Annotated in this window: 53 protein-coding genes (2 of these 53 cut by a window edge); 18 read left to right on the forward strand and 35 right to left on the reverse strand. The window is 71.7% G+C overall.

Features of this window, described 5'->3' with window-relative positions; translation table 11 throughout:
- The 4 genes from ACZ5Y0_RS14655 to ACZ5Y0_RS14670 all read left to right on the forward strand — a co-directional run.
- Positions 1–118, forward strand: partial view of a KTSC domain-containing protein gene (locus ACZ5Y0_RS14655; RefSeq protein WP_469129021.1) — the 3' portion only. Its footprint begins 92 nt before the window's first position; the window shows 118 of its 210 coding nt (coding positions 93–210); the start codon falls outside the window, past its left edge; it ends in the stop codon at positions 116–118.
- Positions 119–503: 385 nt separating this feature from the next.
- Positions 504–1,190 carry an HNH endonuclease gene (locus ACZ5Y0_RS14660; protein ID WP_469129022.1) on the forward strand — a complete coding sequence of 229 codons (687 nt, stop codon included), beginning with the start codon at positions 504–506 and terminating at the stop codon, positions 1,188–1,190.
- On the forward strand, positions 1,187–1,843 hold the full coding sequence (locus tag ACZ5Y0_RS14665) for a hypothetical protein (RefSeq protein WP_469129023.1): 657 nt from the start codon (positions 1,187–1,189) through the stop codon (positions 1,841–1,843). The genes ACZ5Y0_RS14660 and ACZ5Y0_RS14665 overlap by 4 nt, the downstream gene beginning before the upstream one ends.
- Positions 1,834–2,112, forward strand: coding sequence for a hypothetical protein (locus tag ACZ5Y0_RS14670; protein ID WP_469129024.1), 279 nt, complete (start codon positions 1,834–1,836; stop codon positions 2,110–2,112). The genes ACZ5Y0_RS14665 and ACZ5Y0_RS14670 overlap by 10 nt, the downstream gene beginning before the upstream one ends.
- A gap of 409 nt (positions 2,113–2,521) precedes the next feature.
- On the opposite strand, the gene ACZ5Y0_RS14675 is transcribed toward ACZ5Y0_RS14670, so the two are convergent.
- Positions 2,522–3,133, reverse strand: coding sequence for a hypothetical protein (locus tag ACZ5Y0_RS14675; RefSeq protein ID WP_469129025.1), 612 nt, complete (start codon positions 3,131–3,133; stop codon positions 2,522–2,524).
- Between the two features lie 253 nt (positions 3,134–3,386).
- On the opposite strand from ACZ5Y0_RS14675, the gene ACZ5Y0_RS14680 reads away from it, so the two are divergent.
- Together ACZ5Y0_RS14680 and ACZ5Y0_RS14685 are read left to right on the forward strand one after the other, a co-directional pair.
- On the forward strand, positions 3,387–3,806 hold the full coding sequence (locus tag ACZ5Y0_RS14680) for a DUF6578 domain-containing protein (protein WP_469129026.1): 420 nt from the start codon (positions 3,387–3,389) through the stop codon (positions 3,804–3,806).
- Between the two features lie 741 nt (positions 3,807–4,547).
- Positions 4,548–4,838 carry a zinc-ribbon domain-containing protein gene (locus tag ACZ5Y0_RS14685; RefSeq protein ID WP_469129027.1) on the forward strand — a complete coding sequence of 97 codons (291 nt, stop codon included), beginning with the start codon at positions 4,548–4,550 and terminating at the stop codon, positions 4,836–4,838.
- A gap of 13 nt (positions 4,839–4,851) precedes the next feature.
- Here the strand turns inward: ACZ5Y0_RS14685 and ACZ5Y0_RS14690 are convergent, their stop codons facing one another.
- Positions 4,852–5,571 (reverse strand): TIGR03943 family putative permease subunit, encoded by a 720-nt coding sequence (locus tag ACZ5Y0_RS14690; RefSeq protein WP_469129028.1) that lies wholly within the window; start codon positions 5,569–5,571, stop codon positions 4,852–4,854.
- Positions 5,568–6,590 carry a permease gene (locus ACZ5Y0_RS14695; protein WP_469129029.1) on the reverse strand — a complete coding sequence of 341 codons (1,023 nt, stop codon included), beginning with the start codon at positions 6,588–6,590 and terminating at the stop codon, positions 5,568–5,570. The genes ACZ5Y0_RS14690 and ACZ5Y0_RS14695 overlap by 4 nt, the downstream gene beginning before the upstream one ends.
- Before the next feature lie 166 nt (positions 6,591–6,756).
- Between ACZ5Y0_RS14695 and ACZ5Y0_RS14700 the strand changes: the two genes are divergently transcribed.
- Positions 6,757–8,709 (forward strand): NAD-binding protein, encoded by a 1,953-nt coding sequence (locus ACZ5Y0_RS14700; protein ID WP_469129185.1) that lies wholly within the window; start codon positions 6,757–6,759, stop codon positions 8,707–8,709.
- Positions 8,710–9,469: 760 nt separating this feature from the next.
- On the opposite strand, the gene ACZ5Y0_RS14705 is transcribed toward ACZ5Y0_RS14700, so the two are convergent.
- Positions 9,470–11,287, reverse strand: a complete 1,818-nt coding sequence (locus ACZ5Y0_RS14705; RefSeq protein WP_469129030.1) for a S9 family peptidase — start codon at positions 11,285–11,287, stop codon at positions 9,470–9,472.
- 131 nt (positions 11,288–11,418) lie between these two features.
- Between ACZ5Y0_RS14705 and ACZ5Y0_RS14710 the strand changes: the two genes are divergently transcribed.
- Positions 11,419–12,258, forward strand: a complete 840-nt coding sequence (locus ACZ5Y0_RS14710; RefSeq protein WP_469129031.1) for an SURF1 family protein — start codon at positions 11,419–11,421, stop codon at positions 12,256–12,258.
- Here ACZ5Y0_RS14710 and ACZ5Y0_RS14715 read toward each other — a convergent pair.
- The 7 genes from ACZ5Y0_RS14715 to ACZ5Y0_RS14745 form a co-directional block, all read right to left on the reverse strand.
- Entirely contained in the window at positions 12,219–13,274 is a 1,056-nt protein-coding gene (locus ACZ5Y0_RS14715) for a hypothetical protein (protein ID WP_469129032.1), read from the reverse strand. The two genes, ACZ5Y0_RS14710 and ACZ5Y0_RS14715, sit on opposite strands and share 40 nt — an antisense overlap.
- Before the next feature lie 125 nt (positions 13,275–13,399).
- Positions 13,400–14,068 carry a SigE family RNA polymerase sigma factor gene (locus ACZ5Y0_RS14720; RefSeq protein WP_469129033.1) on the reverse strand — a complete coding sequence of 223 codons (669 nt, stop codon included), beginning with the start codon at positions 14,066–14,068 and terminating at the stop codon, positions 13,400–13,402.
- A 459-nt stretch (positions 14,069–14,527) separates the two neighbouring features.
- Positions 14,528–15,580, reverse strand: coding sequence for an aspartate-semialdehyde dehydrogenase (locus ACZ5Y0_RS14725; RefSeq protein ID WP_469129034.1), 1,053 nt, complete (start codon positions 15,578–15,580; stop codon positions 14,528–14,530).
- On the reverse strand, positions 15,577–16,854 hold the full coding sequence (locus ACZ5Y0_RS14730; RefSeq protein WP_467509954.1) for an aspartate kinase: 1,278 nt from the start codon (positions 16,852–16,854) through the stop codon (positions 15,577–15,579). The genes ACZ5Y0_RS14725 and ACZ5Y0_RS14730 overlap by 4 nt, the downstream gene beginning before the upstream one ends.
- A 235-nt stretch (positions 16,855–17,089) precedes the next feature.
- Positions 17,090–17,749, reverse strand: a complete 660-nt coding sequence (locus ACZ5Y0_RS14735; protein ID WP_469129035.1) for a DUF5063 domain-containing protein — start codon at positions 17,747–17,749, stop codon at positions 17,090–17,092.
- Positions 17,742–18,341, reverse strand: a complete 600-nt coding sequence (gene recR / locus ACZ5Y0_RS14740; protein ID WP_007383602.1) for a recombination mediator RecR — start codon at positions 18,339–18,341, stop codon at positions 17,742–17,744. Before recR ends, ACZ5Y0_RS14735 begins: the two co-directional genes overlap by 8 nt.
- 121 nt (positions 18,342–18,462) lie before the next feature.
- Positions 18,463–18,804: a YbaB/EbfC family nucleoid-associated protein gene (locus tag ACZ5Y0_RS14745; RefSeq protein WP_392241818.1), complete on the reverse strand. Its 342-nt coding sequence runs from the start codon at positions 18,802–18,804 to the stop codon at positions 18,463–18,465.
- A gap of 304 nt (positions 18,805–19,108) precedes the next feature.
- Between ACZ5Y0_RS14745 and ACZ5Y0_RS14750 the strand changes: the two genes are divergently transcribed.
- Positions 19,109–19,858: an SLATT domain-containing protein gene (locus ACZ5Y0_RS14750; RefSeq protein ID WP_469129186.1), complete on the forward strand. Its 750-nt coding sequence runs from the start codon at positions 19,109–19,111 to the stop codon at positions 19,856–19,858.
- 266 nt (positions 19,859–20,124) lie between these two features.
- On the opposite strand, the gene ACZ5Y0_RS14755 is transcribed toward ACZ5Y0_RS14750, so the two are convergent.
- The 3 genes from ACZ5Y0_RS14755 to ACZ5Y0_RS14765 all read right to left on the reverse strand — a co-directional run bounded on the left by ACZ5Y0_RS14755 (position 20,125) and on the right by ACZ5Y0_RS14765 (position 23,010).
- Complete coding sequence (locus ACZ5Y0_RS14755; protein WP_469129036.1) at positions 20,125–21,843, reverse strand: serine/threonine-protein kinase; 1,719 nt, start codon at positions 21,841–21,843, stop codon at positions 20,125–20,127.
- Between the two features lie 76 nt (positions 21,844–21,919).
- Positions 21,920–22,393, reverse strand: a complete 474-nt coding sequence (locus tag ACZ5Y0_RS14760; RefSeq protein WP_469129037.1) for a MarR family winged helix-turn-helix transcriptional regulator — start codon at positions 22,391–22,393, stop codon at positions 21,920–21,922.
- Entirely contained in the window at positions 22,390–23,010 is a 621-nt protein-coding gene (locus ACZ5Y0_RS14765) for a DJ-1/PfpI family protein (RefSeq protein ID WP_469129038.1), read from the reverse strand. The genes ACZ5Y0_RS14760 and ACZ5Y0_RS14765 overlap by 4 nt, the downstream gene beginning before the upstream one ends.
- Before the next feature lie 185 nt (positions 23,011–23,195).
- Between ACZ5Y0_RS14765 and ACZ5Y0_RS14770 the strand changes: the two genes are divergently transcribed.
- The 4 genes from ACZ5Y0_RS14770 to ACZ5Y0_RS14785 all read left to right on the forward strand — a co-directional run bounded on the left by ACZ5Y0_RS14770 (position 23,196) and on the right by ACZ5Y0_RS14785 (position 28,727).
- Entirely contained in the window at positions 23,196–24,551 is a 1,356-nt protein-coding gene (locus ACZ5Y0_RS14770) for an aminotransferase class III-fold pyridoxal phosphate-dependent enzyme (protein ID WP_469129039.1), read from the forward strand.
- Between the two features lie 197 nt (positions 24,552–24,748).
- On the forward strand, positions 24,749–25,450 hold the full coding sequence (locus ACZ5Y0_RS14775) for a GntR family transcriptional regulator (RefSeq protein WP_469129040.1): 702 nt from the start codon (positions 24,749–24,751) through the stop codon (positions 25,448–25,450).
- A 122-nt stretch (positions 25,451–25,572) separates the two neighbouring features.
- Complete coding sequence (locus ACZ5Y0_RS14780; protein WP_469129041.1) at positions 25,573–28,002, forward strand: glycosyltransferase; 2,430 nt, start codon at positions 25,573–25,575, stop codon at positions 28,000–28,002.
- A gap of 74 nt (positions 28,003–28,076) precedes the next feature.
- Entirely contained in the window at positions 28,077–28,727 is a 651-nt protein-coding gene (locus ACZ5Y0_RS14785) for a hypothetical protein (protein WP_469129042.1), read from the forward strand.
- Between the two features lie 4 nt (positions 28,728–28,731).
- Here the strand turns inward: ACZ5Y0_RS14785 and ACZ5Y0_RS14790 are convergent, their stop codons facing one another.
- Together ACZ5Y0_RS14790 and ACZ5Y0_RS14795 are read right to left on the reverse strand one after the other, a co-directional pair.
- Complete coding sequence (locus ACZ5Y0_RS14790) at positions 28,732–29,025, reverse strand: hypothetical protein (RefSeq protein WP_469129043.1); 294 nt, start codon at positions 29,023–29,025, stop codon at positions 28,732–28,734.
- Between the two features lie 142 nt (positions 29,026–29,167).
- The gene (locus ACZ5Y0_RS14795; RefSeq protein WP_467509935.1) at positions 29,168–30,451 is read right to left on the reverse strand and encodes an adenylosuccinate synthase; all 1,284 of its coding nucleotides are present in this window, start codon (positions 30,449–30,451) and stop codon (positions 29,168–29,170) included.
- A gap of 242 nt (positions 30,452–30,693) precedes the next feature.
- On the opposite strand from ACZ5Y0_RS14795, the gene ACZ5Y0_RS14800 reads away from it, so the two are divergent.
- A complete protein-coding gene (locus tag ACZ5Y0_RS14800; RefSeq protein WP_469129044.1) occupies positions 30,694–31,530 on the forward strand; it encodes a diacylglycerol kinase family protein in 837 nt (278 codons plus the stop codon).
- 153 nt (positions 31,531–31,683) lie between these two features.
- Here the strand turns inward: ACZ5Y0_RS14800 and ACZ5Y0_RS14805 are convergent, their stop codons facing one another.
- The 4 genes from ACZ5Y0_RS14805 to ACZ5Y0_RS14820 form a co-directional block, all read right to left on the reverse strand.
- The gene (locus ACZ5Y0_RS14805) at positions 31,684–32,904 is read right to left on the reverse strand and encodes a cytochrome P450 (protein WP_469129045.1); all 1,221 of its coding nucleotides are present in this window, start codon (positions 32,902–32,904) and stop codon (positions 31,684–31,686) included.
- A gap of 44 nt (positions 32,905–32,948) precedes the next feature.
- Entirely contained in the window at positions 32,949–33,614 is a 666-nt protein-coding gene (locus tag ACZ5Y0_RS14810) for a response regulator (RefSeq protein WP_469129046.1), read from the reverse strand.
- Positions 33,611–34,969, reverse strand: a complete 1,359-nt coding sequence (locus ACZ5Y0_RS14815) for a sensor histidine kinase (protein WP_469129047.1) — start codon at positions 34,967–34,969, stop codon at positions 33,611–33,613. The genes ACZ5Y0_RS14810 and ACZ5Y0_RS14815 overlap by 4 nt, the downstream gene beginning before the upstream one ends.
- A gap of 489 nt (positions 34,970–35,458) precedes the next feature.
- Positions 35,459–36,349, reverse strand: coding sequence for an alpha/beta hydrolase (locus tag ACZ5Y0_RS14820; protein ID WP_469129048.1), 891 nt, complete (start codon positions 36,347–36,349; stop codon positions 35,459–35,461).
- Between the two features lie 208 nt (positions 36,350–36,557).
- On the opposite strand from ACZ5Y0_RS14820, the gene ACZ5Y0_RS14825 reads away from it, so the two are divergent.
- A complete protein-coding gene (locus tag ACZ5Y0_RS14825) occupies positions 36,558–37,166 on the forward strand; it encodes a TetR/AcrR family transcriptional regulator (RefSeq protein ID WP_469129049.1) in 609 nt (202 codons plus the stop codon).
- Positions 37,167–37,500: 334 nt separating this feature from the next.
- Here the strand turns inward: ACZ5Y0_RS14825 and kynU are convergent, their stop codons facing one another.
- From kynU to ACZ5Y0_RS14880, 11 genes are all read right to left on the reverse strand, one after another.
- On the reverse strand, positions 37,501–38,688 hold the full coding sequence (gene kynU / locus ACZ5Y0_RS14830; RefSeq protein WP_469129050.1) for a kynureninase: 1,188 nt from the start codon (positions 38,686–38,688) through the stop codon (positions 37,501–37,503).
- On the reverse strand, positions 38,681–39,511 hold the full coding sequence (locus tag ACZ5Y0_RS14835) for a tryptophan 2,3-dioxygenase family protein (protein WP_469129051.1): 831 nt from the start codon (positions 39,509–39,511) through the stop codon (positions 38,681–38,683). The genes kynU and ACZ5Y0_RS14835 overlap by 8 nt, the downstream gene beginning before the upstream one ends.
- Before the next feature lie 229 nt (positions 39,512–39,740).
- Positions 39,741–40,154, reverse strand: coding sequence for a DUF3151 domain-containing protein (locus ACZ5Y0_RS14840; RefSeq protein WP_469129052.1), 414 nt, complete (start codon positions 40,152–40,154; stop codon positions 39,741–39,743).
- A 365-nt stretch (positions 40,155–40,519) separates the two neighbouring features.
- Complete coding sequence (locus tag ACZ5Y0_RS14845; protein WP_469129053.1) at positions 40,520–42,040, reverse strand: MFS transporter; 1,521 nt, start codon at positions 42,038–42,040, stop codon at positions 40,520–40,522.
- Between the two features lie 90 nt (positions 42,041–42,130).
- Positions 42,131–43,162: a class II fructose-bisphosphate aldolase gene (gene fbaA, locus ACZ5Y0_RS14850; RefSeq protein WP_469129054.1), complete on the reverse strand. Its 1,032-nt coding sequence runs from the start codon at positions 43,160–43,162 to the stop codon at positions 42,131–42,133.
- Between the two features lie 145 nt (positions 43,163–43,307).
- Positions 43,308–43,859, reverse strand: coding sequence for an orotate phosphoribosyltransferase (gene pyrE, locus ACZ5Y0_RS14855; RefSeq protein ID WP_469129055.1), 552 nt, complete (start codon positions 43,857–43,859; stop codon positions 43,308–43,310).
- A gap of 10 nt (positions 43,860–43,869) precedes the next feature.
- Positions 43,870–44,658 (reverse strand): aldose epimerase family protein, encoded by a 789-nt coding sequence (locus ACZ5Y0_RS14860; protein WP_469129056.1) that lies wholly within the window; start codon positions 44,656–44,658, stop codon positions 43,870–43,872.
- Positions 44,659–44,715: 57 nt separating this feature from the next.
- Entirely contained in the window at positions 44,716–45,558 is an 843-nt protein-coding gene (locus tag ACZ5Y0_RS14865) for an SRPBCC domain-containing protein (protein WP_469129057.1), read from the reverse strand.
- Between the two features lie 91 nt (positions 45,559–45,649).
- Positions 45,650–47,212, reverse strand: coding sequence for a polyamine aminopropyltransferase (locus tag ACZ5Y0_RS14870; protein WP_469129058.1), 1,563 nt, complete (start codon positions 47,210–47,212; stop codon positions 45,650–45,652).
- 205 nt (positions 47,213–47,417) lie between these two features.
- On the reverse strand, positions 47,418–47,960 hold the full coding sequence (locus ACZ5Y0_RS14875) for a DUF2617 family protein (RefSeq protein WP_469129059.1): 543 nt from the start codon (positions 47,958–47,960) through the stop codon (positions 47,418–47,420).
- A 379-nt stretch (positions 47,961–48,339) separates the two neighbouring features.
- On the reverse strand, positions 48,340–48,687 hold the full coding sequence (locus ACZ5Y0_RS14880; RefSeq protein WP_469129060.1) for a hypothetical protein: 348 nt from the start codon (positions 48,685–48,687) through the stop codon (positions 48,340–48,342).
- A gap of 142 nt (positions 48,688–48,829) precedes the next feature.
- Between ACZ5Y0_RS14880 and ACZ5Y0_RS14885 the strand changes: the two genes are divergently transcribed.
- Positions 48,830–50,026 (forward strand): pyridoxal phosphate-dependent aminotransferase, encoded by a 1,197-nt coding sequence (locus ACZ5Y0_RS14885; protein WP_469129061.1) that lies wholly within the window; start codon positions 48,830–48,832, stop codon positions 50,024–50,026.
- Positions 50,027–50,212: 186 nt separating this feature from the next.
- On the opposite strand, the gene ACZ5Y0_RS14890 is transcribed toward ACZ5Y0_RS14885, so the two are convergent.
- Complete coding sequence (locus tag ACZ5Y0_RS14890) at positions 50,213–50,743, reverse strand: YbjN domain-containing protein (RefSeq protein ID WP_469129062.1); 531 nt, start codon at positions 50,741–50,743, stop codon at positions 50,213–50,215.
- Positions 50,744–50,879: 136 nt separating this feature from the next.
- On the reverse strand, positions 50,880–53,480 hold the full coding sequence (clpB, locus tag ACZ5Y0_RS14895) for an ATP-dependent chaperone ClpB (protein ID WP_469129063.1): 2,601 nt from the start codon (positions 53,478–53,480) through the stop codon (positions 50,880–50,882).
- A gap of 117 nt (positions 53,481–53,597) precedes the next feature.
- Here clpB and ACZ5Y0_RS14900 point away from each other — a divergent pair, with 117 nt between their 5' ends.
- Positions 53,598–54,011: a pyridoxamine 5'-phosphate oxidase family protein gene (locus ACZ5Y0_RS14900; protein WP_469129064.1), complete on the forward strand. Its 414-nt coding sequence runs from the start codon at positions 53,598–53,600 to the stop codon at positions 54,009–54,011.
- 243 nt (positions 54,012–54,254) lie between these two features.
- Here ACZ5Y0_RS14900 and ACZ5Y0_RS14905 read toward each other — a convergent pair whose 3' ends face one another.
- Both ACZ5Y0_RS14905 and ACZ5Y0_RS14910 read right to left on the reverse strand, forming a co-directional pair.
- Positions 54,255–54,593 carry a hypothetical protein gene (locus ACZ5Y0_RS14905; RefSeq protein WP_469129065.1) on the reverse strand — a complete coding sequence of 113 codons (339 nt, stop codon included), beginning with the start codon at positions 54,591–54,593 and terminating at the stop codon, positions 54,255–54,257.
- Between the two features lies 1 nt (position 54,594).
- Positions 54,595–54,789 (reverse strand): hypothetical protein, encoded by a 195-nt coding sequence (locus ACZ5Y0_RS14910; protein ID WP_469129066.1) that lies wholly within the window; start codon positions 54,787–54,789, stop codon positions 54,595–54,597.
- 102 nt (positions 54,790–54,891) lie between these two features.
- On the opposite strand from ACZ5Y0_RS14910, the gene ACZ5Y0_RS14915 reads away from it, so the two are divergent.
- Positions 54,892–55,518: the 5' portion of a helix-turn-helix transcriptional regulator gene (locus tag ACZ5Y0_RS14915; RefSeq protein ID WP_469129067.1), read on the forward strand. The gene runs 390 nt beyond the window's last position; 627 of the gene's 1,017 nt are visible here — the first part of the coding sequence; it begins with the start codon at positions 54,892–54,894; its stop codon lies off the right edge, out of view.

The raw sequence follows: 55,518 nt of genomic DNA on the forward strand, positions 1-55,518 counted from the left end.
TTATCAGTATCATGCCGTCCCGGAGCACATTTACATTGAGCTAATGGCGGCTCCGAGTCACGGACGATACTTCGCGCGAGCCATCAGAGATCGCTATGCATACCGAAAGGTTGCCTGATGCGTTGTGTCAGCCCTTAACGAGCGCTGTCAGGCTCCCCGCAGGATCCGTTAGCCTCGGATAGGTAGCTGCGGAAGTACTGCCCTCGATGTTTAGGGTGGCCTGAAGCACGCCTATGGACCAGCCGATGACATCCCCGAAATGCTGACCAGGCCGGCCACCATTGGGAGCGTAGCTGCCCTGCCGCTGGGCGAGTGACTACACGCTTGCTGTTGGACCGATCCCGGCTCGGAAACGCGGACCACACCACGCGATGGGCCTCAGCATGGTCAGGATCTGCGAAGCGGGCAACAGCACGCGGCCAGGCAGGTTGCCTACGTAGGCTGTCATCTGCTCAGATGATCTGATCGACTTGGGCGGAGCAATGGCGGATACATCATGCAGAGTGAACCCAGATACGAACAGCCGACGTCGCCTGTGGGGCGACTCCGGTGGATACTGCGGAAATCCCATATGCCGCAAGTACCTGTTCCCCGATGACCTCGACGTGGATTTTGCCGAACTAGCCCACATCATCCCGGCTTCTCCCAGCGGGCCGCGCGGCATGCCGCTGTCGGAGGTTTCCGCCGTAGCCAGGGCGCACCACAGCAACTTGGTCCTGCTGTGCGCCAACTGTCACACGACGATCGACAAGGCTCCGGCGTCCTACCCCGCCGACATGCTGTACGGCTGGAAGCAGGAGAGAGTCGATGAAATCCATGTCGCAGTTGCTTCACCGGTCTTTCAGACCCGCGCCGAAGCCAGAGCTTATATCCAAGGCTCGCTGGACGAAAATGCCTTGATCCACGCCAGGTACGGTCCGGTAGGTGATCCGTATCTTCAAGGCAACCCAATCCTCTGGCTACGTCATGCACGGTCCACGATCATTCCTAACAACCGCAAGGTCCTTCGCGTGCTGGATGCCAACCGACATCTATTGACGCCAGAAGAACAGCAAACGGTGGCAGCGTACCGTCTCCATATGGAGCAGTTTGAGAACCGGCACGTCCTCGATGACTTCACAACCGGCACGGAACGCTTCCCCGAAGCCATTCAACGAGTCTTTCTGGATGGGAGAACAAACCAGACGTGAATGATGTAAGGGGCTGGATCGAGAAAAAACTAGCGGAGAACGGCTTCTCCGCAACGAGACTGCCAAAACACCAGTTGCTGATTGCCCGTAACCTCTTGCCGGACGCCCGTGTCCTGTGCGTCGGTCTTGATCGAGGCGAGGTGTTTGGCATTGAAAAACTTAATAGCGCCCTCGCGGATGTGCCTGACACCAGCTTTGTCGTTGTTGTACCGGGGACCATCTCCCACGGCGTCTATGAGCGAGCTGAGGAACTCGGCGTCTGCGTGACTGGCTTCGGCGATCTCATCAATGCCCTGCACGACGACGAGGATGTTGCCCGACACGTTGACAGACAGGGACAATACGAACGGCGTCGCCTGACTCGCAACCGGGCCGTTGCATCCGTTAAACGCAAAGGGTATCGCGCCTACGAAATCCAGAGGAAGAAGCTCCGGTCGCTGACCATCGTCACGACGGATGTCTACGAGATCACGGCGGACCAGGTATACACCCTTCTTGAAAGCTACGAGGAAATAAACCCTGACCTGATCATCATAACCAATCCGAATTGTCGGGGGTTTTCTACCGACTCGCTACAGACCGCCACTCGGTCAGGTATCCCCCTCGTTCTGTTCAATGAATTTCTTGATGACCTTGGCTCCAAGTGGACCTGAACCGCTGGCCTAATCTGAGGCTCCTGATCAAGGGGGCGCAAGGGCTGCCGTCCCTTCAGGTGTGGATGTTCGGTTCAGCTCTTCGATGCGAACGCCCCGCAGATCTGGACATCCTGCTCGTTTACGAAGATCGTTCCGCGGTCATTGCCTTGCGCGCGATGAACCGCTGGGAAGAGATGTGCCCGCCAATCCACCTGATCGCCATGACATCGCGGGAAGTTGACGAGTACGACTTCATCAGGCAGACGGGAGCGGTGCAGTTGATGTGACCTGACTGGTCCCTTAAGAGCTGGGACTCCCGGAAGCCGACCGCACGCTTCACACCATAGGCGCAAGCACTGACAACGACTCGCCGGCGATCGATTGTCGAGCGGTGAGTGTATAACTGCGTGACAACGCCGGCGAACATTGGCGGACGAGCGTGAACGTCTGTGGACCACAAGTTGCCCCGCCAGTAGCCAACACTCAGGCAGCCTCATCTCACAGTGCAAAACGGCACCCCGTGCCCCCGACGTGCCCGATCAGGCGGCATCCCAAAGGGAGCCACGGGGAGTGCCAGCCACTCGCCGCCAAAGCCACATGTCAGAGTCCTGCCAGCTCAGCCGTCAACCGCGTACGCGATCTCCACACTGGTGACCACAGCCCAGGCAGCACGTCGGGACTCCGCTAAGCGCTCGTTCAACTGACGGCGTCCCTGTCCAGCGCCGTACTCGCATGTTGCAGAAACTCTCGAATACTTAGCTCCAGCTGCTTGTGCTTCTCGGGAAACGTCGAGGTGTCATAGGCCACGGTGGAGACACTTGCCTCGTCAGAGATACGAGCGAAGCTCTGCAGGATACGGAACGGGGCAACCAAGCCACTCGACAGCTCCGTCACCTTGGTTACGTAGGGTTCGAGTTCAGCCGGCCCATCCAGGACGACATGCCGGCCGAAGCGGCTAACTTCATCAGCGAGTGCAATGGCCTGGTCCACGTAGCCATCCTTGAACTCACTGTGCTTCAGGTAGGAGGCGGAGCGTGCGCCTTCATCTTCAAAGCGGGCACCTTCGCCCTCAGAAGATCTCGACCGATTGAGGAGCCGCCCGAAGCTCACCCAAGGCTCTAGATGATCGTGCAGTGTCGCAACAGCGGATGAGAACGCTTCGTAGGAGGCTCTTCGTGGTTCCCTGCGCTCACGTATCGACTCATTGCGCATCTGCATCTTGGTTGCTGACCTTGCGGTCCAGCCAGTCACGATCATGCCGATCGTTCCCACCCCGGCCCCTAACACGGCGGCTATCCCAGCATCCATGCACACCATGATGACGCCGACGTGTCACCGCCATATGACTGTCGTCGGCTGAAGTTAGTGCTACAACCGTGCCAGACGCAGGGGTCAGTCACGGGTTAGCACCCGCGCCTCGCGGTCGAGTAGCCGCCCGCTTCCTCGGCCAACGAAGCCGCAGCTCAGGCCGCAGATAGCCCAGCCTCCCTTCTGAAGCGGGTGCCGTAGGTCATGCGCAAGGCCCCTGATGAGCCGCGGTCGCTCGGCGGACAATGGCGGCATGACGTTGACGATTTGGGTTGATGACTGGCAGATCCAGTGCTGCGGACAGAGCTTCGCGCCAGGGGATGTTGTCTCCTGGACGCTGCTGGAAGTCGATCCGGAGGATTACGCAGACGTCGTTGGCAGCGAACGTGCGGATGAGATCGATTTCCGCGAGGAGCATCACGGCCAGGAGGACGGGCACGCGCCCACCTCGGTAGAGGTGGTGTCAATCGCCGAGGTTCACTGTCGTTACGAGGCACCTACGGGCTCTACGGACAATGTGAACCACCCCGTTTCAGGCACGACCGTGCTGGTTCCGGCCAAGGAGGCGGACGGATGGGCGAAGGCCAGGCCGGACGTTAGCTTTGCGGGCTATCTGGTGACGGCCCGGCGTGCCACAGACGGACCGGAAGGTGCTGCTGCTTCCGAGCGATGAAGGAGCCGGCGGCACAGGCGTCCTGCCCGGTCGGTGTACCGCGACTCCGTACCGCACCACCAACGACCGACCCCATCCGGTAGCGTCCCTCTGGCGTGTGGGGCGGGCGGTATGACCGTCGCTGACCGATCGGGCTGGAGCTACGGACTAGGTGGTCTTCTGCCACAGGCACCAGGAGGACGCAGCACCAGTGAGTGTCTAACTGCGTGACAACGGCGACGAACAACGGCGGACGAGCGCGAACGCCAGCGGACCATCAGCGCAGGCGAGAACCACGCCAGCCCAAGGCAGCACCCCCACCCAAGTTGCTTCGGGACGAAGAGGTCGTGGGTTCAAATCCCGCCACCCCGACGCTGGTCAGAGGGCCTGGTGTGCAAGTTGCACCAGGTCCTCTGTCGTGCTTGCGGGCCAAGCAGGGCGCAGCCCAGGGGCAGGTAGCGGACAGGCGATGCGGTAGCGGAGTGCTGCGGTGTGTCCGTTACCGGGTTGGGGCCGCACCTGCCCTGGTAGCGGAAGGAGCGGACTTTCCCTGGACGCCCGGCGTCCCGGCTCGCCGACGACGCCCGGCGACCCGGCCGTCCGACACCGGCGTCCCGCCCACCGAGATCCGCGCCGGAGTCGCCCGCGAGGACCACTGACCGGTGGATCATGTGTGGTGTGCGGATGGCATGGTGAGTGGTGTCAGACGCTGCTTCCTCGCACTGTGGGAGGGAGGCACCGACCCGGGAAAGGACCGGCGAGATGATCATCTTTGGTACCAAGGGATATCTGTACCAGCTCGCGATACTGACGCTGGTGTGCGGGCGCTGCGGTAATCCGTCCGCGCACACGCTGAGGAAGCGCGTCACGAAGTTCACGTTGTTCTTCGTGCCGCTGTTCCCGATCTCGACGAAGTACGCCACGCAGTGCACGTTCTGCGGGGCGGAGCAGAAGCTGGTGAAGGAGCAGGCCGACCACTTGGTGGCGCAGGCCTCCGGCGCTCAGTCCGGGCAGGCGTACGGGCAGCCGCAGCAGCAGCCGTACCAGTCCTGAGAATCCGCCCGTCTCAGGTGTTCCACGTCTCGTCGTACGGATCCTTCGGGGTCGGCACCGGCCTCGCGCCGGTGACCTCCACGAAGGGGATCGGGCCGTCGTTGACGGGGTCCTTGACCCGGTGCGGGGTGTAGGTGCCGGTGATCTCCAGCCAGGTGTCCGGCTGGAGTACCGGGGGGATCCGGCCGGTCAGGCCCACTTTGACCGGCTGGGCGTCCGCCGCGCAGCAGTTGAGGGCCATGCGGACCAGGTACGGGGTGCCGTCGTGGTCCAGCGCCAGGAAGCCGGTGAGCTGGATGCGGCGGCCGGTGAGCGTACGGCCGTCGTCGTAGACCGCGCGGCCCGCGTAGTCGACCACGCTGAGGCGGAGGGGGTCGGCGGCCGGGAGCGCTGGGTACGCCAACGGCTCCTGGAGGGCCGTACCGGTGCGGGTGGCGCTGTACGAGCCGAGGGCCGGCGGGGCCACGAGGATCAGGGCGAGGAGGGGAAGGACGAGGAGCCACGAGATGCGGGGCTCGGGGTGAGCGGTGGCGGCGGTGATCTTTGCGCTGCGCGTCGCCCGCCACTCGTACCAGGCCGTCGCCAGTGCCGTCGCGATCAGGACCGCGCCCGCCGCCAGGAGCAGGGGGCGCAGGCCCGCCTTCACGTAACGCAGGTAGAGGTCGGTGGTGCCGGCGTGCAGCAGGCTCGCGCCGAGGAGGAACAGCACCGCTGACTGGGCCTGACGGTTCACAGGAGCACCGCCCCGGTCAGAACCGCTCCGGTGATCGCCAGCACGAAGGTGGCGGGCGCGAAACGGAGGGCGAAACCGCGGCCGAACGTACCGGCCTGCATCGCGAACAGCTTCAGGTCGATCATCGGGCCGACGACCAGGAAGGCCAGCCGCGCCGTCAGCGAGAACTGGGTGAGTGACGCCGCCACGAACGCGTCCGCCTCCGAACAGATCGACAGGATGACCGCCAGCACCGCCAGCGACAGGACCGCCACCGCCGGGTTGTCGGCCGCCGTGCGCAGCCAGTGATCCGGGGTCACCGCCTTCAGCGTCGCCGCGGCCATCGCGCCCACCACCAGGAAGCCGCCCGCGTGCGTCACGTCGTGGCGCGTCGACTCCCAGAACGCCTCGCCCTTGCTCTGGCCCTCGTGCCGTGCGTGCGTCGGCGGGCGCATCCAGTCCGTGCGGCCCAGACGGTGCCACAGCCAGCCCATCACGCAGGCGACCAGCAGGCTCGCCACGAAGCGGGCCAGGACCATCTGCGGGTCGCGGGGGAACGCCACCGCCGTCGCCGTCAGGACGATCGGGTTGATCGCCGGGGCGGAGAGCAGGAACGCGAGTGCCGCGGCGGGCGTCACACCGCGGCGCACCAGCGCACCCGCGACCGGTACGGAGGCGCACTCGCAGCCGGGCAGGACCGCGCCCGCCAGCCCGGCCACCGGGACCGCCAGCGCCGGACGGCGGGGCAGCGCACGGGCGAAGAAGGACGGGGGGACGTAGACCGCGATCGCCGCCGACAGCAGCACGCCCAGGACGAGGAACGGCAACGCCTGGATCATCACCGCCACGAACACCGTGGTCCAGGTCTGCATCACCGGAGCGGAGAGGGCCCGGCGCAGGGGCGCCTGCAGCAGCACCATGAGGAGCAGGAGGAGGGTGAGGGCCAGGGGGGAGGTCAGGCGGCGCGGGGCCTCGGGAGGCCGGCCGCCGTCCCCGTTCGGGGTGCCCGGCTTCTTCGGGGCCTGTTCGGTTACGGCCACGGGTGGGGCACCTCCGGGTTCCATGGTTCTCCCTCCCCCCTCATACGGGTTCACGGCCCCCCTTGTTCAGGGCGGATCGGGAACCGCTCGTCCCGGTGAGGCAGTCTTTCCCCTCGTGGCTGGTCTACCGAATCAGGGTCCGGCGCCGGGAGAGTCCGGCGCGCACATGGTGGTGTGCGGCGACGACGGGCTCGCGCACCGGCTGGCCGCGGAGCTGCGCGGCGTGTACGAGGAACAGGTCACGCTCGTCGTACCGCCCGACGAACGGACGGTGCGGCCGCCCGTCGTCGGGCGGGCCCGTGCGGTGTCCGCCGCGCTGCTCGACCGGGTGGTGAGCGCTGCCGTCAGTCGCGCCGCTGCCGGGAACGGTGGCGGGGCGGGGACCGGATCGGGACCCGGAACGGGGTCGGTCTCCGGTGCGGGGAGTGGCCACTCCGCCGTCGGAGCAAGGGTGTTGGAGGCCCTCGAGCCGACCGAGGCCGTGCTTGCCGAGGCCGGGGTGGAGCGGGCGGCCGCGCTCGCGCTCGTCTACGACGACGACCAGACGAACATCCGCGCCGCCCTCACCGCCCGTCGGCTCAACCCCCGGCTGCGGCTCGTCCTGCGCTTGTACAACCGGCGGTTGGGGCAGCACGTCGAGGAACTTCTCGACCAGGCCGCCACGTTGGCGACCGTCGGCGGTGGTGGCGGTGGGCTGGGAGCGGGCGACGCCTCCACCACCGTACTGTCCGACGCCGACACCGCCGCACCCGCGCTGGCCGCGACCGCCGTCGCCGGCACCACCAAGGTCGTCCAGACGGACGGGCTGTTGCTGCGGGCCGTCGAACGGCCCGCCCCCGGACCCGGGCGGGTCGCCGAGCCCGGTCTGGCCACGCTCGCGTTGCTGTCCGCGACGAGCAACGACCCCGCCTTCGCCGACGGTTCCGAGGCCAGCGGGGAGCAGGGGCCGCTGCTGTTGCCGGACGCGGCGACCGTCGCCGCCGCGAGCGGGCGGGGCAGTGTCGTGCTGGAGCAGGTGTCGTACTCGGCCGGGCCCGCGTTGCCCGCCGGGCGGGGGGTGGGGGTCGTGGCGCCGTTCGCCTCCCTGTTCTCGCGGCGGCTGCGGTGGTCGCTGGCGGGGCTCGTGGGGTGTGTCGTCGCGCTCGCGGTGACGTTGTGGCTGGTCACCGGGGTTCATCCGCTGGGAGCGGTGTATCTGACGCTGCTGGACCTGTTCGCGATCAACGATCCGGCACTGGGCGCGTCGACCGAGCGGCAGGTGCTTCAACTGGCTTCCGGCCTCGTGGGGTTGCTGTTGCTGCCGGTGTTGCTGGCGGCTGTGCTGGAGGCGTTGGGGACGTTTCGCGGGGCCGGGGCCTTGCGGCGGCCGCCGCGAGGGCTGGGCGGGCACGTGGTGCTGCTCGGGCTGGGGAAGATCGGGACGCGGGTGCTGACGCGGCTGCGTGAGCTGGACATTCCCGTGGTGTGCGTCGAGGCCGCCCCCGAGGCGCGGGGGGTCGCGGTCGCGCGGCGGTTGCGGGTGCCGGTGGTACTGGGGGACGTCACCGAGGAGGGGGTGCTGGAGGCGGCGAAGATTCACCGGGCGCACGCCCTGCTGGCGGTGACCAGCTCCGACACGACGAATCTCGAGGCCGCTCTGTACGCGCGGTCGTTGCGGCACGATCTGCGGGTGGTGCTGCGGCTGTACGACGACGATTTCGCGACGGCGGTCTACCGCACGTTGCGGGCCGCGCATCCGCGGGCGTTGACGCGGAGTCGGAGTGTGACGCACCTGGCCGCGCCGTCCTTCGCGGGGGCGATGATGGGGCGGCAGATCCTGGGGGCGATTCCGGTGGAGCGGCGGGTGCTGATGTTCGCCGCGCTGGAGGTCGGGGGGTACGGGCAGCTCGTCGGGAAGACGGTGGGGGAGGCGTTCCGGGCCGGGTACTGGCGGGTGCTGGCGTTGGACACGGCGGGGCGGGAAGCGGCTGCCGGGGACGAGGGGCGGGGGGCGGGGCTGGTGTGGGACCTGCCCGACAGCTATGTGCTGCGGGGGGAGGACCGGGTGGTGCTGGCGGCCACCCGGAGGGGACTGGCGGAGTTGTTGGGGCGGCGGCGGAGGGGGGTCGCGGGGGTGTAGTCGCCTTCTTCCCGACCCCGCCGCCCCTATCCGTCCCGTCCCGTCCCCAGGGGCTTCGCCCCTTCGTCCTCACCGGGGCTCCGCTCCCGGGCCCCGGCGGGGGCTTCGTCCCCGGCGCCCTTGGCCGCGGTCCGGCACCGGACAGCAGGTGCTCTCCGCGTCACCGTCCCCTCAGTCGGCCCCGAACGGGCCTCGTCCTCAGACGCCGGACGGGGCTGGTGGGCGAGGCGCCACCTGGGTGAGGGGCCCCCTGGGTGAGGGGCACGCCGCAGGAGCGCGCGGGACGCACGGGGCCGGGGGGTAAAGCGTCCGGCCAGTGGTGGAGCACAGGGCGGTCGCCGCAACGCCCCAACCGGTGGGGCGCCCCCCACCGGCGGACGCGCTCCCGACCGGGGGCGGACAAAGTCCGACCGGTGAACGCGCGCTCGACCGGTGGCGGACACACCCCCACCGGTGAACGCGCGGCCAGCCGGTGGCGGACACGCCCCAAGCGGCACACGCGCCCGACCGATGGCGAGCACCCCCCAGCGTGGAACGCGCTCCCGACCGGTGGCGGGCACACCCCCACCGGTGAACGCGCGGCCAGCCGGTGGCGGACACGCCCCAAGCGGCACACGCGCCCGACCGATGGGAAGCAAGCTCCTCCGGTGGCAGGTGGCAGGTGGCAGGTGGCAGGTGGCCGGTGAGCGGGCGCCGCCCCGGGGAGGGGCGCCGCGGGCACGGTCGGGGGGCCGGAGGGCCGGGCCAGTGTCGGTGTCCTCTAGCGGTCGAGGTGATTCTCCGCGAACTGGAGTTCCAGGCGGACCTGCTTGATGCGTTCGTCCACCACCAGGGAGCCGTGGCCCGCGTCGTAGCGGTAGACCTCGTGGGGGGCTCCCCTTGTCTCCAGGCGGGTCACGTAGTTGTCGATCTGGCGGATGGGGCAGCGGGGGTCGTTGACGCCGGCCGAGATGTAGACGGGGGCCTTGACCTGGTCCACGTAGGTCAGGGGGGAGGAGGCCTCGAAGCGGTCGGGGACCTCCTCGGGGGTGCCGCCGAGCAGCGTGCGGTCCATGGCCTTCAGCGCTTCCATCTCGTCGTGGTACGCCGTGACGTAGTCGGCCACCGGGACCGCCGCGATGCCCAGTGCCCAGGCCTCGGGCATGGTGCCCAGGCCGAGGAGCGTCAGGTAGCCGCCCCAGGAGCCCCCGGTGAGGATCAGGCGGTCCGGGTCGGCCAGACCCGAGGCCACCGCCCAGTCGCGGACCGCGGCGATGTCCTCCAGCTCGATCAGTCCCACCCGGTGCTTGAGGGCGTCCGTCCAGGCGCGGCCGTAGCCGGTGGAGCCGCGGTAGTTCACGCGGACGACCGCGTAGCCGTGGTCGACCCAGGCCGCGGGGCCGGCCGCGAAGGAGTCGCTGTCGTGCCAGGTGGGGCCGCCGTGGATGTCGAACACGGCGGGCAGGGGGCCGGTCGTGCCCGCCGGCTTCTGGACCAGGGCGTGGATGCGGCCGCCGGGGCCGTCCACCCACACGTCCTCCACCGGCACCGAGCCGGGGGACTTCATGCCGGGCGGGTCCAGGACCGGCTCGCCGGTCGTCGAGCGGACCGTGGGCGGCTCGGCGGCCGACGACCACAGGTACTCCACGCTGCCGTCGGGGCGGGCCGTCGCGCTCGAGACCGTGCCCGGCGGGGTCGGCACCCGCACGAGTTCCCGGCTCGTCAGGTCGTAGCGGAACAGCTCGCTGCGGGCCTCGAACCCGTGCGAGACCAGGAGACCGGAACCGTCCGGATACCACTCCGCGCCCACGTCGCCCGGCAGATCCAGGGCCAGGTCGGTCTGCTCGCCGGTCGCCACGTCCCAGACCAGGGGCTCCCAGCGGCCGCGGCGCTGGTGGCCGATCAGCAGGCGGGTGTCGCCGTCGACGGGGGCGAAGCCCAGCACCTCCAGGCCCAGCTCCCGCGTGCCGCCCTCGGTGTCGTCCAGTTCGGCGACCGCGGAGCCGTCGGGCCGCAGGACGCGCAGCGCGGAGTGCATCGCGTCGCCGTGCTCAGTGTGCTCGATCGCGATCAACGTGCCGTCGTGGGACAGGTCTCCGACGCCCGCCGACTCGCGGTGGCGGTACAGCTCCACCGGAGCCTCGCCGAACCGCGCCACGTGGATGGTCGTACCGTCCTCGTCCGTGGAGCGGCCCACCACCGCCGTACGGCCGTCTCTGCCCAGAGCCAGGCCCGCCGGGTACGACGGGTCGAGGCCCGGTGTCGCCAGTTCGTCCTCGCCGCCCGCGAAGGGCTGGCGGCGCCAGACCCCGAACTCGTCGCCGTCCTTGTCGTCGAACCACCAGATCCAGGCGCCGTCCGGGGAGAGCACGCCGTCCGTCGTGCCATTGGCCCGGTTCGTCACCTGGCGCTGTTCGCCGGTGGCCCGGTCCCAGGCATACAGCTCGTACGTCCCTGTCGCGTTCGAGACGAACAGGGAGCGGTCCGGCGCGTCCTCGGCCCAGTCGGGCAGCGACACCCGGGGCGCCCGGAAGCGCTTCTCCCAGTCCGGCATCTCCTCGTGCCGCTGCGGCGCGGCGGACCCGTTGCTCTCACTCATGGCCCCATAGTGCCCGTCTCCGCCGACGGCGGAGCACCACGGCCCCCGGCCTGTGGACAACCCGGACCGTCACAGCCGGTGCGGCCACCCCGCAGACCGCTCCCCCGCTCCCGCCCCGTACCGTTGTCGGCGTGTACCGGTTTCTGCTGACGCCCCGCTGGTGGGGGATCAACGTCTTCGTGCTGCTGGCCATCCCCTTCTGCGTGTTCATGGGGTCCTGGCAGCTGGGCCGGTTCGAGGCGCGCGTGGACGACCAGCGCACCGCCGAGGCGCGGGCCGACTCGGCCCGCACGCAGGCGCCGCGCCCGCTGGCCGAGATGCTGCCCGTGGACAAGGCCACGTCCGGCAAGCGGGTCACCGCCGGCGGGCGGTACGGCGAGCAGCTGCTGGTCCCGGACCGCGAGCTGGACGGCCGACAGGGCTTCTACGTGCTGACGCTGCTGCGCACCGACGGCGGCAAGACCCTGCCCGTGGTGCGGGGCTGGCTGCCCGGCACGGCCGACGCCGCCGAGGCCCCGGCGCCGCCGGCCGGCGAGGTCAGCGTCACCGGCGCGCTCCAGGCGTCCGAGACGCCCGGCGACAACGGCGTGAGCGCGCGGGGCGGCCTGCCGACCGGCCAGACCGGCGCGATCAGCACGGCCTCGCTGGTCAACCTCGTCGACGACGACCTCTACGACGCCTGGGTCACCCTCGACACCGCCGACCCGGGGATGACGGCTGTGCCCGCGAGCGCGCCGAGCGGTACGGGTCTCGACCTGAAGGCGTTCCAGAACCTCGGTTACACCGGTGAGTGGTTCGTCTTCGCCGGGTTCGTGGTGTTCATGTGGTTCCGGCTGCTGCGCCGCGAGATCGAGTTCGCGCGGGACGCCGAGCTGGGGATCACCGGGCCCGACTCCCCCGCGTCACCCCCGTCGGCCCCGTCCCCCTCGGCTCAGGACGCCGACGTGGACGCCAGTACGCCCGTCCGGTAGACCGTTCCCGCGCACGCGTTCGGCACCGTCGCGCTCAGTGTCGGCGAGCCGCCCTCCGCGGTGTACGTCACCAGGACGCTGCCGTCCGCCGTGCCGTCCTCGGTGAACGTCTGCGGAGACGTGCCGGAGGCGCCGGTGGTCGTGCCGCCCGTGGTGCTGCTCTGCTCGCTCGGGGAGGGGTCCGGGGAGGACGAGGGGCCGCCGGTGGTGCTGCCGCTGGTGTCGCCCGTGGTGGGGCAGGTCTCGGAGGGGACCCAGGCGAACTTCACGTCGTAGGCCGATCCCGGGGCGAGGGCCAGCCGGGAGACGTAGAGGGAGGGGTCGGGCAGGTTCGCCGCGGCGTCGCCGGAGGTGTGCTCGACGAGGTTGATCTTCGCGGGGTCGGCGGCACCCTGGGGAGTGGGCGTCACGGAGACGCCGCCGCCGACGGTGCAGCCGCGGTCGGAGACGTTGACGACACGGAAGGTGCCGTAGACGACGCCGGCCGAGTCGGGGACCTCGACGGCTGCGCTGGAGTCGCCCAGCTGGGACGTGGTGCAGGCGGGGGCGTCGGCCCGGGAGGTGGCGGCGGGGCCGGTGCCGTCGGGCGAGCCGGTCGCGCTGCCGGAGGCCTTGTCGCCGTCGGGGTGGTCGGTGCTGTCCTGGCCCGGCCGGCCGGTGGTGCCCGTGGGGGTGCCGGCCTTGCCGGAGGAGCCGACGTCGGGGCCCTTGCCCTCACCGGCGCCGCCCTGGGCCTGGGAGGCCTGGCCGGCGATGGAGGGGTTGGCGTCGGATCCGCCGACGTCGGAGACGTGCAGCAGGGCGGGGACGGCGGTGCCGACGAAGAGGGCCGCGGCGGCCATCCCGACGGCGGCCTGGCGCTTGCGGGCCCGGCGGGCGGGGACGGCCCGCCGGAGGTGGTCCAGCGTCCCGTCGCTCGGCTCCATCTCCTGGACCGCCTGGTGCAGCATGCGGCGCAGTGCCAGCTCGTCCGAGTCGAGCCCGTCGGGGCTCGGGTCGTCGAGGTGGTGGTTCACGGTTCCGTTCCCAGCGTGCGATTGCTTCGGCTCTTGCTTGTCCGGCGGCGTCGTCGGCTCATGCCGCGCGTACGGCTCGCGCCGCTCGCGTGGGTCCCCGCCGTCGGGTCCCTCACCCCGCGCGCTCACGCCGCCGCCCCCATGGCGACGCGCAGCGCGGCGATGCCGCGCGAGCCGTAGGCCTTGACCGAGCCGAGCGAGATGCCGAGGGTCTCGGCGACCTGGGCCTCGGTCATGTCGGCGAAGTAGCGCAGGACGAGGACCTCGCGCTGGCGGCGCTGGAGGCCCTTCATCGCCTTGATGAGGGAGTCGCGCTCCAGTTGGTCGTAGGCGCCCTCCTCCGCGCTGGCCATGTCCGGCATCGGCTTGGAGAGCAGCTTCAGGCCGAGGATGCGGCGGCGCAGGGCGGAGCGGGAGAGGTTGACGACGGTCTGGCGCAGGTAGGCGAGGGTCTTCTCGGGGTCGCGGACGCGCTTGCGCGCGGAGTGGACGCGGATGAATGCCTCCTGCACGACGTCCTCGCAGGAGGCGGTGTCGTCGAGGAGGAGGGCGGCCAGACCGAGGAGCGAGCGGTAGTGGGCCCGGTAGGTCTCGGTCAGGTGGTCCACGGTGGTGCCGGCGGCGACCACCTCGTCGGTGTCGCGCTGACTGGGTACGCGGGCGGGCCGCGCTGCGGGCATGGGCGCGATCACCGGCATGCCGCCGGGCGCGCCGGGCATGCGGGGTCGGAGGGCGCCGCGGGGCGGCCGTAGGGCCGTGCCGCGGGTCGCCGGGAAGTCGAGTACCTCTGCCACGCCTGTTGGACACGCCTGACCCCGCCGGGGTTGTACGCGTCGGCCGCGAGTTTTGCGCCGGGCGCCGGAACACCCGCTGGTGCCTCTCTCCCGGACGCCTGTCCCGCCCCCGCCGGCAGCCGCGCGGACGGCGTCTCCCATGCCCTCATGTGTCCCGCTCTTCCCCTGTATGCCATATGAACGGGCGTCCCCACGCCCCGACCACGGCGTCCCCGTAGGCCGTGATCACCCGCCCGCGCACCCGCGAAGGGTGACCGCAAAGACGCTCCCCGCGCTCCGCGTGGTTGCGGAGGGCGGGGAGGAAATCTTCGAATGCCAAAGGTGTCCGATACAAGTGGTTCTGGCCGTCGACCGGCTCACAATCCACCTGCGGGAGATCTTACAAAGGCCCAAGCCCCTGGCCGGGGAATTTCCGGTGGCCGGCCGCCGTCCCGCCGAGCGTCGCCCGCGCCGCGAACGTCACCGGTACTCCGCCGCAAGCAGTTCCGCGATCTGCGCGGTGTTCAGCGCGGCCCCCTTGCGCAGATTGTCCCCGCACACGAAGAGTTCCAGCGCCGTGGGGTCGTCGAGCGCCCTGCGCACCCGGCCGACCCAGGTGGGGTCGGTGCCCACCACGTCGGCGGGCGTGGGGAACTCCCCGGCGGCCGGGTTGTCGAAGAGGACGACGCCGGGGGCGGTGGCGAGGATCTCGCGGGCGCCGCCGACCGTGACCTCGTCCTGGAAGCGGGCGTGGACGGTCAGGGAGTGCACGGTGATCACCGGCACGCGGACGCAGGTCACGGCGACGGGCAGCTTGGGCAGTCCGAGGATCTTGCGGGACTCGTCCCGTACCTTCATCTCCTCCGACGACCAGCCGTCCTCGCGCAGCGACCCGGCCCACGGCACGACGTTCAGCGCGACCGGCTCCGGGAAGGGCCCCGTCAGGTCGCCGACAGCCCGCCGTACGTCACCGGGGCTGGTCCCCAGTTCCGTACCGGCGACCATCGACAGTTGGCGGCGCAGTGTCTCCACCCCGGCCCGGCCCGCCCCGCTGACCGCCTGGTACGACGACACCACCAGCTCGCGCAGGCCGTACTCGGCGTGCAGCGCGCCGAGCGCGACGATCATCGACAGGGTGGTGCAGTTCGGGTTGGAGACGATGCCGCGCGGCCTGTTGCGCACCGCGTGCGCGTTGACCTCGGGCACGACCAGGGGCACCTCCGGGTCCATCCGGAAGGCGCCCGAGTTGTCCACGACCACCACGCCCTTGGCGGCGGCCAGCGGCGCCCACCGCTCGGCGACCTCGTCCGGGACGTCGAACATCGCGACGTCGACGCCGTCGAAGGCCTCCTCCGTGAGCGCCACCACCTCGACCTGTTCGCCGCGCACGGTCAGCTTGCGGCCGGCCGAGCGCGGCGAGGCGATCAGTCGGATCTCGCCCCAGACGTCGGCGCGCTGGGACAGGATCCTCAGCATGACGGTGCCGACCGCTCCGGTCGCTCCCACGACCGCGAGCGTCGGTCGTCGGGTCATCGCCCGGTGCCCCCGTAGACGACCGCCTCGTCGCTGTCGGAGTCGAGTCCGAAGGCGGTGTGCACGGCGCGCACGGCCTCCGGGACGTCGTCGGCGCGGGTGACCACCGAGATGCGGATCTCGGAGGTCGAGATCAGCTCGATGTTGACGCCCGCGTCGGACAGCGCCTTGAAGAAGTCGGCGGTGACCCCCGGATTGGTCTTCATGCCGGCGCCGACGAGGGAGATCTTGCCGATCTGGTCGTCGTAGCGCAGCGAGTCGAAGCCGATGCCGCCCTTGTTCTTCTCCAGGGCGTCGATCGCCTTGCGGCCCTCGGACTTCGGCAGCGTGAAGGAGATGTCCGTGAGGCCGGTGGAGGCCGCGGACACGTTCTGCACGATCATGTCGAGGTTGATCTGGGCGTCGGCGACCGTGCGGAAGATCGTGGCCGCCTCGCCCGGCTTGTCCGGCACGCCGACGACCGTGATCTTGGCCTCGGAGGTGTCGTGCGCGACACCGGAGATGATGGCCTGCTCCACCTGCTTGTCCCCTTGCTCGATCGGCTCGCTGCTGACCCACGTGCCCGGAAGTCCGCTGAAGGACGAACGGACGTGGATCGGGATGTTGTACCGGCGGGCGTACTCCACGCAGCGGTGGAGCAGCACCTTCGACCCGGACGAGGCCAGTTCGAGCATGTCCTCGAAGGAGATCCAGTCGATCTTCCGGGCCTTCTTCACCACGCGCGGGTCGGCGGTGAACACGCCGTCGACGTCGGTGTAGATCTCGCACACCTCGGCGTCGAGGGCTGCCGCGAGAGCCACGGCGGTGGTGTCGGACCCGCCGCGCCCGAGGGTGGTGATGTCCTTGGTGTCCTGGCTGACGCCCTGGAACCCGGCGACGATGGCGATGTTGCCCTCGTCGAGCGAGTCGCGGATCCGGCCCGGCGTGACATCGATGATCCGGGCCTTGTTGTGGACCGAGTCGGTGATGACACCTGCCTGGCTGCCGGTGAAACTCTGGGCGGAGTGGCCCAGGTTCTTGATCGCCATCGCCAGCAGGGCCATGGAGATCCGCTCTCCGGCGGTCAGCAGCATGTCGAGTTCGCGCCCGGCAGGGATCGGGGAAACCTGCTCGGCGAGATCGATCAGCTCGTCCGTCGTGTCGCCCATCGCGGAAACCACTGCCACCACCTGGTGGCCGTCCTTCTTGGCTTCCACGATCCGCTTGGCGACGCGCTTGATGCCCTCGGCATCGGCTACGGAGGAGCCTCCGTACTTCTGCACGACAAGGCCCACGTGCGCTCCTCGCTCAGTTCGTCTGCTTCCGCACATACGCCCTTGTACTGCGGGTCGGCTCAGTCTAACGAGCGCCCGGGAACCGCCCCCGAGGAGCCGCATGGTGAGACTCTCGGGGACCGTCCGGGCAGGTCGTCCAGGACACTCCCTGCCCACTGTCGCCGAAGTGAAAGCTGTGGATGGAGTCTCAAGCACTCCCGTGGGCCCGGGCGGGCACTCCCCGGTGGAAGACGGTCTACCTGAGCTGGCCCGGTCCCAGCCGGCCGCCGATCTCCTCGGCCATCACGCGGCCCGCCTCGAACTCCAGGGTGTCGTCGCCGTCGCCCTGGTCGGTGTCCAGGCCGTCCAGTTCCTGAAGAGGCTGGTTCAGGCGGACGTGGGCCAGGACCGAGTGGAGGGCGCGCAGGGTCGCCGAGGCCGTGGCACCCCAGTTGGAGAAGTACGAGAACTGCCACCACCACAGGGCCTCCGAGGTGCGGCCGGCCCGGTAGTGGACCATGCCGTGGCGGAGGTCGGCGATGACGTCGGCGAGGTCGTCGGAGATACGGGCGGGGACGGGCGCCTTGCGGGGCTCGTAGGGGTCGAAGACCTCGGAGTAGACGTCGATCGGCTCCAGGAGGCGGGCGAGGTTCTCGCGCAGTTCGTCCGCGTCCGGCTCGAATCCGGGGTCGGGCTCGTAGCGCTCGTCGGGGACGATGTCCTCGTGGGCGCCGAGGCGGCCGCCCGCCAGCAGGAGCTGGGAGACCTCCAGCAGGAGGAAGGGGACGGCCGAGTCGGGCTCGTCGCCCTTGGCGACCTCGGAGACGGCGACCAGGAAACTCTCGATCTGATCGGCGATCTGTACGACGAAGTCGTCCGGGTTCTGCTCGGTCGCGTGCAGCGTGGCGTCAGACATCTAGGAGTCGTCTCCCCTCGAAGGCGCGGCCGAGTGTGACCTCGTCCGCGTATTCCAGGTCGCCACCCACCGGGAGGCCGCTGGCCAGGCGGGTGACCTTCAGGCCCATGGGCTTGATCATGCGGGCGAGGTACGTGGCCGTCGCCTCGCCTTCGAGATTCGGGTCCGTGGCGAGGATCAGCTCGGTGACCGTGCCGTCGGCGAGGCGCGCCAGGAGTTCCCTTATCCGCAGGTCGTCGGGGCCGACCCCCTCGATCGGGCTGATCGCCCCGCCCAGGACGTGGTACTTGCCCCGGAACTCACGCGTGCGCTCGATCGCCACCACGTCCTTCGGCTCCTCGACCACGCAGATGACGGAGAGGTCGCGGCGCGGGTCGCGGCAGATGTTGCACAGCTCCTCCTGCGCCACATTGCCGCAGGTGGCGCAGAAGCGGACCTTCGCCTTGACCTCCATCAGGCACTGCGCGAGACGCCGTACGTCCGTCGGTTCCGCCTGGAGGATGTGGAAGGCGATCCGCTGCGCGCTCTTGGGACCGACGCCGGGGAGCCGCCCCAGTTCGTCGATGAGGTCCTGGACCACGCCTTCGTACAACGGACTGCCGTCCTTCCTGGGGTTCCTTGCGGTACGTACGGTAGTTGGCCGCCACCCGTCCTAGGAAGGCGGTCGGGGCGACGCGTGGGCGACGGACATCGCGACGGCCGGGCCCGCGAGGTCAGAACGGCAGACCGGGGATGCCGCCGCCGCCGAGGCCCTGGGCGAGCGGGCCGAGCTTCTGCTGCTGGAGGTTCTGCGCGTTCTCGTTCGCCGCCTGTACGGCCGCCACGACGAGGTCGGCAAGGGTCTCGGTGTCCTCGGGGTCCACCGCCTTCGGGTCGATCTTGAGGGCACGCAGTTCGCCGGCGCCCGTCACGGTGGCCCGCACCAGGCCGCCGCCGGCCTGGCCGTCGACCTCCGTGTTCGCCAGCTCCTCCTGGGCGCGGGCCAGATCCTGCTGCATCTTCTGGGCCTGCTGGAGCAGCTGCTGCATGTTGGGCTGGCCACCACCGGGAATCACGATCAGCTCCTCTTCCGGACCTTGGTCGGTGCGGGTGTTTTCCCGCTCGCCACGAGCCTACGTGGTCTGTGCGGGTGTCGCCCCAGCACTCTTTCGAGTGACTCTCGGGTGTGGCCTATACCTGATCAAGGCCCACTTCCGGGCGGAAAAGAGGGGAAACCTTCCTCTTCGCCACCCATTGGGAGGTAGGAAAGGGTCCGGCGTGTCAGCGTCGGGAGCCACGGCGGCCTCGGGTGGCATCAGGCGTTACGCAATGTGATCGGTCGGGATCAGTAGGGAGTGCCGGGTGGGTCAGCAGCCGGAGATGCAGCCCGAGCGTCCGCCCCAGGACGGGCGGGGTGAGGGCGCGGCCGGGCTGCGGCCGGGCGATCTGACCGGGCGGGCCTTCCCGCTCGGGGACTGGGGCGAGCCGGCCGAACGGCTCGACGAGCTGTACCGGTGGGTCGAGCGGGGGGCGCTGGACACGGCCGCCTGGTACCTCGCCGACCGGGTGTGGAAGCGGCGGGGGGCGCGGGTGCTGCGGGGCGGGGCCGCGGCGGGCGCCGTGGCGGGGGCGGCACTGCCGCTGCTGGATCTCACCGGGGCGACGGCCGGGCTGGCGCCCTGGGGGTATCCGGCGCTGCTGGCGGCGGTGGCGTGCCTGGCCGTCGACCGGTTCTTCGGGGTGACGGCCGGGTGGATGAGGGACGTGGCCACGGCGCAGGCGGTACAGCGGCGGTTGCAGGTGCTGCAGTTCGACTGGGCGTCGGAGAGTGTGCGGGAGGTGCTGGGGCCGGCGGAGGGCACCGCCAGTGAGGCCGCGGAGCGGTGTCTGGGGGTGTTGCGGCGCTTCTCGGAGGACGTGACGGAGTTGGTGCGGGTGGAGACGGTGGACTGGATGGTGTCGTTTCGGACCGGGGCGGCGCCCCTGGGGTTGCAGGGGGTCATGTCCTCCGGAGGTGGCGGGCGGGGGGACGGGGGCGCGGGATCGGGGCGGTTCGTGCTGCCGCCCGGGGCGCCGGGGGCAGCGGGGCGGCCGAACATGCCCCGGCAGCGGCCGCCCGAGCCCCGGTGAGGTCTCCCCTGGGGTGGCCGGGCCCGCGGTTCTCCCGCCCCCGTCGCCCCTTCCCGGGCCCGGCCCCGGGGGCCGCGCGCCCGGACTCCAGCTTCCGGCCTGACGGCTCGTCCCCGTCCTCGTCCTCGTCCTCGTCCTCGAGGCCGCACGGACGGGCTTCCGCCAGGCGGCGTGGGAATGCCGGGCGTGGGGGGGCGGGCGCGGGCCGGACCCCCGACGGGGGCGGGCAGGGGCCGGACCCCGAGGGGGGCGGAGCCCCCTGGACGTCAGCCTCGGGTGTACGTCAGCTTTTCGCCGGTCGTCGGGTTGAGGCGCTCCAGTCGGCCGTCCGGGAGGAGGGTCACCTCCGTTGCCGCTCCGGGGGAGCAGGAGGACAGGGGATCGCCCGTGGTGACCTTGGAGGGGCCCAGGGCCAAGGGGGCCTCGGGGGCCGGGGACTGGGCCAGCGTGGCTGTGAACTCGCAGTGGTAGGCGTCGCCGTCGGCCACCAGCCGCAGGACCGTGTCGCCGACCTCCCCCTGGGTGAGGGTCAGGCGGCGGGTGTCGGTGTCGTTGATCGTGGTGGTCCAGGTGCCCAGGTAGTCCTCGGGTATCCCGTCCTCCTCCGGTGACGAGGAGGGGGACGGGGAGGTGGAGGGGGAATCGTCACCGGTGGGCGTCGGGGTCGCGGGTGCCGACGTCGTCGGGGCCGGGTTCGCCCCGGAGGTGCCGTCGTCGCCGTTCATGACCGCGTACACCGTGCCGCCGGCGGCCAGCGCGACCACCACGGCCACCGCCACGAGCAGCACCGTGGAGCGCCCGCCTCGGCGGGGCGGGTCCTGGGGCTCGTCCCCGTAGGGGGCACCGTACGTCCCCGGATCGGCCGCGTACGGGTTGTGCGGGACGGGGACCGGCATCGGTGCCCGCACCGGCACCGGCCGCTGGGGCGGGGCCTGGTACTGCTGCGGGTGGCCGTACGCCGGGTGGGCCGCGGCCAGGGTGGGGGCGTGGTCCGGTGGGGCGGAGTGCTGCGGAGCGGCCTCCGTGGAGGTGCCTTCGGGGTTCTCCGTCTCCAGGAGCCGTACCGCGTGCCGGCCGAGCTGGGCGACCAGGGCGCCGGGCAGCCACGGGTCGCGCGAGCGGCCGTCGGCGACGGTGTCCCCGGCGCCGGTGTGCTCCAGGATCCACTCCAGCGTCGGCCGGGTCTGCGGGTCCTTGCGCAGGCAGGCGCGCACCAGGTCGGCGATGCCTTCGGGCACCCGCGTGAGGTCGGGTTCCTCCTCGGCTATGCGGAACAGCAGCGCGTGCACGCCCCGTTGGTCGGCGGAGCCGAAGGGGAGGACGCCGGTGGCGGCGTAGGCGAGGACGGACCCCAGGCAGAAGACGTCGCACGCGGGCGTGATCCGGTCGCCCCGCACCTGCTCGGGGGCCATGAAGCCGGGCGAGCCGATCACCGCGCCGGTCTGCGTGAGGCCGCCGTCGCCGAGGTACGTCATGGCGCCGTCGCCGGTCACGGTCTCCAGCGCCCGCGCGACGCCGAAGTCGATGACGCGGGGGCCCTCGATGGTGACCATCACGTTGGAGGGCTTGAGGTCGCGGTGCACGATCCCGGCCGCGTGGATGTTGGTGAGGGCGTGCGCGAGACCGGCGGCGAGGATGCGCACGGAGCGTTCCGGCAGCGGGCCGTGGTCGTGGCCCACCACCTGCTGGAGGCTGGGCCCGGCGACATAACCGGTGGCGACCCAGGGCACGGCGGCCTCGGTGTCGGCGTCGAGGACGGGCGCGGTCCAGAACCCGCCGACCCGCTGGGCGTTGCGCACCTCCTGGCGGAACCGCGCCCGGAACTCCTCCCGCTCGGCCAGGTCGGGGCGGACCAGCTTCACGGCGACGGTCCGTCCGCGGTCCGAGCGGGCGAGGAAGACCTGCCCCATTCCGCCTGCCCCCAGCCGCCCGAGCAGCCGGTAGCCGCCGATCCGCTGCGGATCCCCCGGTCCCAGCTTCTCCATGGCAGCTCCGCCTTTCCCCCACAGGTGATCGAGCCGAGAATAAACCGGCCATTCAGGGAGTCGAGCGGTGTGCTGTCTACGGTTCCATAACGGGGGGCTCGGCATCGAACGGTTCCAGCTTCTCCAGGACCTGGGACAGCCGTTCCAGCGCGCGGACGGCCTCGGCCAGCTCCGCCTCCCCGTACGCCTCGGCCAGCCGGTCGGCGAAGGCCGCGTGGCCGGGGTCGACACGGGCGATCGCGGCGCGCCCCTGCGCGGTGGGCGCCAGCAGTTTCGCGCGCCGGTGCGCCGGGTTGGGCCGGTACTCCGCGAGCCCCTTGCCGACCAGCAGGTCGGCCACGCGCTGCACGCTCTGCCGGGTGATGCCCATGGCGCGGGCGATGCCGGACACCGGGAGGGGTTCGGTGAGGACCGCGCCCAGCACCTGCCACCAGGCGGCCGTGAGTCCGCAGGGGCGGGCCAGTGCCTCCGCGACGCCGAGGAACTGGCCGTTGAGCTTGAAGACGCCGAGCGCTCCCCGGCTGAGCAGGTCCTGCCGCTCCCGGCTCACTGCGCGCCGGCCTTCTGGAGGACGGCGTAGGCCTCCGGGTCGGAGTCGTGGAACAGCCGGTACCAGGCGTCGAGCACCTCGCCGTCGTACACGCCGAGCAGACGGAGGATCTCGCGGGCGAAGGCGACGGGCTCGGTGGGTCCGGCGGTGACGAGGTGTGCGTCGGTGACGGCGTCGGCGTCGACGTAGTGGCCGCCGCCCGCGTATCCGGTGGCGGCGAGGTAGGAGGAGACGGCGCTGGTGTGGGCGCGGTCGTCGAGCAGCCCGGCGCGGGCGAGTCCGGCGGTGGCGCCGCAGATCGCGGCGACGGGGGTGCCCGCGGCCAGGAACTCGCCCGCCGTGCGGGCGAAGGGCGCGAGGTCGTCGGAGGTGTCCCACAGGTCGGCGCCCGGCAGGATCAGCAGCGCGCCCTCCCCGGGGCGTACGTCCGCCAGCGCGAGGTCGGGCTGGACGCGGAGTCCGCCGAGGCTGGTCACCGGGCGGGTGGAGGCGCCCACCGTGCGGATCTCGTACCCGGCGCGGGCGAGGTGGGCGGTCGTGTGGCCGGTCTCCCAGTCGGCCAGGGTGTCGTAGACGGCGAGGTACACGGGCCTGCGGGGGGTCTCGCTGGTGCTCATGGCTTCTCCTCGGCCGACGGAACCTTATGACAGCATCCTGGCAAATTGCCAGCATGCTGTCAATGGCGGCCGTCATCCTGCCCGGGTCCGCCCCCTCCACGCCCGACAACCTGTCGCGTAATCCGCCCACGCAGGGAACAGGACGCCGATACCCTTCCGCATCGCGGACATTTACGCTCACCCGCATGACCCCTCAGACCGACCCCCGGACCGGCGCCGCCGTGAAGGCCACGGACCGCGCCCACGTCTTCCACTCCTGGTCCGCGCAGGAACTCATCGACCCGCTCGCCGTGGCCGGCGCCGAGGGGTCGTACTTCTGGGACTACGACGGCAAGCGCTACCTCGACCTCACCAGCGGGCTCGTCTACACCAACATCGGCTACCAGCACCCCAAGGTCGTCGCCGCGATCCAGGAGCAGGCCGCACACCTGACCACCTTCGCGCCCGCCTTCGCCGTCGAGGCCCGCTCCGAGGCGGCCCGGCTGATCGCCGAGCGCACCCCCGGCGACCTCGACAAGATCTTCTTCACCAACGGCGGCGCCGACGCCGTGGAGCACGCGGTGCGCATGGCACGGCTGCACACCGGGCGCGCCAAGGTGCTGTCGGCGTACCGCTCGTACCACGGCGGCACGCAGCAGGCCGTGAACATCACCGGCGACCCGCGCCGCTGGGCCTCCGACTCGGCCACCGCCGGGGTGGTGCACTTCTGGGCGCCGTATCTGTACCGTTCCCGCTTCTACGCGGAGACGGAGGAGCAGGAGTGCGCGCGGGCGCTGGAGCACCTGGAGACGACGATCCTCTTCGAGGGGCCCGCGACGATCGCCGCGATCGTCCTGGAGACCATCCCCGGCACGGCCGGGATCATGGTGCCGCCGCCCGGCTATCTGGCCGGCGTCCGCGAACTGTGCGACCGGTACGCGATCGTCTTCGTCCTGGACGAGGTGATGGCCGGGTTCGGCCGCACCGGTGAGTGGTTCGCGGCCGACCTGTCCGGCGTCGTGCCCGACCTGATGACCTTCGCCAAGGGCGTGAACAGCGGATACGTGCCGCTGGGCGGGGTCGCGATCTCCGGGGCGATCGCCGAGACCTTCGGCAAGCGGCCGTACCCCGGCGGTCTCACCTACTCCGGGCACCCGCTCGCCTGCGCCGCCGCCGTCGCCACGATCAACGTGATGGCGGAGGAAGGCATCGTCGACAACGCGAAGAACCTCGGCGCCTCCGTCGTCGGGCCGGGGCTGCGGGAGCTGGCCGGGCGGCACCCGAGCGTCGGCGAGGTGCGCGGTGTCGGCATGTTCTGGGCGCTGGAGCTGGTGAAGGACCGCGAGACGCGCGAGCCGCTGGTGCCGTACAACGCCAGTGGTGAGGCGAACGCGCCGATGGCAGCGTTCGGCGCCGCCGCCAAGAAGGCCGGGGTGTGGCCCTTCATCAACATGAACCGCACCCACTTCGTGCCGCCGTGCAACGCCGGCGAGGCGGAGCTGAAGGAGGGCCTCGCGGCGCTGGACACGGCGCTCTCGGTGGCCGACGAGTACACCGGATGACCGGCGCGCACCGGACGGCCGGGCGGTACCGGAAGGCGGACGAGCCCGCCGGATGACCGCGGTTGTGCGGACAAGCCCTTGAATTCGTCGAACGCGTAAGGTGACGTGCTCGTACCTACCGACGAGCACGCCATCGGCCGATGGCGCCCACGCCGTCGACCGGCGTATGCGACGAGGACGAGGGAGACGCCCCGACCATGCCCGCCAGCAGCGGCAACGGCGCCGTGACCCGCAGCACTCTGCGGCGGCAGATCGCCGACGCGCTTCGCGACGAGGTGCTGGCCGGACGGCTCCAGCCGGGCCAGGAGTTCACGGTGAAGGAGATAGCCGAGCAGTACGGCGTCTCCGCGACCCCTGTCCGTGAGGCGCTGGTCGACCTGTCGGCGCAGGGGCTGCTGGAGGCCGACCACCACCGGGGCTTCCGGGTGCCCGAGTACTCCGTGGCCGACTTCCGGGACATGGTCGAGGCGCGCAGCCTGGTCATCGAGGGCATGTTCCTGGCCCTGGACGCGGGCAGACAGCGCTTCCAGGACCTGGACGACCCGCGGATCGCGGCGGCCGTCGCGGGGGTGCGCCGGCGCGGCGAGGAGGCCCAGCGGGCCGCCGCCGCCGGTGACCTCACCGTGCTCATCGGATACGACCTGCGGTTCTGGCGCGAGTTGAGCGCCCTGTTCGGAAACCCGTATCTCGGCGACTTCCTGAACCGGCTGCGCGTGCAGACCTGGGTGTGCCTCGTGCAGCACCTGCGCCGGCTGTCCGAACTGCGCGGCCATCTGTGGTCCGGCCACACCGAACTGGTCGACGCCCTGTATCACCGCGACACCGCCACGGCCCGTGCGATCCTCGCCTCGTACAACACCCACTCGCTCGCGCTGATCGAGCGGCTGGCGGCCGGATGAGCGGGACGGACACCGCCGAGGAGTCCCACGGCGTCCCCGAGTCCCGCCGAACCACCCGGTCCCGCCGAAGCACGGAGCCCCGTCGGAGCACGGAGTCCGGCGAAACTCCCGCCTCCCGCGCCATGACTGGCTCTCAGGCGGTCCCCGACCTCTCCGTCGTCGTGCCCGCCTACAACGAGGAACGTCGGCTCGGTCCCACCCTCGACGCACTCGTCCGGCAGCTCGCCGCAGCCGAGGACCGGTGGGGCAGCTGGGAGATCGTGGTCGCCGACGACGGCTCCACCGACGCCACCCGCGAGATCGTCGCCCTGCGCCGCGACGGCCGGCTGCGGCTGATCACCAGCCCCCGCAACCGTGGCAAGGGGCACGCCCTGCGGCTCGGCGTGGGTGCCAGCCGGGGGCGGCGCGTGCTGATCACCGACGCCGATCTCGCCGTACCCGCCGACGAACTGGAACGGCTCGACAAGGCGCTCTCGGAGGGCGCCGCGGCGGCGGTGGGCTCCCGTGCCGTGCCGGGATCGACGCTGGGCGTCCGCCGGCACCCGGTGCGCGAGCTGCTCGGCAGCGCCGGCAACCTGCTGATCCGCACGACGACCGTGCGCGGGATACGCGACACCCAGTGCGGATTCAAGCTGTTCGACGGCGACAAGGTCCGCGCCGCGTTCGCCGCGTCCCGGCTGGACGGCTGGGCCATCGACGTGGAGGTGCTGCGCCACTTCCAGCGGGCGCACTGGCCGGTCGCCGAGGTCCCGGTGCACTGGTCGCACCGGCCCGGCTCCAAGATCCGCCCGCTGGACTACCTCCGCTTCCCGCGCGACCTGATCCGCCTGCGCCTGCCCGCCCCGAGAGCCGCCGACACCGCTGCCGCCGCCCTCTTCCTCGCACTGGCCGTCGCGCTCCACGCCGGCCGCTTCTTCGACCCGGCCCACCGCTACCTCACCGACTCCCTCCAGGACCAGAACCAGTGGGAGTGGTTCTTCGCGGTGACCGCCGACAACATCGCCCACCTGCGGAACCCGCTGTTCAGCGACCTCCAGGGGGTCCCCGACGGCGTGAACCTGATGGCGAACACCGCCATGCTCGGCCTGTCGGTCCCGCTCACCCCGGTCACGCTCCTGTGGGGTCCGGCGGTCGCCCTCAGCCTGGCGACCACGCTGGGCCTCGCGGCCACCGCGGCGGCCTGGTACCGGCTGATCCGGCGTCGGCTCGTGCCGCAGCGCGGTGCGGCCTTCGCCGGGGCCGCGCTGGCCGCCTTCGCTCCGCCGATGGTCAGCCACGCCAACGCCCACCCCAACTTCGTCGTCCTGTTCATGATTCCGGCGATCATCGACCGGACCCTGCGGCTGAGCGCGGGCACCCGGGTCGTCCGCGACGCGGTGATCCTCGGCCTGATGGCGGCCTACCAGGTCTTCCTCGGCGAGGAGGCCCTGCTGCTGGCCGCGCTGGGCATGCTCCTGTTCGCCGCCGCCCACGCCGCCGTACGGCCCGGCGAGGCGCGCACGGCCGCGCGCCCCCTGCTGCGCGGCCTGGCGATCGCCGCGGCCGTCTGCCTGACCCTGGTCGTCTACCCGCTGGCCTGGCAGTTCTCCGGCCCGCAGAGCTACACCCACCTCGACCACGGCCCCGGTGCCGCCAACACCGTCCACGCCCTGCTGACCTTCGCCGAGCGGTCCCTCCTCGCGGGCGACGCCGACCGCGCGAACGCCCTCTCCCTCAACCCGACCGAACAGAACGCCTTCTACGGCTGGCCCCTGCTCCTCCTCGCCCTGGCGATCACCGTCGGCCTGTGGCGCCGGCCCGTCGTCAGGGCGCTGGCGTTCACCGCGGCGGCCGCGGCCGTCCTCTCCCTGGGCCCGCGCGTCCACGTCCCACTGACCGACGCCGAGGTCCCCGGCCCCTGGGCACCCCTGGCCGGCCTCCCGCTACTGGAATCGGTCATCGTCAGCCGCGTCGCGATGATCTGCGCGCCCGTCCTCGGCATGCTGCTCGCCCTCGCCCTCGGCCGGCTGGCGAGCGCCCGCTCCCCGCGCACGCGGTACGCCGGACTCGTCGCCGTCTGCCTGGCCCTGCTCCCCCTCGTCCCGGCCCCGCTGAGGTCCGAGCCGCGCGCCGAGGTGCCCGCCTTCTTCACCGGCGGCGCCTGGACGGCGTACGTGCGCCCCGGCGAGTCCCTCGTGCCGGTGCCGCTGCCCGATCCCGCCGCGGCGGAGGCCCTGCACTGGCAGACCACGGCCGGCCTCGGCTTCCGGATGCCGGGCGGCTACTTCAACCGGCCCTACGGCGACGGCGACCGCAGCGGCGTCTACGGCGTCCCGCTGAACTGGACGGCGAGCCTGCTGAAGGACGTGCGCGAGTCGGGCGTCGCCCCGGTGATCGGCGACCGTGCGCGGGAGGAGGCCCGCCGGGACCTCGCCCACTGGCGGGCGGGCGCGCTCGTGCTCGCCCCGCAGCCGCACGACGGGCCGTTGCGGACCACGCTGGACGAGCTGGTGGGCCGCCCCGGTACGTGGGTGGCCGGAGTGTGGGTATGGGACCTGCACGAAGGGAGCTGACGCAGGACGCACCGACTACCCTTCCCAGTTCGGGCAAGCAATGACCGCGCGACACCCTGAGTGAGGAGCTCTCTTTGGCCTGTGACCTGTGGCTGGTGCCGCTCGTCGACGTGTTGTGCCACACCCCCGACAATCCCTTCGCCGAGGAACTCGCGCAGTACAACAAGGTGCTCGCCGAGTCGGGCCTGCCGCCCGTGCCGGTGTACCAGTACATGCCGGGCCTGTCCGGAGACGTCGCCCCCGTGGCCGGCTTCGACTACGACGCCCTGCACTTCCTGCGTCGCGCCTACCTGCTCCAGGTGTGCGGACTGCCGGTGACCCCGGTCGACGACCTGGGGGGCGACTACGAGCAGCTCCTGGAGATGTTCGAGTCGACGGCCCAGCAGTCCCACCTGGTCTGGCACTACGACCACGCGGGCGCCTACGTCCCGGTGGACTTCCCGCACCCCCTGTCCAACGACGAACTCCTCGCCGGGGGTGGCCCGCTGGGTTCCGCCCAGTCCCTGCTGCGCGAACTGGAATACGTCGCCCCGTCGATCGGAATCGACCCGGCCAACCCGCCGGCCGCGCCGCAACCTCCGGCCGCCCCGACCGACCTGGAGGAACCGGCGGTCGCGCCCCCTTACGACCCGAGCCCGTTCGCCCGCGAACGGCACGTGTGGCTCGGGCTGCACGCGGCGGCCACGCGAAGTCTGGCGCAGGGTTCGATGATCGTGTTCAGCTGAGCCGTCAGCGGCCGAGCTGGGACAGGCCCCTCTGCACGTCGTCGAGGTTCATGATCGGCGTGTAGGTGATCTCCGCGCCGAGGTTGAGGAAGAACGGCTCGCTGATCGCCGGCATCTGGGAGCTGTCCTGCATGTCGAAGACCAGGAAGGCCGTGCGCTTCCCCTGGTCGGACGTGAAGTAGGCCGCCTCGGGCTTGAGCTGTTCCACGAACTCCTGGATCAGTTTCGGCAGGGTGCCACTGCGGATCGCCTCGTTGGCCTTCTCCGTGTCCATCCGGGCCTTGAGCAGTACGCGCATCGCGCTCACCTTCTTCTGGTCGACGCGCGAGGTTCTGTTCTCAGCGTATGCCTGTTCGCGTCACATCTCCCGGTGAGACCGACGGCCGCCCCGCGTGAGCGGAAGGCGGCCGTCGACTGGCCCTGTCGGCCCCTCGGATGCCTCAGATGAACGAGTTGATCTCGATCGTCTCGTCCCGGCCCGGACCCACGCCGATCGCGGAGATCGGGGCGCCGGACATCTCCTCCAGCGCCTTGACGTAGTCCTGGGCGTTCTTCGGCAGGTCCGCGAAGGTCTTGGCCTTCGTGATGTCCTCGGACCAGCCCGGAAGGGTCTCGTAGATCGGCTTCGCGTGGTGGAAGTCGGACTGCGAGTACGGGAGTTCCTCGACGCGCTTGCCGTCGATCTCGTACGCCACGCAGACCGGGATCTGCTCCCAGCCGGTCAGGACGTCGAGCTTGGTGAGGAAGAAGTCGGTCAGGCCGTTCACGCGGGTCGCGTAGCGGGCGATGACCGCGTCGAACCAGCCGCAGCGGCGGTCACGGCCGGTGGTGACGCCCCGCTCGCCGCCGATGCGGCGCAGAGCAGCGCCGTCCTCGTCGAACAGCTCCGTCGGGAACGGACCGGCGCCGACCCGGGTCGTGTACGCCTTGAGGATGCCGATGACCCGGCTGATCTTCGTCGGGCCCACGCCGGCGCCGGTGCAGGCGCCGCCCGCGGTCGGGTTCGACGAGGTGACGAAGGGGTACGTGCCGTGGTCGATGTCCAGGAGCGTGCCCTGGCCGCCCTCGAAGAGGACCACCTTGTCGTCCTCAAGGGCCTGGTTGAGCACCAGGACCGTGTCGGCGACGTACGGGCGGAGCTTCTCCGCGTAGCCCAGCAGCTCCTCGACGACCTGCTCGACCGCGATGGCACGGCGGTTGTAGAGCTTGGTCAGGAGCTGGTTCTTGACGTCGAGCGCCGCCTCGACCTTCTGCTCCAGGATCGACTCGTCGTACAGGTCCTGTACGCGGATGCCGACCCGGTTGATCTTGTCGGCGTAGGTCGGGCCGATACCCCGGCCCGTGGTGCCGATCTTCCGCTTTCCGAGGAAGCGTTCCGTCACCTTGTCGACAGTCACGTTGTAGGGCGTGATGATGTGCGCGTTGCCGCTGATGAGCAGCTTCGACGTGTCGACGCCTCGCTCGTTCAGACCGCTCAGCTCGGAGAGCAGGACCGACGGATCGACGACGACTCCGTTTCCGATGACGGGCGTACATCCGGGCGACAGGATTCCGGAAGGGAGGAGATGCAGTGCGTACTTCTGGTCGCCCACGACGACCGTGTGGCCGGCGTTGTTGCCGCCCTGGTAACGCACCACATAATCCACCGAGCCGCCGAGCAGGTCGGTGGCTTTTCCCTTGCCCTCGTCACCCCACTGAGCACCGAGCAGCACAAGTGCGGGCACGCGCGTACACCCCTTCCGGGTGGGGCATGTCCAGGGTCAGGGGCGTACGCGGAGGCTCTCACCACCGCGTGCACCACGACCGTCGTCGGTCGCGGTACCGCGACCGTCATCGGCCGCCACGCGACCGTCGTCGGTCGCACACCGTCGGACCCGGATGCCCCGGAATAGACGAAGCCCCTGGCGCAATAGCGCAAGGGGCTCTTGCACAAAGATGCTACCCGAGGAAGCGAGGCAGGACCGAGGTGGCGACTTTCGCGACGCCGGACCAGCTGCTGGTGATCATCGATCCGGTCGCCCGGAGGACGGACGGCGAGTCCGTACGGATCGCGAAAGACGTGCTCAGCGCGGGTGCGGCCGCGAAAGTGTGCCTCCCCGAGGACGCGGAGGAATTCGCTCGCGTCCTCGCGCGCCGCGGCTCGCGGCGGCCGGTCGTGATCGGTGACGACCGTGCGCTGATGCGGGCGGTGGCCCTGCTGCACCGGCAGCGGGAGCTGACCGACTGCGTGCTGTCGATGGTGCCCGTGGGCAGCGCCCTGAGCGTCGCGCAGGCCCTGGGGGTCCCCCTGGGGGCGGTCGCGGCGGCGCGGGCCGTCCTGGACGGCGCCGAGCGGCGCCTGGACCTGCTCGTCGACGACAGCGACGGGGTCGTCCTGGGCACACTGCGGATCCCGCCGCTGTCCGGCCAGGACGACCGGCGGGACGCGGGCGGCGTACGGCCGTGGCTGCGGACCTGCCGGTCCCTCGTCCGCACCCTGGTCCCGTCCCGGCCGGCCCCGGCCCCGTCGGTGCCCGGCCCCACGCGGCTGCGGGTCGAGGTCGACGGGGTGACGCTGGTCGACCTGGACCAGCCCGTGGAGGCGGTGTCGGTGACGCCGGACGCCTCCGGCACGGCGTTCGTGGCGGTCCGGCCGGTCTCGGTGGGCGCGGAGGCGTCCCCGCTGGAGGCTCGTGGCCGCACGGTGACGGTGTCCGGAGCTGACTTCCGCTACCGGGCCGACGCGGCGGTGGCGGGGCCGGTACGGCGGCGGACGTGGGTGGTGCGCGAGGGCGCGCTGGGACTGGTGCTGCCGGGGCGGTGAGCGAGGGGCGGTGTCGGAGGCGGGCGGTGTCGGAGGCGGGACGGGGACGCAGGGGGGCGGGGGCGGGGGCTCGCCCTGGGCTCAGGGCTCAGGGCCCAGGGCTCAGGGCTCAGGGCCCTGGGCTCAGCTGGGACTCCGCGCTCGCGCTCGGATTCAGCCGATCTCCACCGTGAGCCCCTTCAGGCCTCTGATCACGAAGTTGGGCGTGCGTTCGGGCTCCGCCGCCAGGCGCAGCGTGGGGGCCTTCGCCAGGAGGGCTCCCATCGAGGCGGCCAGCTCGATGCGGGCGAGGGGGGCGCCGATGCAGTAGTGGATGCCCGCGCTGAAGGAGATGTGCGGGTTCTCCCCGCGGGTCAGGTCCAGGCGGTCCGGGGCGGCGAAGACCGCGGGGTCATGGTTGGCGGAGCCGAACAGCATCGCGATCTCCGCACCCCGCGGGATCACCGTGCCGTCGATCTCGATCTCGTCGAGAACCCAGCGCTCGAAGAGCTGGAGCGGGGTGTCGTAGCGCATCAGCTCCTCCACGGCGGAGGGGACCAGGGAGTGGTCGGCGCGCAGGGCCGCCAGCTGGCCGGGGTTGCGGAACAGCGCCCACCAGCCGTTGACCGTGGCGTTCACCGTCGCCTCGTGGCCCGCGTTCAGCAGGAGCACGGCCGTCGAGATCATCTCCTGCTCGGTGAGCCGGTCGCCCTCGTCGTGCGCCGCGATCAGTCCGGAGATCAGGTCGTCGCCGGGCTCCTTGCGGCGGGCCGCGATCAGCTCCCGCAGATACTCGGAGAACTCCACCGACGCGCGTACCGCCCTGCGGGCCGTCTCCTGCGAGGGGCTCAGCTCGTACATCCCGCAGATGTCCGCCGACCAGGGCCTGAGCGGGGCCCGCTCCGACGCCGGGATGCCCAGCATCTCGGCGATCACCGCCACCGGCAGCGGTTCCGCGACGTCCGTCAGCAGATCGCCGCCGCCGGCCGCCACCAGCCCGTCCACCAGCTCACCGGCCAGCCGCTCCACATACGGCTTGAGCCGCTCGACCGTGCGCGGGGTGAACGCCTTCGACACCAGACGCCGGATCCGGGTGTGGTCCGGCGGCTCCAGATCGAGCATCCCGTGGTCGTTCAGCGTGTGGAACGGCTCGTGCTCCGCCGGGGGCGCCGTCCGTCCGAAGTCCTCGTGGGTGAAGCGGTGCTGGTAGGTACGTCCCAGCCGCCGGTCCCGCAGCAGCGTCGAGACGTCCGCGTGGTGCGGCACCAGCCACTGGTCGGTGGGCTCGTACCGGATGACCCGGCCCCGCTCCCGCAGCTCGGCGTACGCCGGGTAGGGGTCGGCCACGAACGCCGGGTCCCAGGGATCGAAGCGAAGGTCGTCGACTGCTGCCATGACCGGACGCTAGCCCGTCACCCCCGCCGCTGACCAGGGGTGCCTCATCCCGGTCTCACCAACCGCGCCTCGTACGCGAACACCGCCGCCTGGGTGCGGTCCCGCAGGCCCAGCTTCACCAGGATCCTGCTGACGTGCGTCTTGATCGTGGACTCGGCCACCACCAGCCGCCCTGCTATCTCCGCGTTGGACAGGCCCTGCGCGATGAGGACCAGCACCTCCGTCTCGCGCTCGGTCAGGTCGCCGTAGGACGCCTGGGCGCCGCGGGGCAGCCGGGGGCCGTCGGTCAGCTTGGAGAACTCGGTGATCAGGCGCCGGGTGACGGACGGGGCGAGGAGGGCCTCCCCGGCGGCCACGATCCGGACGCCGTCGGCGAGCTGGCGGGCGGAGGCGTCCTTCAGCAGGAAGCCGGAGGCTCCGGCGCGCAACGCCTGGTAGACGTACTCGTCGAGGTCGAACGTGGTGAGGACCAACACCTTCGCCGTGCCGTCCGCGGCCACGATCTCCCGCGTCGCCTCGATGCCGTTCAGCTCGGGCATCCGGATGTCCATCAGCACGACGTCGGGGGCCAGTTCACGGACGCGGTCCACCGCCTCGCGTCCGTTGACCGCCTCCCCGACGACCTCGATGTCCGGCATCGCGTTCAGCAGGACGGAGAAGCCCTCGCGGACCATCATCTGATCGTCGGCGATCAGCACTCGGATCGTCATGCCGCACCGTCCCCCACCGCGGCCATCGGTACCGGAAGGAAGACCGCCACCTCGTAACCACCGTCCCGTGTCGGCTCCGCCGTCATCTCGCCGTTCAGCATGGACACCCGCTCCCGCATGCCCGTGATGCCGTGCCCCGCCCCCGGTGAGGGCTTCACCAGGGAGGGCTTGGGCGGCGGGCCGTTGACGATGCGCAGACCCAGCCCGCCGAGCACGTAGCCGATCTCCACGCTGGCGCTCGCGCCGGGCGCGTGCCGCAGGGTGTTGCTCAGGGCCTCCTGCACGATCCGGTACGCCGACAGCTCCACACCCTGCGGCAGTTCCCGCACCGCGCCGGTCACCACCTTCTCGACCGGGAGGCCGGCCTCCCGCACGTTGGCCAGGAGCCCGTCCAGCTCGGCGAGCGTGGGCTGCGGGGTGTCCGGGGCCTCGTAGTCCTCGGCGCGGACCACGCCCAGGACCCGGCGCAGCTCGGTCAGGGCCGCGACCGCGTTCTCCCGGATCGTGGCGAACGCCTTCTCCAACTCCGGCGGCGGGTTCTCCACCCGGTACGGGGCGGCCTCCGCCTGGATGGCGACGACCGACATGTGGTGGGCGACCACGTCGTGCAGCTCGCGGGCGATCGTGGTGCGCTCCTCCAGCAGCGTGCGCCGGGAACGCTCGTGCGCGGTCACCGTCTGCTGGGCGGTCACCTCCTCCTCGGCCTGCCGGCGGATGTGCCAGACGGTGACGGCGAGCAGGATGAGCGCGGAGAGAACCAGCATCGGCGCGACGTTGGTGCTGTAGTGGCCCCAGCTGAAGGCCGTCTCGGCGACGAAGCCGTAGGCGAGGGTCAAGAGCCACATCCAGGCCGCCGTGCGCGGCCGGGTGCGTATCGCCACGACGGCCAGCACCACGAGGTGGGAGACGAAGCTGCCCGGCAGCCACGGCCAGTCGCTCCACGCCGTGCCGATGGCGGCGACGAGTGTCGTCGACACCAGCGACAGCCAGAACGCGCCCGCCGGGCGGATGAGCGTCAGCAGCACGGGGGCCAGCGCCAGCAGCCCGCACACCAGGCCCGTGACGCCGCCACCGCCGTCGGCCAGGGAGACCAGCAGGGCCAGCGCGCCGGCCGCCCCGACCAGCGCGTGCCGGGACCAGGTGGCGTACACCCGCTTGCGGCCGGTCAGCCGGCGGGTGATGCGGCCGTTGGGCTCACGGCGGGGCAGGGGGCGGTAGGCGAAGGCATCCTCGAAAAGGTCCTCCCGCAGCCCCCGCAGGGCGCCCATGGCCGCCCGGATCTCCGGGCTGCGCGGCCGGTAGGTCGCGTACGGATCGTCCGGCGGCGTGGTGTGCGTCTGGGTCGTCTCGGTCACATCAGAACCGTAGGCGGAGAGGGGGCGGCGGTCGTCACCAGTGAGACGGGTTCCGCCGGGTCCGTCTCAAGTACTACGGGTCGGTGCCCGTACGCCGGTCCCACCGGGAGGTCGGTATCCGGCGGGTCTCACCAGCCCCGACGACTCGTAGGTGACGGCCGCGAGGTGGGCGAATCGAGGTGGGTGACCGCGGCGCCGGGTCCGCCGTCCATCGACGCCCGACGGCCCGCCCAGGCCACCAGCACCGCCGTCGCCCACGACTCCGCCCCGCCGCACAGGCCACCTGGACCGCCGTCGCCCACCACTCCGCCCCGCCGCACAGGAGCCACCCCGGGCCCGCCCGGCCCTCGGGCGTCCCTCACGGGCCACGGGTCCGCGGCCGTCGCTCGCGTCCCGCCGGGGCTCCGTCGTCGGCGGCCGCTCCCCGTCACCAGGGGTGCGACGGGGAGCCCCACCACAGTGGCCCGGTCCTCCCTCCCCGCGCACGACTCACCACGCCAACTGGGCGATCTCCTCCGCCACCACCGCGCACGCGTCGGCCACCGGGTCGATCAGCGGGAAGTGACCCACGTCCTCCAGCAGCGTCAGACCCACCACCTCGCCCGCCTTCGCCGCCGCGTCCGCGTACGACTCGGCGACGGCCTCCGGGACGATCAGGTCGGTGCGGCCCTGGACCAGGGTCGTCGCGATGCCGGTCGGCAGCAGCAGCGTGGGGTCGGCGTACGGCCGCCGTTCACCGAAGTGGGCCGGTCCGCCGACCAGTTGGTGTGCCGCCCCGCCGCACACGTCCAGCTTCTCGGCGACCTCGAAGTCGGCGATCGGCGCGAGGGCGACCACGCCGCGCAGCGGGGGCGGCCCGTCGAGGCGCCAGGGGGCGCCGGCCGGCAGGACGTGCCGGGCCGCGGCCCACAGAGCGAGGTGGCCGCCCGCCGAGTGCCCGGTGAGCACCGTGCGGCGCAGGTCCGCCTGCGGCAGTGTCTCCCGGACGAGGGCGGGCAGTGCGTCCAGCGCGGCGGCGACGTCGTCGAAGGTGTCGGGCCAGCGACCGGCGACCGGCGCCCCGCCGACCGGCCCCGCGGGCACCCCTTCGGGCGCCTCCTCGCCCCGTCGGTACTCCACGTTGGCCACGGCGAAGCCCCGCCGCGCCAGGAAGACCACGAAGGGCGTGATGTGCCGGCGGTCGTACGGCGCCCGCCACGCCCCTCCGTGCAGGACCACCACCAGCGGCGCGGGGGCGGTCGTGCCGCGCGGAGCGTAGAAGTCGATCAGCTGGTCGGGATGGTCGCCGTAGGCGGCGGTGGAGTCGGGCTCGACCACCGGATGCGAGAAGGCCGACTCCTCTTCGGCGGCGGCCCGGGCTGCGACGACGTCGTCCGGCATGCTCCAACCTCTCAGCGACAAAACGGAATTGGACGGAACGGTGATGGCGGACCCGGTGAAGAGGCGGCCGTTGGCGGGGACGGTATCAGGCCCGTGACGTGCGCGGACACGCGGATGTCACGCTCGGTAAGGGGCAAACGGTTCTGCTGTTTCGTTACGCTGACGTCCTGGGCGCGATGCCCCCCGTACGTGCACCAAGGAGGCCGTTATGTCCGTAGAGCCCGGCACCGTGCGTCCCGGAGGGCGTACCGCGCGTGTGCGTGCCGCCGTGCTCCGGGCGGCCGGGGACGCGCTGGTCGAGGAGGGGTTCGACCGGCTCGATCTCGCGGACGTCGCGCGGCGGGCGGAGGTCGGCAAGACGACCGTGTACCGGCGGTGGGGGTCCGTGACGGGGCTGGTCACCGATCTCCTCGCCGAGATGGCGGAGACGTCGTCGCCCCGTGAGGAGACCGGGGCGGTGCTGACGGATCTGCTGGCCAACGCGGGGCTCGTGCAGCGGACGTTGGCCGATGTCCGCCAGGGGGCGCTGTTCCGGGCGGTGATCGCGGCGGCGGCCTGTGACCCGCGCACGGCGGAGGCGTTGCGGCGGTTCTACGAGGTGCGGGTCGCCGAGTGGGCGCCGTGCGTGGATCAGGCGGTCGCACGAGGGGAACTGCCCGTCGGGACCGACGCGGAGGCAGTGGTGCGGGCGGTGTCGGCGCCGCTGTACTACGAGTGGCTGACCGCGGGGGTGGTGCCGGACGCTCCGGCCGCGGAGCGGGCTGCGCGGGCTGCCTGTGCCGCCGCCGCGGCGGGGGTGTACGTCGCTTCTCGGTGACCGTGCGCCGGGGGTGGCCGGGGGGGGAGGGCGGTGGGCGTCCACCCTGCGACGACCGGGAGACGCGACCGTGGGGAGGCGGGCGTCCACCCTGCGACGACCGGGAGACGCGACCGTGGGAAGGCGGGCGTCCACCCTGCGACGACCGGGAGACGCGACCGTGGGAAGGCGGGCGTCCACCCTGCGACGACCGGAAGGGGTGACGGCGGGATGGTCCCCTGTCCTTCCCCCCTCCCGCCGGCGGAAGCACTCTCCTCGAGCCGGCAGCCGCGCCAGCGACACGACTGCCGTCGGGGCGGCGGCCCCGGCAACCGGGCCGGCGCCGCCCGGCGGCTCAGCCCCCCAACACCTCCCCCAGGACCCGCCCCGCCCGTTCCACGTCCGCGAATCTGACGTACAGCGGGGTGAAGCCGAAGCGGAGTACGTCCGGGTGGCGGAAGTCGCCGACCACTCCGCGTGCGATCAGGCGGCGCATCACCTCGCCCGCGTCGTCGCAGCGCAGGGCGATCTGGCTGCCTCGCTGGTCGTGGGGGAGCGGGGTGAGGCACTCCACCGTGCCGTCGGGGACGTAGGAGGCGACGCACTCCAGGAAGAAGTCCGTCAGCGCGAGCGACTTGGCGCGGACGGCGTCGACGGACACGCCCTGCCAGACCTCCAGCGCCGCCTCCAGGGCGAGCATCGACAGGATGTCCGGGGTGCCGACCCGCCCGCGCAGGACGCCGGGGGCGGCCTCGTAGCCGGGACGCATGCCGAAGGGCTCGGCGTGCGAGTTCCAGCCGGGCAGCGGGGAGTCGAAGCGGTCCTGGTGGTCACGCCGTACGTACAGGTACGCCGGCGAACCAGGACCGCCGTTCAAGTACTTGTAGGTGCAGCCGACCGCGAGGTCCACGCCGTGCTCGTCGAGGCCGACCGGCAGCGCGCCCGCGCTGTGGCACAGGTCCCAGACCGCGATCGCGCCCGCCGCGCGCACGGCGGCGGTGAGGGCGGGCAGGTCGTGCAGCCGTCCGGTGCGGTAGTCGACGTGGTTGAGCAGCACGGCGGCCGTACGGCCCGACAGGGCCGCCGGCACCTCCGCCGGGGCCACCGGCCGCAGCGTCCGACCGGTCAACCGGGCCGCCGACGCGGCGATGTAGCCGTCCGTGGGGAAGGTGCTCGCGTCGACGAGGATCTCGTCCCGCTCCTCCCCCGCCAACCGGACCGCGCCCACAACGGCCTTGAGGACGTTGACGCTGGTGGAATCGCCCACGACGATCTGCCCGGCGGCGGCGCCCACCAGCGGGGCGATCAGGTCGCCGATCCGCTCGGGCGCGGTCCACCAGCCGCTCTCGTCCCAGGAGCGGATGCGCAACTCGCCCCACTGGCGGCGGACGACGTCGTCCAGACGGCCGGGGACGGACGCGGGCAGCGCGCCCAGCGAGTTGCCGTCGAGGTAGACGACCTCGTCGAGGACGAACTCCTTGCGCTTGCCGGCCAGGTCGTCGCTGGAGTCCAGCTCCAGGGCCGTGAGGGAGAGGTCAGACATGGGAGCGCGCCGTCCACAGTTCGGGGAAGACGTTCTTCTGCGCGCGCTTCTCCAGCCAGGCCACGCCGGCCGAACCGCCCGTGCCCGTCTTCGCTCCCATCGCGCGGCGGGTGGCGACGAGATGGTCGTTGCGCCATCGCCACACCAGCTCGGCGACGTCGGTCAGCGCCTCGCCGAGTCGCGCGAGTTCGTCGGACTCGTCGCCCGCGTAGAGCGCGGTCCACACCGCCTCGACCTCCGGCGACGGCTGGTAGCGCTGCGCGACATCACGCGTCAGCACGGCCTCCGGTACGGCGTGCCCGCGCCGGGCCAGCAGCCGCAGGACCTCGTCGTAGAGGCTCGGCTCGTGCAGCGCCTTCTCCAGCTCGGCGTGCACACGCGGCGCGCCGCGGTGCGGGACGAGCATGGACGCGGACTTGTCGCCGAGCAGGAACTCCATGCGGCGGTACATCGCGGACTGGAAGCCGGAGCCCTCGCCCAGCGCGCTGCGGTACGCGTTGAACTGAGCCGGCGTGAGCTGTCCGAGCGGCTTCCAGGAGGCGTTCAGCGCCTCCAGTTCCCGTACGGAACGCTTCAGCGCGGCGACGGCCGTCGGCACGTCGTCCCGGCGCAGGGCACCGGCCGCGGTCTCCCACTCGTGGACGATGACCGTGAACCACAACTCCATCACCTGGGTCGTGACCAGGAAGACCATCTCTCCGGGATCGTCGGAGAGGGTGTGCTGGAGGTGGGTGAGCACGTCCGCCTGGACGTAGTCCTCGTACGGCGTCGTGCCTGCGAAGTCGAGATGCGGGGTCTCGGGCTCGTGAGCCTCGTGGGACATCGCTGTCTCCTGATATGTACTCCGGGTAGCGGTCCGCCCCTGCCGTTACCGACACGGGGGCCCCGGTCCCCAGGAGGCATCCTCCGCAATCGTCACCCGAAAGTGCAAGGCCCGCCCGGTCACATCGGGCGGGCCGTACCCCGGAAGCACCAGCCGGGCGCCGACCTGCGACCGGCCCGGTCGGGCCGGGGTCCGGTCCGGCCCAGTCAGGCCGAGTCAGGTCCCGGGACTAGCCCAGCGTCTGGGCCGCCGTCGGCGAGGAGTCCTTCAGGAACTGTGTGCAGCGCTCGTACTCCTCCTGCTCGCCGATCGATCCGGCGGCGCGGGCGAGGGCGTGCAGGGCGCGCAGGAAGCCGCGGTTCGGCTCGTGCTCCCAGGGCACCGGGCCGTGACCCTTCCAGCCGCTGCGGCGCAGGCTGTCCAGGCCGCGGTGGTAACCGGTGCGGGCGTAGGCGTACGACTCCACGACGCTCCCGCGCTCGAACGCGTCGTCGGCGAGCCGGGCCCAGGCCAGGGAGGACGTGGGGTACTTCGCGGCGACGTCGGCCGGGGCCGTGCCGGCCGCGAGCAGTTCGCGGGGCTCGGGGTCGTCGGGGAGGTGGGTCGGGGCCGGTCCCCCGAGAAGGTTTTCGTGAATGGACATGGGTCCAGTCTGGGGGACCCGCCAGGGTTCACGCCGCCGGGGTTGCCATGACAGCCCGGCGCTGCGGCCCCGGAGCTCCCCGCGCACCCGAGCAGCCCCGCCCGGCATCCCCGGCAGACGTCGCCCCGCGCCCCACCCGGGCAGCCCCAGGCCCCACGCCGGACCCACCCAGGACGCCCGGCGGACCCGCCCGTACCTCCCCCGGCCCCACCCCGCACTCGATCGCCCCCGCCCGAGGCCGCTCCGGACGGGACCCGCAGACCCGACCGACCTCACCCCGGCCCTCTCCCCACAGGACGACGGACCTCCCCCCGGCTCTCTGGCCGGACGCCCCCCCCGAGTCCGCTCTCGCCCCCCACGCCCTCTCAGCCCCGAACACCCCGCCCGCTGTCCCCCGACGCCCCCGGATCGCCGGGCCCGACCGTCAGCCGGCCCTCCGCCCGCTCCCCCTCCAGCGGCGGCGCCAGGACAGCCACGTGCGTTCTGCACTCCGGGCGGCGGCAGCCCGGGGCCGGGCGGCGTACGGTCGTGAAGGCGATCACCGAGCCGACGACCAGCGCGCCCGCGCACAGCGCCATCGCCCGGCCGAACGCGTCGTCGAAGGCGTCGGACGAGCGGTAAGCCTCCGCGCCCATCCCGGTCAGCAGGGGCAGCGCGGCCACCGCGACGAGGCCCGCCGCCCGTGCCGCCGCGTTGTTGACGCCGCTGGCGAGGCCCGCCCGAGAGACGTCGACGGAGGCCAGGACGGTGGCCGTCAGCGGGGCGACCAGGGCGACCAGGCCGAGGCCGAGGACCAGGACGGCGGGCAGGACGTCGGCGGCGTAGGAGGCGTCGGGACCGACCCGGAGCATCAGCAGCATGCCCGCCGCGGCCAGCAGCGGGCCGACCGTGAGCGGGATGCGCGGGCCGATCCGCTCGGCCAGCTGACCCGAGCGGGCGGAGAGCAACAGCATGAGGACGGTCGTCGGCAGGAGGGCCGTACCGGCGCCGAGAGCGGAGTAGCCGGCCACGACCTGGAGCTGTACGGCGGACAGGAAGAAGAAGCCGCCGAGGGCCGCGTACACGCACAGGGTGACCAGGTTGACGGCCGTGAACTGGCGGGACGCGAAGATGGCGGGCGGCATCATCGGGTCGGGGCGGCGCCGTTCGACGTACCAGAAGGCCATCGCGGCGGCGAGTCCGGCCACCGCCGTCACCACCACGGTCAGGGACCCCTCGCCCGCCTCGGTCAGCGCGTACGTCACGAGCGCGAGGGCGACGGCGCCCAGCGCGGCGCCCAGGACGTCGAAGTGGCCGTGAGCCTTTCCGTCGCCGGACTCGGGGACGTGCCGCAGGGCGACGGGGACGCACAGCAGGGCCAGCGGCACGTTGAGCAGGAACACCCAGCGCCAGCCGGGGCCGTCGACCAGCCAGCCGCCCAGGAAGGGCCCCACGGCCGCGCCGACGCCCCCGAAGCCCGACCACAGGCCCACGGCGCGGCTCCGGTCGTCGCGGTGGAAGGAGGCCTGGATGAGGGCGAGGGAGCCGGGGGTGAGGAGCGCGCCGCCGACGCCCTGGAGGGCGCGGGCGGCGATCAGCACGCCGGCGTTCGGTGCGAGCCCGCACAGCAGGGAGGCCACGGCGAACCAGACCACGCCCACCACGAAGATCTTGCGCCGGCCGTAGCGGTCGCCGAGCGAGCCGCCCAGCAGGATCAGGCCGGCCAGCGTGACCAGGTAGGCGTTGGCCGTCCACTGGAGGGCGGCGAGGTCGGCGTCCAGGTCGCGGCCGATGCGGGGCAGGGCGATGTTGACGACGGTCGAGTCCAGCAGGGCCATGCTGGAGCCGAGAACCGTGGTGAACAGGATCCACTTGCCCTGGGACGAGGCCAGCCGGACGTCGGACATGGACCCAGGTATACCGCGAGCCCGGCACCGAAGCACCGGGCTCGCCGCACAGCCGACACCACCTGCCGGGAGACTCCCGGCCGCGGACCGCTACTTGATCTTCGTACCCGCCGACCGCAGGTTCTGCGTGGCCTCGACGACGCGCGCGGCCATGCCGGCCTCGGCCAGCTTGCCCCAGGTCCGCGGGTCGTAGGTCTTCTTGGAGCCGACCTCGCCGTCGACCTTGAGGACGCCGTCGTAGTTGCGGAACATGTGGTCGACGACGGGACGCGTGAAGGCGTACTGCGTGTCCGTGTCGAGGTTCATCTTGACGACGCCGTTCTCCAGCGCGGTCGCGATCTCCTCCGCGGAGGAGCCGGAGCCGCCGTGGAAGACGAAGTCGAACGGCTTGCTGCCGGCCGTCTGACCGTACTTGGCGGCGACGCCGTCGTTCAGCTCCTTCAGCAGGTCCGGGCGGAGCACGACGTTGCCGGGCTTGTACACGCCGTGCACGTTGCCGAAGGACGCGGCGAGCAGGTAGCGGCCCTTCTCGCCCAGGCCGAGGGCCTCGGCGGTGCGGATCGCGTCGTCGACCGTCGTGTACAGGGAGTCGTTGATCTCGTGCGAGACGCCGTCCTCCTCGCCACCGGTCGGGGTGATCTCGACCTCGAGGATGATGTTCGCGGCGCGCGCCTTCTCCAGCAGCTCCTGCGCGATGGAGAGGTTGTCGGCGAGGGTCTCGGCGGAGCCGTCCCACATGTGGGACTGGAACAGCGGGCCCAGACCGGCCTCGACGCGCTTGCGGGAGATCTCCAGCAGCGGACGTACGTACCCGTCGAGCTTGTCCTTCGGGCAGTGGTCGGTGTGCAGGGCGACCGTGACCGGGTACTTCTCGGCGATGATGTGCGCGTACTCCGCCAGGGCGACGGCGCCGGTCACCATGTCCTTGCTGTACTGACCGCCCAGGAACTCGGCGCCACCGGTCGAGATCTGGATGATGCCGTCGCTCTCGGCCTCCGCGAAGCCGCGCAGTGCCGCGTTGAGGGTCTGGCTCGAGGTGACGTTGATGGCCGGGTAGGCGAACTTGCCTGCCTTCGCCCGGTCGAGCATCTCGTTGTAGACCTCGGGGGTTGCGATGGGCATTCGTCCGCTCCTTGAGTGTGCGGGTTGGCGTTCTGGGAGTTACGGCCCTGACCTAGACCTTGGGTGCGACGTCATCGTCGTCCCCATCTTTCCAGACATGCGCGATCGGTCCATGCGCCGGTCAAGTCCAGGTCATGGCGGCTCGTCAGTCCAGACCCAGTTCATCCTTCGAGAAGGCGAACAGGTACGGCACGCCCGCACCCTCCTGGATCTTCTCCGCGGCACCGGTCGCCCGGTCCACGATGGTCGCGACGCCCACCACCTCGGCGCCCGCCTCGCGCACGGCCTCCACGGCGGTCAGCGGAGAGCCGCCGGTGGTCGAGGTGTCCTCGACCACCAGGACCCGGCGCCCCTTGATCTCGGGACCCTCCACGCGCCGCTGCATCCCGTGCGCCTTCGCCGCCTTGCGTACGACGAAGGCGTCCAGCCTGCGGCCGCGCGCGGCGGCGGCGTGCAGCATGGCGCCCGCGACGGGGTCGGCGCCCATGGTCAGCCCGCCCACGGCGTCGAAGTCCAGCTCGGCCGTCAGGTCGAGCAGCACCTGCCCGACCAGCGGGGCGGCCTCGCCGTCGAGGGTGACGCGGCGCAGGTCGATGTAGTAGTCGGCCTCCAGACCCGAGGAGAGCGTCACCTTGCCGTGCACCACGGCCTTGTCCTTGATCTGCCGCAGCAGTGCGCCGCGTACGTCGTCCGTCATGCCCCTCAGCTTAGAGGCGGGTCCAGGCCCAGGTGGTCGTGGCCTCCAGCGGCTCCAGGGGCGTGACCAGGCGCGGGAGGGTGTTCAGGCCGTTCGGCGGGCCGGTCTGCGGTTCCACGCACACGGCCGCCTCCTGCTCGTCGTAGACGACGACCCACTTCAGCGGGCTCGTCACCGCCAGCCGGAGCCGGCCCGGCCAGGTCAGGGCCACGGAGACACCGTCGGGCATGCCGAAGCAGTCGTCCCAGGGGCCGGGTTTCGGCTCGGTCCGGTCGCCGGTCGGCAGGTGGTCCTCGCCGCGCTCCTCCTGCCAGGCGGGGTCGAAGGCGACCTGCACGTCCTCACCCCCGAGGTTGCGGTTGAACCAGGGGTGCCAGCCGATCTGCGCCGGGAACGACGAGCCGTACGTCTCCACCGCCATGGACAGCGTCAGCGCGTCCTCGGTCAGTGCGACGATCTGCGTGACCCGGCCGGGGTAGGGCCAGGGGTCGACCAGGTCGTACGTCAGCACGGCCTCGTCGGCCGACCTGCGGGCCACCTTCCAGGCGCCGTCGCGGACGGTGCCGTGGATGGCGTGCGGCGGGGAGTTGAGCGGCATCTGGTGGACGACCGCGCCGTCCCGGAAGCGGCCGTCCCTGATCCGCCCGCACCAGGGCACCATCGGGAAGCAGCCGAAGCGTTCTCCCTGCCGCAGCAGTTCCGCTCCGCCGACGCGCAGCCCTCCGACCCGCCCGCCGTTGCCGGGCTGGACGGTCACCTCCGCGTCTCCCGCGGTCAGCGTGAAGTCTTCGTCACTCACGGGACGACCCTATCGAGGTGATCAAGGGGGCGTCGGGCGTCACCGGGGCGTTTCAGGTCATCGGCGGCGCCGCAGCGCCCGCCCGACGACGATCGCCGAAGCCAGCGCGAGGGCTGCGGCGGGGGCCGCCCAGCGCAGGGCGTTGTCCCGGGCGACGGTCTGCGGGGCCGGGACCGGGGCGTACCGGCCGCGCGGCGGGGCGTGGTCCACCTCCTCGGCACTGCGGCCGATCATCGTGCGGCGCGCGTGCGCGGCCTCGGCCGGGGGCACGCCGGGGTCGGGGAACTCGGCGACGGCGTCCGCCACGTGCACGTCCTCCACGTCCTCCACGTCCTCCACGTCGTCCGGTTCGTCGACGTCGTCCGGTTCGTCCGCGTCGGCCGAGCCGTTGACGGATTCGAGGCCGTCGGGGTCGTCGAGGACCGGCGGGGGGATCTCGGTCTCCGAGACGGTGGCCGCGGCGGGAGGTTCGACGACCGCCGCCTCCGCCCCGAGGTTCCCCGCCCACCGGTCCAGCAGTCGTGCGGCCGCCGAGTCCACCGCGTCCGCCGGCAGTTCCGCGATACGGCCGTCCGCGGTCGCCGTACCCGCGAAGCGGAGCGTGGACGCCCCGTCGGTCTCCCGCAGGACCAGTGTGAGCGCCAGCGTGACCGTGCCGGAGCCGCGGGCCTCGGTGGCGTCGCCCTCGACGGCGTACGCACCGTCCTCGCGGGTGGTGACGCGCAGGGTGCCGCGGTAGGTGATGGTGTGGCCTCCGACGCGCAGCTTCAGCCGGCCCGCGACGGGCTCGGTGCCCGCGTCCTGCTGGAAGCCGGGGAGTGCCCGGGCCACCTGCGCGGGGTCGGCGAGGGCCGCCCGCAGTCGCTCTGCCGGAACCGGAACGAACACCTCATGCTCCATAAGGGCGGAGCCTACCCAGCGGGTCCGGGAAAGCACCCTCCGAAACCTGGATCGCCACCGCCCGCGCACCGGCGAGGCGTACCCTGCGCGCTCAGTACCGGGGGTGCACCAGCGTGGAGGTCCGCAGCCCCCGCGGCCCCGTGCGCAGCGCCCGCTCGCCGGGCCCGAGCCACAGGTCGGGGCGGGCGGCGGTCGCGGCCAGGACGAAGCCCCAGTCGCCGTTCGCCCGGTAGGGGGCGGTGCGCAGGCCCGCCGCGCGCATCGTCGTCTCGACCGTCCAGAAGGCGTGCGGCCGGGTGTCGACCGGGCCGGCGTGGACCGCGAGCCGGCCGCCGGAGCGCAGGGCGCGGCGGGCGAGGCCGTAGAACTCCTGGGAGTACAGCTTCGTGCTGGCGGTGATGCCGGGGTCGGGCAGGTCGGCGATCACCACGTCGTAGGTGCCCGGCGGGGTCGCGCGCAGGTGGCGGAAGGCGTCGCCGACGGTGACGCGGACGCGCGGGTCGTCGATGGCGTGACCGTTGAGACGGGACAGCCCGGGGTCGGTGCGCGCCAGCCGGACCAGGGCGGGATCGAGGTCGACGACGTCGACGCGGTGGGTGCCGGGGCGGCGCAGGACCTCGCGGGCGGTCAGTCCGTCGCCGCCGCCCAGGACGAGCACGCGCGCGTGGGGGCCGCTCATCGCGGGGTGGACCAGGGTCCGGTGGTAGCGGAGCTGGTCGTGGCCGCCGCCGCGGAGCCGGCCGTCGAGGTAGAGGGCGAGGGGACGGCCGCGGGTGCCGCCGGTGAGGACGATCTCCTGGACGGCCGTGTGCAGGGCGACCCGGACGTCGTCGCCGTAGACGGCGTGGCGTGCCGCCCGTTCGAAGTCGTCGACGAGGGCGGCGGCGGAGGCGAGGACGGCGAGGACGGCGGCGTTGGCGACGAGGAGGAGCCAGCGGGTGCGGGGGGTGAGGTCGCGGCGGAACAGGCCGAGGACGAGGGCGCCGCCGGCGACCACGTTGACCGCGCCGGTCAGCAGGGAGCTGGTCAGCTGCCCCAGGAAGGGCAGCAGCAGGAAGGGGAACGCCAGGCCGCCGACCAGCGCGCCCACGTAGTCCGCGGCGAAGAGGTCGGCCACCGCGCCACCCGCGTCCTGGCGGCGGACGCGTTGGATCAGCTCCATCAGCAGGGGGACCTCGGCGCCGATGAGGAGTCCGATGGCGAGGCAGAAGGCGACGAGCAGGACGCGCGGACCGTTCGCCCACATGCCGTCCCAGTCACCCGTCCAGGCGAAGACGGCGTACAGGGCCATCGCGCTGCAACCGCCGATCAGGGCGAGGGTCAGCTCGACGGCGGCGAAGCCGGCTGCGGCGAGGCGACGCAGCCGTTTGGCGGCGAGGGAGCCGATACCCATCGCGAAGACCATGACGGACAGCACGACGGAGGCCTGGGTGACCGAATCACCCATCAGGTACGAGGCGAGGGCGACGAGTTCGAGTTCGTACACCAGACCGCAGGCCGCGCAGACGAACACGCACACGAGGACCAGGAACCGTCCGGTGTCCGGCCCGACGGGCAGCCGCGTGGGACCGTGCCGGGGCGGTGAGCCGGGCGGGGCGCCGGACATCACGCCGGGCGTCACGCCGGGTGGGGCCGGTGCGTGCGGTTCGATCACGACTGCGACGTTACGTCACGAGAAGGGAACGCTACGTCACCCACACGTGTGGAACTCTGTGTCGATCAGGCGCCGTGTGTTTGAGGCCCGCGCTTCAGCACGGCCAGTGCTCTCACGCGGTTCGGATCGTCGGCACCCTCCCGCTCCGGCAGGCCCGTCGGCACGCGCGCGCACGGTTCGGACCATCGGCACACACGCGCCGAGTTCAGCCCGTCGGCACGCGCGGGCCCCGCTCCTTCGCCGGCACGCGCGCACCCACCCGCGTTCGCGTCGCCACCAGTTGCCCGTCCTGCGGGTAGGCGTGCCAGGTCCGCCAGTGCACATGGCCCTCGTGGCGCTGTGCGAGCAAGGCCGTGAAGGCGTGCGGGCTGCCCGGGAAGACGCCCGCGAGGCCGTTCGGATGGTCGGAGACGAGAGCCAGCAGTTCCTGGGCCCGGCCCGCGAACTGGTCCGGCGGCAGCACCTCGACGCGGGCGGCGAACTCGTACTCCCAGTCGCCGACCCGTTTGGCCACGCCGAGCGGGAGGGGTGTGCTGCCGCCGGGGAGGCACGCGACCGTCTCGGAACAGGTGCCCTGCTCCTCCTCCAGCAGTACCTGGTGCGAGGCACCGAGCAATCGCAACTGGAGTTTGGTGCCCGACAGTTGGAGGTCGAGCGTGGCCAGGGCGGGCAGCGGCTCACGCCCCAGGGCCCAGGCCAGGTCGGCCGCGCAGGTGTCGGTGTAGGAGGTGTTCAGGGTCGTGAGCATGACTCGGCTCCGCTAGAACGCAAAGAGAGGAAGGGTCCGGCGCGCCCCGGTGACTCCCGGGGAGGGCGGCCCCGGCCGGCCCGACATGGGGGGGGAGCGTCCGCGCGGGACGTCCGAGGGTCCGAGGGGGCTGCGGTGGTGGTTTAGAGGGAATCATGAACTGTGGTGACGCCACAGCGTTTTTACCCAACTTCGTGGGGTTTCCATCCCTCAGAGGGTTGCTCAGCTCACCTGTTCAACCTCGGCGTACGCCGTGCGGCCCGGACTCGCTCCCGCGCGCCCCGCACCCCGGACATGGTGCGACCGCGGGGCGCCCTCGGTCAGGGGACGGCCCCGCGGCCCGGATGCGGCTCCCCGTGGGGAGCTCAGCTGCCCCGTGTCAGCTGCCTCCGCCGCATCCGCCGCCTCCTCCCCCGCAGGACGAGCCGCCGCCGCAGGACGACGAGGATCCGCCGCCGCAGGAGTGACCGCCGCCCGAGTGACCGCCGGAGTGGCTTCCGCCGGAGTCGTTGCCCGAGGAGGAGCTGCACGCCACGGCGGCCCCGCCGCCGGCGGCCCACCAGCTGCTGCCGCTGTCCCCACTGCTGCCGCCGCCTCCCCCGCGCGAGCGGGAACCGGGCCGGGACGGTCCCCGGTGTCCGGCGGTGATCCTGCGCACGGCCGTGACGATCACGGCCACCAGCAGGACCACGACTGCGAGTACCGCCAGGATGATGCCGACTGCCATGGCTCCACCCTCCTTCCGAATCCCCCGAAGCGGCCCCCCGTGGGCGCCTCGCGCAACCGGTGCGACCGGTGCGTGAACGGGGGATGCCCGCCTGCCTCACCGGCCAAAGCACACTTGAGGAAGTCCAGAGCTTCGGCGCAGGATGACCGGCATGACCTCCACCGCGCGCCCCTTCCTCAACCGCCGTCTCGCCGAGTTCGGGACGACGGTCTTCGCCGAGATGTCCGCGCTTGCCCTGCGGACCGGGTCCATCAATCTCGGCCAGGGGTTCCCCGACACGGACGGGCCCGAGGAGATCCGCGAGGCGGCCGTACGGGCGCTGCGGGACGGGCGCGGCAACCAGTACCCGCCGGGTCCCGGCGTACCCGAGCTGCGGACGGCGATCGCCGAGCATCAGCGCCGCCGCTACGGCCTGACGTTCGACCCGGACACGGAGGTCCTGGTCACCGCGGGCGCCACCGAGGCGATCGCGGCCACTTCGCTGGCCCTGCTGGAGCCGGGGGACGAGGTCGTGGCGCTGGAGCCGTACTACGACTCCTACGCGGCCTGCATCGCCATGGCGGGCGCGGCGCGGGTGCCGGTGACGCTGCGGCCGGACCCCGAGCGGGCCCGGTTCCGCCTCGACCTCGACGAGCTGCGCGACGCGGTGACGGACCGCACACGTCTGCTCCTGATCAACACCCCGCACAACCCGACCGGCACGGTCCTCACCCGCGAGGAGCTGACCGCGATCGCCGAGCTGGCGGTGGAGCGGGATCTGCTGGTCGTCACCGACGAGGTGTACGAGCACCTGGTCTTCGACGAGGCCGAGCACGTGCCCCTCGCCACGCTGCCGGGGATGCGGGACCGGACGGTCACGATCGGCAGCGCGGGCAAGACGTTCTCGTTCACCGGCTGGAAGGTCGGCTGGGTGACGGCCGCGCCCGCGCTGGTGGCGGCGGTGCGCGCGGCGAAGCAGTACCTGACGTACGTCTCGTCCGGCCCGTTCCAGTACGCCGTCGCCGAGGCGCTGGCCCTCCCCGACACCTATTTCGACTCCTTGCGCGCGGACCTGCTGGCCAAGCGGGACCTGCTGGCGTCGGGCCTCACGGAAGCGGGCTTCGCGGTCCACCGCCCGGCGGGCACGTACTTCATCACCACCGACATCCGCCCCCTCGGCGAATCCGACGGCTTGGCCTTCTGCCGGGCCCTCCCGGAGCGGGCGGGCGTCGTCGCCATCCCCAACGCCGTCTTCTACGACCACCGGGAAGCGGGCGCGCCCTTCGTCCGGTTCGCGTTCTGCAAGCGGACGACGGTGCTGGAGGAGGCGGTGAAGCGCCTGAAGGCGCTGGCGGGATAGCGGTGCGCGCTCACGGGTGGGGGGCCCGTGCCCCGTCCACAGCCCGTGACGGGGTACGGCCCGTCCACAGCCTGTGGACGGGCCGGCCTCGCGGGCCCGTACGGCGAGAGCCCGGCCCTGGCTCGCGACCGTGGTGCGGTCGCGGCCCGGCCGGGCTCTCCTTCGCCTTGGGCGTGCGGCGATCGGCTACTCGTCGTCCGCGGGCTTGTCCGCTTCCTCGGCCGACGCCGACTCCAGGCCCAGCTGCTCCACGAGCCACTTGTCGAACTCGATGGCGGCGCGCACCCAGCTCACCGTCGAGGAGACGAAGAACTCGAGGTTGACGCCGGCGCCGATCAGCATCTGCGTCTCGCCGATGAGGCGGACGGTGCCGTCGTCGTGGGTGTGGGTGTAGACCTTGGGCCACAGGGTGCGGCGGTTCCAGTCGTCGATGGCCTCCAGCAGCTGGGGCTTCTCGTCGATCTGGTGGGGCCGGTCGAAGAACGTCCGCACCGAGTAGACCGCCTGGTCGCCCTCGCCGCGGAACATGAAGTACGTGCGGAATTCCTCCCACGGCGCCGCGAGGTCACCCTCGTCGTCGACGACGTACTTCAGCTCCATCTGGTCGAGGAGCTGCTTCACGAGGTCCTGATCCGGAACGACGGGGCCCGCCGGTCCCTGGGGCTGCGGCTCGGGCTGGCCCCCGAAGTTCGGAATCGAGGACGGGTCGATGGTCACCGTGATTTTCCCTTCGTACGGATCCCGCCATCCTCCCCCATGCGGGGCGGGGGGTGGCAACCCCCGCCCCGCATGGTTCACCTCCGGTTGGCGAAATTCCGCTCAGGGCGTGCGGCCGCGGGGCCGGACGCCCCGGTCAGAGGGTCTTTCCCGTCGCCGCGGGACCCACGATCAGGCCGTCTCCGAAGGCGTCCACCCGGACCGTGTCGCCGTCCTTGACCTCGCCCGCGAGGATCTCCTTGGCGAGCCGGTCGCCGATGGCGGTCTGGACGAGGCGGCGCAGCGGCCGGGCGCCGTACGCCGGGTCGTTGCCCTCGTCGGCGAGCCAGGCGAGGGCCGCCTCGGTGACCTCCAGGTTGAGCCGCCGCTCGGCCAGCCGCCTGGCGAGCCGGTCGATCTGGAGCCGCGCGATCCGGGCCAGCTCCTCCTTGGTCAGCGCCGAGAAGACGACCAGGTCGTCGAGCCGGTTGAGGAACTCCGGCTTGAAGGACGCCCGGACCACCTCCAGGACCTGCTCCTTCTTCTCCGCCTCGGTGGAGACCGGGTCGACCAGGTACTGGCTGCCCAGGTTGGACGTCAGCACCAGGATGGTGTTGCGGAAGTCGACCGTGCGGCCCTGTCCGTCGGTGAGGCGTCCGTCGTCGAGGACCTGGAGCAGGATGTCGAAGACCTCCGGGTGCGCCTTCTCCACCTCGTCGAGCAGCACCACGCTGTACGGCCTGCGCCGCACCGCCTCGGTGAGCTGGCCGCCCTCCTCGTAGCCGACGTAGCCGGGCGGGGCGCCCACGAGCCGGGCGACGCTGTGCTTCTCGCCGTACTCCGACATGTCGATGCGGATCATGGCCCGCTCGTCGTCGAAGAGGAAGTCGGCGAGCGCCTTGGCCAGCTCGGTCTTGCCGACACCGGTCGGACCGAGGAAGAGGAAGGAGCCGGTCGGGCGGTCGGGGTCGGCGATCCCGGCCCGCGAGCGCCGTACGGCGTCGGACACGGCCCGGACGGCCTCGCCCTGGCCGATGAGCCGCGTGCCCAGCTCGTCCTCCATGCGCAGCAGCTTCTGCGTCTCGCCTTCCAGGAGGCGGCCTGCCGGGATGCCGGTCCAGGAGGCGACGACGTCGGCGATGTCGTCGGAGCCGACCTCCTCCTTGACCATGGTGTCCTTGGCGGCCTCCTCCTCGGCCTCGGACGCGGCCTCCAGGTCGCGCTCCAGGGCCGGGATCTCGCCGTACAGCAGCTTGCTCGCGGTGTCGAAGTCGCCGTCGCGCTGGGCCCGTTCCGCCTGGCCGCGCAGGTCGTCGAGCTTCTCCTTCAGCTCACCGACCCGGTTGAGGGACTGCTTCTCCTTCTCCCAGCGGGCGGTGAGGCCGCGCAGCTCCTCCTCCTTGTCGGCGAGGTCGCGGCGCAGCTTCTCCAGCCGCTCGCGGGAGGCGGGGTCGGTCTCCTTGCCGAGCGCCAGCTCCTCCATCTTCAACCGGTCGACGACCCGCTGGAGTTCGTCGATCTCGACGGGGGACGAGTCGATCTCCATGCGCAGCCGCGAGGCCGCCTCGTCGACGAGGTCGATGGCCTTGTCGGGCAGGAAGCGCGAGGTGATGTACCGGTCGGAGAGGGTGGCCGCGGCGACCAGCGCGCTGTCGGCGATCTGTACCTTGTGATGGGCCTCGTACCGCCCCTTGAGGCCACGCAGGATCGCGATGGTGTCCTCGACGGACGGTTCGGCGACCAGCACCTGCTGGAAGCGCCGCTCCAGCGCCGCGTCCTTCTCGATCCGCTCGCGGTACTCGTCCAGCGTGGTCGCGCCGACCATGCGCAGCTCACCGCGGGCGAGCATCGGCTTCAGCATGTTGCCCGCGTCCATCGAGGAGTCGCCGCCCGCGCCGGCGCCCACCACGGTGTGCAGTTCGTCGATGAAGGTGATGATCTGCCCGTCGGAGTCCTTGATCTCGGCGAGGACGGTCTTCAGCCGCTCCTCGAACTCACCGCGGTACTTGGCGCCGGCGACCATGGCCCCGAGGTCGAGCGAGACGAGCCGCTTGTTCCTGAGGGACTCGGGCACGTCCCCCTTCACGATCCGCTGGGCGAGCCCCTCGACGACGGCGGTCTTGCCGACGCCGGGCTCACCGATGAGGACGGGGTTGTTCTTCGTGCGGCGGGACAGCACCTGGACGACCCGCCGGATCTCGGTGTCCCTGCCGATGACCGGGTCGAGCTTGCCCTCGCGGGCGGCGGCGGTGAAGTCGGTGCCGAACTTCTCCAGCGCCTTGTACTGCCCCTCGGGGTCGGCGCTGGTCACCCGGCGTCCGCCGCGGGCCTTGCGGAAGGCTGCCAGCAGCTTCTTAGCGGTGGCCCCCTGCCGGTCGAGCACCTCGCCCGCCCGGCCGCCCTTCGCGGCGATCCCGATGAGCAGGTGCTCCGTGGAGAGGTACTCGTCGCCGAGGTCCTTGGCGCGTTCCTGGGCGTCCGCGATCACGGCGAGCAGTTCGCGGTTGGGCTGCGGGGGCGCGACGGTGGAGCCGGCCACGCTGGGCAGCGAGCCCAGCACCTGCTCGGCGCCCGTCCGCACGGCGGCCTGGTCCGCGTCGACGGCGGCGAGCAGATCGACGATGTTCTCGTTCTCCTGCCCCTGGAGCAGCGCGAGGAGCAGGTGTGCCGGGGTGAGGTCGGGGTGCCCTTCGGACAGGGCGCGATTGCCGGCGGTCTGGATGGCTTCCCGGCTCCGGTTGGTCAGCTCTGCGTCCACGTTCGCTGTCTCCTCCTCGTGTCAGCCTTCATCACTGACTCTGTCAGCGTACACAAACTTGAGTCTATTCCGCTCAAGGTTGTGCCCGGGAGTCCTCCGCAGGCTAGGTTCCAGGCCATGGCCGCATACCCCCAGGACCCCGGCGCTCCCGACCCGCCCTACCGCGATTTCTGGCGCGAAACACACCTGTGCACCCTGACCACACCACGCCCGGACGGCTCCCCGCACGTCGTTCCCGTCGGAGTGACGTACGACCCCGAGGGCCGGCTGGCCCGGGTGATCGCGGACCGGGCGAGCACGAAGGTGCGCAACGTGCTGGCGGCGGGCACGGAGGGCGCCCGGGTCGCGGTCTGCCAGGTCGACGGGCGGCGCTGGGCCACGCTGGAGGGCCGCGCCTTCGTCCGCGCCGAGCCGGACCGGGTGGCGGAGGCGGAACGCCGTTACGCGGAGCGGTACGGCCGGACGCCGCGCCCCAATCCCGCGCGCGTGGTGATCGAGATCGAGCTGACGCGGGCGATGGGCCGCGGCTGACGGGCCGCGGGCGGTCGGCGACGGGCCGTGGACGACTCACCGCGGACGGCCGGCGACGGCGGGGCCGGGGAGGCCGTCGGCCGGACGAGTGACGTGATCCACAGCGACGGTTTCCGGCCACCTCGTCGGGTCCGACAACCGGAGAGGTCGCCACGAACGACAGCGGGGTCACCGTGTTCAGGTCACGGTGACGCCGCTGCGGGGGGAAGTACCTGAGCGATCTGTTACGACGGGGGAATCGCGTCAGGCACTGCGGGGGGTGGCTGTGATGGTGCGGGGCTGCGGCGGACTCGCCGACTCCGCCAGTTGGTGGTCCCGCTGATCGAGGTTGACGAAGATCATTCCGTACCGGATGGCACACCGTACGGGCTGGGGGGCTCCTCGGGGCCGTCGCAGGCACCGGAAGGCACGTACGTCGTCGTCCTCGTCCCGCGTCACGACGACCGGCTCCCCGAACACCGTCACCATCAACGAGTCACCACTGTGGGGGATGGCGGTGACCAGATCGATGAAGTGCCAGCCCGAGCGGTAGGCCGTGGCCATCTCGCGGCGGAAGGAGCGGTCGTCGGGCGGGGTGGTCACGTCAACTCCTCTCCGTTTCCGTCCCGGCCGCCGGCAGGATGTCGCCGGAGGCGGTCGGACCGGAGACGGCCACCGCGGGCCAGGCGGTGTCGGCCCGGACGTCGCTCTTCTCGCCCGAGAGGCCACCCACCACGCCGACAGCCGCGGCGGCGGAGAAGGCGGCGACAAGCGCCCAGCGAAGCAATCTCTTACGCATAGTCGGCTTCGTCCTCACTTGAAGTCCCTCTTCCCCCGTCGGATAAGACGATGGCTCATTCGGACACGTCATGGCCACACAATCAATGCATCATGTTCCTGCATGTTCAGGACCCTGGGGGGTGGAGATTTGACAACGAATCGGGCCAATAGGGCGCATCCCCATGCGGTGGCCGAACTGTGCGAGGAAGGCAGCCGACTCTACGCGAGCGCGCTGCGGACCGGGCGCGTCGCCCGCTCCGCCGTGGAATCGGCTCCCTGCCTGGTGGAATTCGCCCTCCTGCATCCCGACCCCGACGACCCCGAGTGGCTGCGCCCCACCCCACCCGCCCTCGCGCTCGCGCAGCGCCTCAACCCCATCGAACACGAGATCGCCGAGCGCCGACGGATCTCGGTCCAGCTGTCCGAGGCGTTCGAACCGTTCATGGCCCTCAGCGTCCAGACGGCCCCGCACGCCGACTCCATCACCGTGCTGGAGGGCGGCACCCGCATCAACGCGGCGCTCAACCTCGCCACCTCACAGTGCCAGTCGGAAGTGCTCGCCATCCAGCCCAGCGGCAACCGCCCGGAGCGCAGCCTCACCCAGGGGCTGGAACGCGACCGGCCGCTCCTGGACCGCGGGGTCCGCATCCGCACGCTCTACCAGCACACCGCCCGCTACAGCCCCGAGAAGCTCGCCTACACCGCCCGGCTCTCCGACGGGAAGGCCGAGTACCGCACCATCGACGAG

This window comes from Streptomyces sp. NPDC033216, assembly GCF_055577115.1.

Bases quoted from the DNA above. Each gene is read 5' to 3' on its own strand.
- ACZ5Y0_RS14675 (WP_469129025.1), bottom strand. From the start codon at position 3,133: ATGGATGCTGGGATAGCCGCCGTGTTAGGGGCCGGGGTGGGAACGATC.
- ACZ5Y0_RS14680 (WP_469129026.1), top strand. From the start codon at position 3,387: ATGACGTTGACGATTTGGGTTGATGACTGGCAGATCCAGTGCTGCGGA.
- ACZ5Y0_RS14685 (WP_469129027.1), top strand. From the start codon at position 4,548: ATGATCATCTTTGGTACCAAGGGATATCTGTACCAGCTCGCGATACTG.
- ACZ5Y0_RS14700 (WP_469129185.1), top strand. From the start codon at position 6,757: ATGGTGGTGTGCGGCGACGACGGGCTCGCGCACCGGCTGGCCGCGGAG.
- ACZ5Y0_RS14705 (WP_469129030.1), bottom strand. From the start codon at position 11,287: ATGAGTGAGAGCAACGGGTCCGCCGCGCCGCAGCGGCACGAGGAGATG.
- ACZ5Y0_RS14725 (WP_469129034.1), bottom strand. From the start codon at position 15,580: ATGACCCGACGACCGACGCTCGCGGTCGTGGGAGCGACCGGAGCGGTC.
- ACZ5Y0_RS14735 (WP_469129035.1), bottom strand. From the start codon at position 17,749: ATGTCTGACGCCACGCTGCACGCGACCGAGCAGAACCCGGACGACTTC.
- ACZ5Y0_RS14750 (WP_469129186.1), top strand. From the start codon at position 19,109: ATGCAGCCCGAGCGTCCGCCCCAGGACGGGCGGGGTGAGGGCGCGGCC.
- ACZ5Y0_RS14755 (WP_469129036.1), bottom strand. From the start codon at position 21,843: ATGGAGAAGCTGGGACCGGGGGATCCGCAGCGGATCGGCGGCTACCGG.
- ACZ5Y0_RS14765 (WP_469129038.1), bottom strand. From the start codon at position 23,010: ATGAGCACCAGCGAGACCCCCCGCAGGCCCGTGTACCTCGCCGTCTAC.
- ACZ5Y0_RS14770 (WP_469129039.1), top strand. From the start codon at position 23,196: ATGACCCCTCAGACCGACCCCCGGACCGGCGCCGCCGTGAAGGCCACG.
- ACZ5Y0_RS14775 (WP_469129040.1), top strand. From the start codon at position 24,749: ATGCCCGCCAGCAGCGGCAACGGCGCCGTGACCCGCAGCACTCTGCGG.
- ACZ5Y0_RS14780 (WP_469129041.1), top strand. From the start codon at position 25,573: ATGACTGGCTCTCAGGCGGTCCCCGACCTCTCCGTCGTCGTGCCCGCC.
- ACZ5Y0_RS14790 (WP_469129043.1), bottom strand. From the start codon at position 29,025: ATGCGCGTACTGCTCAAGGCCCGGATGGACACGGAGAAGGCCAACGAG.
- ACZ5Y0_RS14805 (WP_469129045.1), bottom strand. From the start codon at position 32,904: ATGGCAGCAGTCGACGACCTTCGCTTCGATCCCTGGGACCCGGCGTTC.
- ACZ5Y0_RS14810 (WP_469129046.1), bottom strand. From the start codon at position 33,614: ATGACGATCCGAGTGCTGATCGCCGACGATCAGATGATGGTCCGCGAG.
- ACZ5Y0_RS14820 (WP_469129048.1), bottom strand. From the start codon at position 36,349: ATGCCGGACGACGTCGTCGCAGCCCGGGCCGCCGCCGAAGAGGAGTCG.
- ACZ5Y0_RS14825 (WP_469129049.1), top strand. From the start codon at position 36,558: ATGTCCGTAGAGCCCGGCACCGTGCGTCCCGGAGGGCGTACCGCGCGT.
- kynU (WP_469129050.1), bottom strand. From the start codon at position 38,688: ATGTCTGACCTCTCCCTCACGGCCCTGGAGCTGGACTCCAGCGACGAC.
- ACZ5Y0_RS14835 (WP_469129051.1), bottom strand. From the start codon at position 39,511: ATGTCCCACGAGGCTCACGAGCCCGAGACCCCGCATCTCGACTTCGCA.
- ACZ5Y0_RS14840 (WP_469129052.1), bottom strand. From the start codon at position 40,154: ATGTCCATTCACGAAAACCTTCTCGGGGGACCGGCCCCGACCCACCTC.
- ACZ5Y0_RS14845 (WP_469129053.1), bottom strand. From the start codon at position 42,040: ATGTCCGACGTCCGGCTGGCCTCGTCCCAGGGCAAGTGGATCCTGTTC.
- fbaA (WP_469129054.1), bottom strand. From the start codon at position 43,162: ATGCCCATCGCAACCCCCGAGGTCTACAACGAGATGCTCGACCGGGCG.
- pyrE (WP_469129055.1), bottom strand. From the start codon at position 43,859: ATGACGGACGACGTACGCGGCGCACTGCTGCGGCAGATCAAGGACAAG.
- ACZ5Y0_RS14865 (WP_469129057.1), bottom strand. From the start codon at position 45,558: ATGGAGCATGAGGTGTTCGTTCCGGTTCCGGCAGAGCGACTGCGGGCG.
- ACZ5Y0_RS14875 (WP_469129059.1), bottom strand. From the start codon at position 47,960: ATGCTCACGACCCTGAACACCTCCTACACCGACACCTGCGCGGCCGAC.
- ACZ5Y0_RS14880 (WP_469129060.1), bottom strand. From the start codon at position 48,687: ATGGCAGTCGGCATCATCCTGGCGGTACTCGCAGTCGTGGTCCTGCTG.
- ACZ5Y0_RS14885 (WP_469129061.1), top strand. From the start codon at position 48,830: ATGACCGGCATGACCTCCACCGCGCGCCCCTTCCTCAACCGCCGTCTC.
- ACZ5Y0_RS14900 (WP_469129064.1), top strand. From the start codon at position 53,598: ATGGCCGCATACCCCCAGGACCCCGGCGCTCCCGACCCGCCCTACCGC.
- ACZ5Y0_RS14910 (WP_469129066.1), bottom strand. From the start codon at position 54,789: ATGCGTAAGAGATTGCTTCGCTGGGCGCTTGTCGCCGCCTTCTCCGCC.